The following is a 54355-nucleotide window of genomic DNA, read 5'->3' on the forward strand; positions in this document are numbered from 1 at the left end:
CGCGGATTCACCGACGACGACGTCGTGCACGTCGAGGGCGGCGTGAACCCGAAGAACGACCTCGAGACCATCAACGCCGAGCTCATGCTCGCCGACCTGCAGACGCTCGAGAAGGCGATCCCGCGCTACGAGAAGGAGGTCAAGGGCAAGAAGGCCGACCCCTCCGTCGTCGAGGCCGCCGTCGCAGCCAAGGACGCGCTCGAGCGCGGTGTGCTGCTCGCGTCGTCGGGCATCGACCTCGCGCCGATCCGCGAGCTGGGCCTGCTCACCGCCAAGCCCTACATCTACGTCTTCAACGTCGACGAGACGGTGCTGACGGATGCTGCGGCAAAGGCCGCGCTCGAGGAGCTCGTCGCTCCCGCCCACGCCGTCTTCCTCGACGCGAAGATCGAGTCGGAGCTCATCGACCTCGATCCCGAGGACGCGGCGGAGCTGCTGGCCTCGACGGGTCAGGACGAGTCGGGCCTCGATCAGCTGGCCCGCATCGGCTTCGAGACGCTGGGTCTGCAGACGTACCTGACGGCCGGTCCGAAGGAGGCGCGCGCGTGGACGATCCCGCGCGGCGCGAAGGCTCCGCAGGCGGCCGGCGTCATCCACACCGACTTCGAGAAGGGCTTTATCAAGGCGGAGGTCATCTCGTTCGACGACCTCGTCGATGCCGGCTCGATCGTCGAAGCCCGCTCGCGCGGCAAGGCCCGTCTCGAGGGCAAGGACTACGTGATGCGCGACGGCGACGTCGTGGAGTTCCGCTTCAACAACTGATCGCCGCGGGTGCGCTTTTCGCTCACCCCGTCAGGCGCCGCCCGATTCCCCGCGACGCGAGAGGACCCCGCATGACCGACATCCAGATCTACGAGCCGGACGGACGCGCGATCCCGTTCGCCGTGGAAGGCGAGGGCCCCGTCTCGCTGGCGCTCCTGCCCGAGGGCGACGTGGGCGCGGACGGTCTCGGCGTCATCTCGCACTACCTCGTCGAGGAGGCCGGCTTCCACGTCGTGCGCATCGGCTCACGGGCGGGTGCCGCGGATGTGGACGAGCAGGTCGAGGACGTCGTCGCCGTGCTCGATCACATCGGCCTCTCGCACACCTGGATCGGCGGACACGGCGCCGGCGGCCGTGTCGCCCGTGCGTTCGCCGCCGCGCACGCCGAGCGGTCGAACGGCCTGCTGCTGCTGGGGGTCGAGGACGAGGAGTCCGCGTTGCCGCCGCTGCTGCCGGTGCTGATCATCCAGGGCTCGGATGACGACGTGACGCCCCCCGAGAACGGGATCCGCCTGCAGGCGACCGCTCCGGAGCGCGCGAGCGTGAAGAACATCGACGGGGCGGGACACCTCTTCCCGCTGGATAATCCCATCGAGACGGCGTTCGTCATCGAGGAATACCTCGACTGGGACTGATCCCGCCGGTCAGCGGTTCGAGAGAAGCGCGCGGGCGACGCGATCGCCCGAGACCAGCGCTCCCTGAATCGAGGCGGTGTCGCGGTGGTCGCCCGCGACGTACACGTGATCGGCGACCTGCGGCGCGCTGGTGGTGCGCAGCGGTGCGGGCTGCGCGGGCAGCGCGTCGGGCAGGTCGTCGCGACGGATGAGCTGCCACGCCGACACGTCGGCGTCGTTCCAGATGAGACCGAGCTGCGTCCGGACGTCGCTCTCCGTCGCGCGGCTGCCCGGGTCTCGGGGCAGCAGGCACGTCGCCTGCACGAGCGCCCGGCCGGGCGGCGCGTAGTCGGGCACCGTGTGCGACATGACAGCCGTGTTGACGACGGGTCCACGCCGTCGCCCGTCGACGCTGAGCAGAGCGGATGCCGGTGGCGTGGCATCCGTCGAGAACCACCAGGTCTGCAGTCCCTTCGTCGCCGGACGCGGCACGTCGACGAGGTCCGCGACCACGTCGGGACCGACGGCGACGACGACGTCCCGGGCGGTCAAGGGGTCGGCGCCGTCCGTGGTCACCCCGACCCCGTGGGGGCCTCGTAGGAGGCCGGTCGCACGGTGCGAGACGCGGATGTCGGCCCCGGCGGTGCGGGCTCGATCGGCGAGCTGACGGGGGAGCGCCTCGATGCCGCCGGCGGGAAGACCGGGCGTCCCCAGGGCGAACATGCGGATGAGGAGGCGCACGAAGGCGTCGGAGGTCATGCCCGCATCGTCCGCGATGACGCCCGCGAGGAACGGCTCGAGCACTTCGGTGCGCAGCGGGCCGTGGACGCCCGCGCGATTCCATCCCTCGCGGAGCGTGCGGTCCTCGCCGTCGATGACCTTCTTGGGCGCGAGCAGCGCGGGCCCCGCCCATCGCGCGAGGGCGGCGAGGTCCCGAGGACGCACCATCCGGCTGCGCAACGTCTGCGGGATGCTCCCGGGCGATCGGAGCGGATGCCGCAGCTCGGCCGTCGTGCGTTCGCGCCGGACGCGCACCCCCACGGGGAAGGCGCGCAGGTCGAGGTCTTCGACGTCGGCCCACCGGCGGACGGCGGGGTAGGTGGGGTTCAGGACGTGGAAGCCCAGGTCGAGGAGGAAGCCGTCGACGACGTCAGTGCGCTCTCGTCCGCCGACCCGGTCCGCGGCCTCGAGCACGACGACGTCGCGCCCGGCGCGGGCGAGCCGCGTCGCGGCTCGGAGTCCGGCGAGGCCCGCTCCGATGACGACGACGTCGTGGGTGGTCACGGGTCGAGCCTAGGGCGGGGATGTGTCGGAAGGGGGGTTGCGGGCGGCGGTCTCGGTGGCAGTTCCTCCACAACCAGCTTGGGGGCGGTGCAGTTAACGCGTCGAACAAAGATTCGAAACTCTAGCGATCGGCGGGCGTAGCGTGATGGCATGACGAACCCCATCACCGCCGTGTCCTCGGCGGCCCGCGCCGGTGCGGGCTCGTGGGGCGATCGGCGGCTGGGAGATCTTCCCGACGACGACTTGATGCGGGTGCAACGGGACCTTGCTCTCATCCGGCGCCTTCTCGACGCCGCGCAGACGGTGGTCGCTTCCGAGATCGCCGGTCGTTCGCGTGCGGATTCGGGCGGCAGCGGCCTGGCCAGGACGCAGGGGTATCGGACACCTGTCGCGATGATCGCCGCAGTGACAGGTCTGGCGCCGGGCGAAGCGTCGCGATTCGTCCGCCTAGGGGATGCGGTTCGGCAACACTCCGCATTCGACGCTGAGCCGCTTCCTCCGCGTCATGCGCACGTCGCCGCCGCGCTGGCGGCCGGCTCCATCGGTGCTCCGGCCGCCGCGGCGATCGTGGCGCTGCTCGATCGCGTCGCGCTCGAGGTCGACGAGGCCGCGCGGAACGAAGCCGAGTACGCGCTCGTCGAGGCCGCGCCCGGCGTCAGCCTCGATGCCCTCGGCACCCTGATCCTGCGGACGGAGGCGCGGCTCGACCCGGACGGCGTGGCCGCTCGAGAGGACGCTCTGCGCGCCGACCGCGCCGTGCATCTCCGGCAGGCACCGAACGGGTCGTTGCACCTCACCGGCGTCTTCGATCCCGAGGGCGGCGCGCCGATCAAACTGTTCCTGGAGACTTTCGTCGCAGCGAAGCTGCGTGCCCGGCTGGATCACGCCGACCGCGACAGCGCGCCCGTCGAGCGGCAGGGTGTGCCGCAGATGCAGGCCGATGCCCTCAGCACTCTCGCCGAGCATGCTCTCGGGTGCTCCTCCGCCGGCATGCCCGCGGAGGGCGCGACGGTCGTCGTGCGCATTGATCTTGCCGACCTCCAGTCCGGTGCGGGTGGCGCCGCGGAGATCGACGGCATCGCCGCACCGATCAGCGCCGCGACGGCGCGCCGGATGGCGGCGGGGGCTGGCGTCATCCCCTGCGTCATGGGCGGCGACGGCGAGATCCTCGACTGGGGGCGCCGCAAGCGGCTGTTCACCACGGCTCAGCGACTGGCGCTGGTCGAGCGCGATGGCGGCTGCGCCAGATGCGGCTCTCCTCCCTCCCACACCAAGGTGCACCACCTGCGATGGTGGGCGAGGGACGGGGGTCCGACCGACCTGGACAACGGCGTGCTGCTCTGCACGTCCTGTCACCACCGCATCCACGATGACGGGTGGGAGATCCGCGTCGAAGGAAGCGGAACGCAGGGGAGGGTGTGGTTCGTGCCGCCCGCGCCGGTCGACGCTTCACGAACGCCCGTTCTCGGAGGGCGGGCGAGGTTCTTGGATGCTTCCGGTGCTTCACGCGAGCCGAGGGTCGCGGCGTGAGCGATGGGGAAGGCGACCGGAATGGGAGAATCGACGGATGACCGCCACGCTCGTCGCCCACGACCTCGCCGGCGGATACGGACACCGCACGCTGTTCGACGGGCTCGACCTGACGGTGGCTCCGGGCGATGTGATCGGAGTCGTCGGAGCGAACGGGGCGGGCAAGTCGACCCTGCTACGACTGCTCGGAGGGATCGATGCGCCGCAGGCGGGCACTGTGCGACTGAGCCCTGCCGACGCGTTCGTCGGGTGGCTTCCGCAGGAGCATGAACGCGTCCCCGGCGAGACGATCGGCGCTTACATCGCGCGTCGGACCGGCTGTGCGCAGGCGACGACTGAGATGGATGCCGCGGCCGCCGCGCTCGCCGACCCGGATGCCGACGCGGCCGACGTCTACTCGGCGGCGCTGGAACGCTGGCTCGCCAGCGGTGCCGCCGACCTCGACGAACGACTGCCGGTGGTGCTGGCGGACCTCGGACTGGCGCTGGACGCCGACCTGCCCATGACGGCCCTCTCGGGCGGGCAGGCGGCTCGCGTCGGGCTGGCGGCGCTCCTGCTCAGCCGGTTCGACATCGTCCTGCTCGACGAGCCCACGAACGATCTCGACCTTGACGGACTCGAACGGCTGGAGGCCTTCGTGCGCGGCATCCGCGGTGGCGTCGTGCTGGTCAGCCACGACCGGGAGTTCCTCGCGCGCTCCGTCACGCGGGTGCTGGAGCTCGACCTCGCGCAGAACATGAACCGTCTCTACGGCGGCGGGTACGACGCCTACCTCGAGGAGCGCGCGACCGTGCGCCGGCATGCGCGTGAGAAGTACGACGAGTTCGCCGAGAAGAAGGCCGACCTCGTCGCCCGAGCGCGCACGCAGCGGGAGTGGTCGAGCCAGGGCGTACGCAACGCGATGAAGAAGGCACCCGACAACGACAAGATCCGCCGCAAGGCGTCAAGCGAGTCGAGCGAGAAGCAGGCGCAGAAGGTCCGCCAGATGGAGAGCCGGATCGCCCGCCTCGACGAGGTCGACGAGCCGCGTAAGGAGTGGCAGCTCGAATTCACCATCGGTGCCGCGCCACGCGCGAGCTCGGTCGTCTCGACGCTGAGCGGCGCGGTGTTCCGACAGGGGGAGTTCACACTCGGACCGGTCTCGCTGCAGGTGAACGCCGGCGACCGCATCGGCATCACCGGTCCCAACGGGGCCGGGAAGACGACCCTCTTGCGCGCCCTCCTCGGGCGTCAGACGCCGCAGGAGGGGTCGGCCGGGGTCGGCGCGAGCATCGAGATCGGCGAGATCGACCAGGCTCGTGCCGTGCTCGCCGGACCGCGGCCGCTGGCCGACGCCTTCGGCGACGTCGTCCCCGACCTGTCGCCCGGCGACGCGCGCACCCTGCTCGCCAAGTTCGGGCTGAAGGCCGACCACGTCACCCGACCCGTCGACGAGCTGTCACCCGGAGAGCGCACGCGCGCGGGTCTCGCCGTGCTCCAGGCGCGAGGGGTCAACGTGCTGGTGCTCGACGAGCCGACCAACCATCTCGACCTTCCCGCCATCGAGCAGCTGGAACAGGCACTCGACTCCTACAGTGGCACTCTGCTGCTCGTGACCCATGATCGCCGGATGCTGGAGGCGGTCCGCACCGATCGGCAGTGGCGCGTGGACGGGGGTCAGGTGACGGAGCTCTGAATGGCCGAGCTCCGGACGACCGAGCCCCGGGTGGCGGGGAACAGCGGGCGGGTGTGACATCGCAGGGGTCGCTGGACCGCGTACGGTATCGAAGGGTGCCTGTGTCGTGACGCAGCCCGCCGGTCACGGCGGGTCTGCGGTAGCACGGCGGCACGGCCGCACCGCACCACAGCAGGGCACCACAGCAACGCAACACGGCAAAACAGCAGCACAGCAGGGGAGAGGAACCCATGGACACGCGCATCGCGGTCGTCTGGAACCCGTCGAAGACCGACCGGGAGACGCTGGAGGAGCCCCTGCTCGCCACCGCGGGCCCTGCCGACATCCAGTGGTGGGAGACGACCGAAGACGACCCCGGCGCCGGGGCGACCGCCCGCGCGCTGGAGGCCCACCCGTCGCTCGTCATCGTCGCCGGCGGTGACGGCACCGTGCGTGCGGTCGCCGAGCATCTGGCCGAGGTGAAGTCGGACGTCGCCCTGGGCATCGTGCCGCTCGGCACCGGGAATCTCCTCGCCCGCAACCTCGAGGTCCCGATCAACGACGTCCCGGCGGCGATCAAGCGCGCACTGACCGGGGAGGCGACGGCCGTCGACGTCGGCTGGGTCGAGGTCGACCTTCCTGAGGGCACCGAGCGTCACGCGTTCGTCGTGATGATCGGCTTCGGCATCGACGCGCACATGATTGCGGAGACGAACGACGACCTCAAGAGCAAGGCGGGATGGCTGGCCTACGTCGAGTCGCTCGGGCGTGCTCTGCAGGCCAGCGAGATCATCCCGTTCAACCTCAGTGTCGATGACCAGCCCGGTCGCGACGAGGACGGGCACACGCTGCTCATCGCCAACTGCGGCTCCCTGCAGGGAGGCGTGACCCTCCTTCCCGACGCCGACCCGTCCGACGGCGAGCTGGACTTCCTGCTGCTGAGCGCCGAGGGCTTCGGCGAGTGGATGGGCACCCTCAAGACGATGGCCTGGGACAACGGGCTGAAGCGGCTCCTCACGAAGTCCGACGAGACCGTCGACAGCGACTCCGTCACGCACGGACGCGCGCGCGCCCTCACCGTGACCCTCGAGGAGCCTCGGCCCTTCGAGATCGACGGCGAGGAGATCGGCGAGACGAAGGCGTTCCGCGTCAGCATCCAGCCCGGCGGCGTCCACGTCCGCTAGGAAGCGAGCGGCTGTCGCCTGCAGAGCGCTCAGACAGCGCGGGGAACGCGGCCGCAGGTGCCACCGCCTCTCGTTCGGGGAAGGCGAGCCCCGGGGAACGGATGCCGCGGCTCAGCGTCCCTGACGCTTCTTGAACGGCTTCGGCTGGCCCTTCACCACGGGTGCCCGACCCTTGCCCTTCGAGGCCTTGGCCTTTCCGCCCCCCGGAGTCTTGGGCGGTGCCACGGGCGGGGGAGCGGCGGCGAGCCGCTCGCGCGCCTCGACGAGCAGCAGCTCACCCGCAGGCGTCAGGCGCGTGGGCCCGCCGTCACGGGTGAGGAGCGGATGCCCCACCTCGGCTTCGAGCTTGTCGAGGGTCGTGTACAGCGACGCCAGGGGGATGCCCAGCGCTTCCGCGGCACGCGGGAAATGCAGTTCCTCCGCCGCGGCGACGAAGCGTGCGAGCTGGGTCGTGTTCATCGTCATGCACCGATTCTCCCCGACGCGATCGCGCTGCGCGCACAGAGAACGGGGCGGCGGGCACCTGCCCACCGCCCCGTCCGCGTACGGATCACGCCGAGGCGTGACGTGCGAGCGGCGTCAGGAGACGCGCGACTCCGACTCGTCGTCGTTGTCGTCGCCCGGGATGTGGACGTCGTTCACGTCGATGTTGACCTCGACGACCTCGAGGCCGGTCACGCGCGCGATCGCACCGGCGACGGCGGCGCGGACCTGGCCGGCGACCTCTTGGATGCGGGCGGGGTACTCGACGACGATCGTCAGGTCGGCGGCGGCCTGCGTGTCGCCCACCTCCACCTTGACGCCCTGGGTCAGGTCGGTGGCGTTCACCGCGTCGCGGATGGCACCGAAGGCGCGCGCTCCGCCGCCGCCGAGCGCGTGCACGCCGGCGACCTCACGGGCGGCGATGCCGGCGACCTTGGCCACCACACCATCGGCGATGTGCGTGCTGCCGGCTGCGGACTCCTCGCCGCGGAGGCTGCGCGTCTCGAGCGTGCGGTCCACGCGGCCGGCGGTGGCGGTCTTCTGGTCTTCGGTTGCCATGAGAGCTCCTATCTCGAAGTGACGTGTTTTACAACCCATGCGGTTGCATATTCCGGGGCGTTATGTTCGGCCCAGTGATAAGAGGTCCGCAGCGGCGGATCCGTCACAAAAAAGTTCGGACGGATTTCGAGGGGTCGTGGTGGGGCAGACGCAGTCAGAGGTGAACGAGGCACTCGCCGCCGTCTCGGATCACATCCTCGTCCAGCGGTCTGTCGACGGCGACCCGGTCGCCTTCGGTGAGCTCGTGCAGCGGCACTCCTCCCTCATGCGGGCGTACGTGTTCCGCATCGTCGGCTCGATCTCCGAGGCGGACGATGTGGTGCAGGAGGCGTTCGTCGTGGCGTGGAAGCAGCTGCCGACGCTGCGCGACCCCTCGGCGGTGAAGGCCTGGCTGATGCGGATCGCCAGCCGCGAGGCTTTCGGGCACATCCGCCGGCGACCCGCGGAGCAGCCCTTCGAGGACTACTCCCGCACGACGCCCGTCGATGCACAGCCCGAGAACGTCGCGGTCCGCAACGCCCAGCTGCGGGCCCTCTCCGCAGCGCTGGACAGATTGTCCGACGACCAGAGACAGGCTTGGCTCCTGCGGGAGATCGCGGAACTGAGCTATACAGAGATTGCGGAAGAGATGGACATACCTCCCAGCACCGTGCGAGGCATCCTGTCACGAGCTCGAGCGAGCATCGCCGTCCAGATGGAGGAGTGGCGATGAGCGACGACAGAGTCCCCGACAGGCTCGACTGCGGCCGCTCGGTCGAGGAGCTGAGCGCGTACCTCGAGGCCGGCCGGCAGCCCTACGACCGTGACATCGAGACGTGTCCGGACTGCCTCAACGCCATCGAGTCCCTGCAGCGCGTCGGCCAGCTGTCCCGAGACCTCGTCGCCGAGGACGCTGCGCTGCTCCCCGCGCCACCGCAGAGCTGGTTCGAGGGCATCTTCTCGGCGATCCATTCCGAACTGCGGGCGGGTCGCAGCATCCCGATCACGCATCCCGATCCGCGCGTGTCGATCACCCTCGCGGAAGGCGCCGTGCGGGCGCTCCTGCGTTCGGTCGGCGACGCTCTCGACGGCGTCTTCATCGGACGCACGGAGATCGTCGGGGACGCCGAGACCCCCGGTGCACCCGTGCAGGTGGTCCTCACGGCGACCGTCGGGTGGGGTCAGTCCATCCCCGATGTCTCCGAGGCCCTGCGCGTCAAGGTCTTCGAGGCGCTCGAGCGCCACACGGAACTGAACGTCACCGCCGTCGACGTGATCGTCGAGGACATCCACGGATACACCCCGAAGGACGAGAGATGACCGACACGACCCCGATCACGCCCGACTTCGTGACCCGCATCCGCGCGGTCGACGGCGTCACCGATGTCTTCTCCTACCCGACGGGCCTCGCGAGGGTGCCCGGTGTGATTGCCGCGGCCACCGGCGCCGCGGAGGACAGGCGCACCGACCTCGCCGTCACCGTGCGCGACGGCGTGCCCACCCTCGCCACCCGCATCGCGGCGTCGGCCGTGGACCGTGCCCCCGATGCCGCGCGCCGGGTCGCCGACGCGCTCCTCGACCTGACCCCTCCGAACGTGCGCATCGCGATCCAGGTCGCCCGCATCCACTGAACACCGGCGTGGTGCGTCGTCCGTCTTTCAGGACATCGGCGTCGAGTCAACGCCCTCGGCGTCGGAGGTGCCTGCACGCACACTGAACCTTCATCTCGAGGAAGGCAGTGCGCATGAAGGCGTTGACATGGCAGGGCAAGCGGAACGTCTCGGTGGAGACGGTCCCCGACCCGGTGATACAGCACCCCACGGACGCGATCATCCGGGTGACCTCGACGGCGATCTGCGGCTCCGACCTGCACCTGTATGAGGTGTTCGGGCCGTTCCTCGACGCCGGCGACATCCTGGGGCACGAGCCGATGGGCGTGGTGGTCGAGGTGGGCTCGGCCGTGACCAGCCTGGCGGTGGGCGACCGGGTCGTCGTGCCGTTCAATATCTCGTGCGGACAGTGCTTCATGTGCCGGCGCGGGCTGCAGTCGCAGTGCGAGACGACGCAGGTGACCGAGTACGGCAGCGGCGCCTCGCTGTTCGGCTACACCAAGCTGTACGGCCAGGTGCCCGGTGGCCAGGCGGAGTACCTCCGCATCCCGCTGGCCGACTACAACCACGTGCGCGTCGGCGACGAGCTGCCCGACGATCGCTACCTCTTCCTGAGCGACATCCTCCCCACCGCCTGGCAGGGCGTGGAGTACGCCGAGGTGCCGCAGGGCGGGACGATGGTCGTGATGGGTCTCGGACCGGTCGGCCAGTTCGCCGCCCGCATCGGCGTGCAGCGCGGCTACCGCGTGCTGGCGGTCGAGCCCGAGGCGGACCGCCGTGCCATGGCCGAGCGTCACGGCGTGCTCGCCTACGACCTGACCGACGACGTCGTGGAGCAGCTCCGCGACCTGACCGAGGGCAGGGGAGCGGACGGCGTGGTGGACGCCGTGGGCCTCGAGGCGCACGGCAATCCGGGCGTGAAGTTCGCGCAGAACGCTATCGGCCTGCTGCCGGACGGCATCGCTCAGAAGCTGATGGACACCGCCGGCATGGACCGCCTCGCCAGCGTCTACGCCTCGATCGACGTCGTGCGCCGCGGCGGCACCGTGTCGCTGTCGGGCGTCTACGCCGGCGACGCCGACGTGCTGCCCATGAAGACGATGTTCGACAAGCAGCTCAGTCTGCGGATGGGTCAGTGCAACGTCAAGAACTGGGTCGAGGACATCCTGCCGCTCGTCGAGGATCCGGCGGATCCGCTCGGCGTCATGGACCTCGTGACGCACCACGCGCCGCTCGAGGATGCGCCGGCGCTCTACGAGACGTTCCAGAAGAAGGAGGACGGATGCATCAAGGTCGTCCTCCGTCCCGGAGCACCGGTCGTCGCGGGCGGGGGAGCATGAGGACCCCTCTCCGCGAGGACGGCCTCGGGCTGCTTCTGCACGGCTACGGTCTGGGCGCGCGCATCTGGGCGCGCGTGCCTCCGGGCGCGCGCGCCGCTCCCATGCGTTTGCTGGGACGACCGGCGCTGTTCGTCCGCGGCGCCGAGGGCGTCGCCACGTTCTACGACGACACCGCGGTGGCGCGTCACGGCGCGATGCCGGCGCTGGTGCAGGTCACGCTCTTCGGGCGTGGGTCGGTGCACAGCCTCGACGGCGATGAGCATCGACACCGGAAGCGCACGTTCGTCGATGTCGCCTACGACCCCGACGAGGTCGCCCGCTACCTGCCGCTCCTCGAGACGGAATGGCGGGCGGAGGTGGCCGACTGGGCGGCAGGCTCCGCGCGCTCCGCCTACGACGCCGCCGTCGGAGCGTTCGGACGGTCGGTGATGGCGTGGGCGGGGCTTCCGGGCACCGCCGCCGCCAGGACGCGCTGGGCCGCGCGCCTCGCCCAGATCGTGGACGGCTTCGGAGCGCCGTACTCGCCGGCCTACCTCGCCGCGGCGGCGAACCGCTGGTGGTCGGATCGCCACGCCCGCAACCTCATCGAGGCCGTCCGTGCGGGCGCCCTCCACCCGGCTGAGGGGACCGCGCTGCACGCCTGGGCATGGCACCGCGACCCCGCGGGGGCGCTTCTGCCGTCACGACTCGCGGGCGTCGAGCTCCAGAACAGCATGCGGCCGATGATCGCCGTCGCGCGCTTCGTCGCCTTCGCCGCGAAGGAGCTGCACGACCGGCCGGAGTGGCGGGCGCGCATCGCGGTCGAGACGGCGGAGCGCGGACGTGTCGTAGAGGGTCCGCTCGCGACCGCATTCGCGCAGGAGATCCGGCGCACGGCGCCGTTCGTGCCGATGCTGCCCGGGTGGGCGCTGAGGGACGTCTCGGTGGCGGGTGAGACCGTGCATGCGGGCGGGCGCGTCGTGCTCGACATCCTCGGCACGGATCTCGACGAGAGCTCCTGGGAGCGGCCGGAGGAGTTCGACCCCGAGCGATTCGTCGGCGTCGAGGACTACGAGGCGCTCCCGGCGTTCATCCCGCACGGCGGAGCGGACGTGGCGTCCGGTCATCGCTGTCCCGGCGAGAAGCTCGCCATCGCCGGTCTGTCGGCGGCCATCGCGGCGCTCAGCGATCCGCGCGTCGGCATCCTCGGCGACGGGCTCGAGGTCAACCGTCGCCGGATGCCGACGATGCCGGCCTCGGGCGGGGCGGTTCGCGCCACGGGAGGCGGGTGCCCGTTCCACCGTTCGAGCGGTGGCACGGCCACGGACGAGGGCCACCGGATCTGAGCCCGGGCGCCGACGTCCTCAGGCGCCGATGTGCGGGGGATGCCGCCGCTCGAGGGCGGATCCCTCCACGTCGACGTTGGGGATGATGCGGTCGAGCCATTTCGGCAGCCACCACGCGGCGCCGCCGAGCAGGTGCATCAGCGCCGGCACCAGCAGCATGCGCACGACGAATGCGTCGAAGAGCACGCCGAGCGCGAGCCCGACGCCCATCGATTTGATGATGACCGCCTCGGAGCTGATGAAGCCCGAGAACACCGCGATCATGATGAGCGCCGCCGCGGTCACCACCGTCCGACCCGCCCGGAAACCCTGGGCGACGGCGAGGCGAGGCGCCGCGCCGTGCGCCCACGCCTCCCGCATGCCGGTGGTGAGGAAGAGCTGGTAGTCCATCGCCAGGCCGAAGAGGATCCCCACGAGGATCACCGGCAGGAAGCTCAGGATCGGCCCTGGATTGCTCACGCCCAGGAGGGAGGCGAACCATCCCCACTGGAACACGGCCGTCACCGCGCCGTACGTGGCGAACAGCGACAGGACGAAGCCCGCGGTTGCCAGCAGCGGCACGAGGAGCGAGCGGAACACCATCACCATGATGAGGAACGACAGCCCGACCACGACCAGCAGGTACAGCGGCAGCACGTCGGCAAGGCCCTCGGAGATGTCGATGTTGATCGCGGCCTGACCCGCGACGCCCAGCGGGATGTCGCCGTCCACCGGCGGCAGGGTGCGCAGCGTCCGCACGAGCTCGGTCGTGGAGTCGCTGTTGGGTCCCTCGGCCGGCAGCACCTGGAACGCGGCCAGTCGGTTGTCGTCGGAGATGGCGACCGGCGCCACGGTGACCACGTCGCCCTGGGCCGCGAGTTCGCGGGCGACGGCCAAGCGGGCATCCAGTGCGCCGTCGTCGTCGAGCCCCTCGGGCAGCGCCGCGGTCACCAGGAGCGGACCGTTCACGCCGGCGCCGAAGGCCTGCTCCGTGAGCGTGAAGGCGCGGTAGGCGGTGGAATCCGCTGCCTCCGATCCGCCGTCGGGCAGACCCAGGCGCATCGAGAGGGCGGGAATCGCCACCACGAGCAGGGCGACGGTGGCCACCAGCACCGTCAGCGCCGCCCGCCAGGTCGGCATCGGCGTCACGGCCGGGCCGCGCTGCGCGCGACGTGACGAGGCCGCCGGCGTCCAGGGGGTGTCGACGGCGACGGCCGCCACCGCTCCCGTCGCGGCTTCGCGCAGCGCCCTGCGCGTGAGGGGAGGACCATCGGATGCTGCGGCCTGGCCGCCGCGCGAGGCCGCGGTCGCAGCCGGTGCCGACCCAGGGGCAGCCGATGCTGACGGAGTCGGAGCAACGGCAGCTGGAGCAGAGACGGCGGCACCGGGTGCAGCCGGTGCCGCCGCGGGGTGCGCCGCAGCGGCCGCGGCGCGCTCCCGCGCCCGGCGGCTGAGGATGCGGGTGCCGGCCAGACCGAGCAGGGCAGGGATCAGCGAGATGGCGATGAGGACGGCGATCAGCACGCTCACCGCGCCGACGGTGCCCATCAGGCCGAGGAACGGGATGCCGGTGATGTTGAGCGCGAGGAGCGCGACGATGACCGTGGTGCCGGCGAACACGACGGCGTTGCCGGCGGTGCCGTTCGCGAGGCCGATCGACTCCCGCACGTCGGCGCCCTGCAGCAGCTGCTTCCGGTGGCGGTAGAGGATGAACAGCGCATAGTCGATGCCCACGGCGAGACCCAGCATGACACCGAGGATCGGGGTCACCGAGGCCATCTGGACGACGCCGGAGAACGCGAGGGTCGACAGGGCGCCGATCGCCACGCCCACGAGCGCCGTGACGATCGGGAAGGCGGCGGCCAGGAGCGATCCGAGCACGACGATGAGGACCACCGCGGCCAGTGCGACGCCGAGTGCTTCGCCGACGCCGAGGATCTCGGGGATGCCCTGCGCGATGTCGGTGGAGATGGCGACCTCGACGCCGCCGATCGGCGTCTCGATGAAGTGCGCGATGACCGCGTCCTTCGCCTCCTGCGGCAGCTCGAGACGGGGGACGGTGAACTGCACGTTGGCGATCGCGGTCGCGCCGTCATCCGACACGACGCGGATGCCGTCGGTGTAGCCGAGGAGCTCGGCGCCCTTCTCCAGCTTCGCCGACTCCTGGTCGAGGGTGGTGAGGCCGGCGGTCAGCTGCGCCTGCTGCTGCTCGAGCTGCGCGCGCTGGGCGTCGAGCTGCTGCTGCTGCGCATCGAGGGCGGCGGTATCGGCTCCGGCGGCCACGGCCTGCGCACGTGCGCCGTCGAGCTGCGCCTGTCCGGCGGCGAGCTGGGCGCTGCCGGCATCCAGCTGCTGCTGCCCGCTCTCGGCCTGCGCGCGGGCGGCCTCGATCTGCGCACGGCCGTCGTCGATCTGCCTCTGCTGGTCGGCCAGCTGCGCGGCGGTGTCGAAGGGGTCGATGACGTCGGAGACGTCGGGGAGGCTGCGCGCCGAGGTGATGATGTCCGTGATGGCGGTGCGCTGGTCGTCGGTGAGTGCGCTTCCGTCCGTGGCGTGGAAGACGATCGTGCCGGACCCGCCGCTGAAGGCGGGGAGCTCCTTCTCGAGGTCCTCGATCACCTTGCCGGAGGCCGTGTTCGGCACGTCGAAGCTCGAGCTCAAGCCGGAGAAGCCGACGAGGAACCCGCCGACCGCCAGGGCGAGGATGACGATCCAGGCGGAGATGACCGTCCATGCGCGGCGCGCGGCGAACGTTCCCAGGCGGTGCAGCAGCTCGGCCACTTTTCTCCTCTGATGCGGGGCGTCGTACGACGAGGCGGTTGCCTCGACGCGGACGGGCGGAGCTAAGATAACACGGTCCGTCTCGTCTCTCGGAGGGAGTCCCGTGGCCCTGCCCCGCAGCGGTCCCGTCCGCAGTGAGCATGCACGGCGGGCGATCCTCCACGCGACGGCGACCCTCCTGGCAGAGCGAGGCTATGACCACCTCACGATCGAGGGGATCGCCGCGGCCGCCGGCGTCGGCAAGCAGACGATCTACCGGTGGTGGCCGTCGAAAGGCGACATCATCGCGGAGTGCCTGCTCGAGGGCATGGTCGTGCCGGGCCGCGGCGAGCTGCCGGACACCGGCGACATCCGGGCCGACCTCACCCGGTGGCTGCGGGAGGTGGCCGACATCCTCGCCCACGACGAGGGCGAGCTGCTGCTGCGATCGCTCATCGCCGCCGCCGCCGAGCACGTCGAGGTCGGCCGGCGTCTTCGCGACGTGCTGGCCGGCCCCGAGTCCCTCTCCGGACGATTGGAGCGAGCCACAGGCACCGTGCCGAACCTGCCGCCCGGGGCGCCCGTGGAGGAGATCGCCGAGGCGCTCATCGGCGCGCTCCTCCTGCGCGCCCTCAGCCGCTCGCCGCTGCAGCACGCCGACATCGACCGGCTGCTGCGCGCGGTGCTCGGCTAGCCTCGCAGCCCAGAACCGACCGCCACAGCGCATAGCCGCGGCGCAGAGCCGACGACAAGCAGCCGCGGATCACGGATGCTTCTGCGCGGTCCCGTTCGCGGCATCCGGCGACTCCAGCTGATCGCTCACGGCGTCGCTCTTCACCTCGTCCGACATGGCGTCGGTCGGCGGCGCATCGTCGTGCTGCGCGTCGTCGCTGTGGCGGGTGTGGGGTTCGCGATCGCTCATGATGCATCCTCTCTGCGGTCGGCGTGTGCCGGCCTGGCTCGAGCCTGCGCCCGGGAGGCGCGCGTCGGCACGGGCTTCCTCCCCGAGCGCCCACGTGATAGTCCCCGGCGATAGCGTCGACCCATGCCGACGGACGAGCACGACGAGGAGCGCTGGCTGGTGATCGACGGGCGCCGCTGGCGCCGGACCGATCCGGTGATCCCGGACGACCTGGCCGCCGCCCTGCGTTCCCACCTCGGCCGCGGGCGTTCGGCGGTGCGCTCCGCGAAGCGCGCCGATGACGAGGCCGCCGTCGCCGCGGCCCGGCGGCGCGTGGGGCTGGCCAAGCACGGTCTGGGGGAGCGGGGACCGTACTGGTGGGAAAGGCCGGAGCATGAGCGGGTGGCCGACGCGCGCGCCGCGCTGCGCGATCTCGACGCTCTGCCCGACGCCTGAGCACGGCCGCGAGCGCCTGACCTGTCAACCCCGGCGGACGGCGGACGGAGAGCGCCTACGCTCGTCGGAAGCCCGTCCGCGGGGAGCGCGACCCGCAGCATCCGTCTGGAGATCCATGCCGTCCGAGCGACCGTCATCCTTCCACCGCGTCCTGGTGATCGGAGGCGGCAACGGCGGCCTCTCGGTCGCCGGACGACTGCGCCGGCAGGGCGTCACGGACATCGTGGTGATCGAACCCCGCACCGAGCACCTCTACAAGCCGCTCTTCAGCTACATCGCCGGCGGTACGGCGCGGGCGAAGGAGGTGATCCGCGACCAGGGGGCGGTGACGCCGAAGGGCGTGTCGTGGATCCGCGACGCCGTCACCGCCATCGATCCCGAGACGAGCTCCGTGACGCTCGCGACCGGGGCCACCGTGCGGTACGAGCATCTCATCGTGTGCCCGGGCATCCAGCAGGACTGGGATGCCGTCCCCGGCCTCGCGGAGGCGGTGTCCACCCCGGAGGTCGCGTCGAACTACACGCTCGACCTGGCCGTGAAGACGTCGCACCTGCTGCAGGACGTCACCCGAGGCACGGTGGTGTTCGCGCAGCCGCCCGGACCCGCGTCGTGCGCGGGCGCCATCCAGAAGCCGATGTACCAGGCCTGCGCCTACTGGCGTGCGCGCGGGGTGCTGCAGGACATCCGCGTCGTGCTCGTCGTGCCTGACGCCACCGTCTACGGCGTCCCCGAGGTCGACCGGGAGCTCGACCGCAAGATCGCCGAGTACGGCATTGAGCTGAACACCGCCAGCACCGTCGCCGAGGTGGATGCCGCGGCTCGCACCGTGCTCGTCGCCCGCAGCGACGGGCGCCGGACGCGCCGGCTGGAGTACGACGCCCTCGTGATCGAGCCGCCGCAGAGCGCACCCGACTGGCTGGCCGCCACGGCGCTCGCCGATCCGAGCGACGAACGGGGATTCGTGGAGGTGGACCCGCGGACGCTCCGCCACCGCCGGTACCCGAACGTGTGGGCGCTGGGGGATGCCGCGGCCACGACCAACTCGAAGTCGGGCGGCGCGCTGCGCAAGCAGACGATGGTGCTCGCGAAGAACCTGACTGCGGTGCTCCGCGGACGCCGCCCGTCCGCACGGTACGACGGCTACGGCGTGTGCCCGTTCACCGTGTCGCGCTCGACCGTCGTCTTCGCGGAGTTCGACGACGAGCTGCGGCTGCAGCCCTCGGTGCCGTTCTGGCACGGGCTGGTGCGCGAGCGGCGGCTGACCTGGTTCCTCGACCGGCACGTGCTGCCGTGGGTCTACTGGAATCTCATCCTGCAGGGCCGAGCCTGAGACCGGCGCGGCGGCCGTGCGTCAGTCGGCCTCGTCCAGCACCGGGCCGCCCGGACGCACCGCGGCGTCGTCGCGCACGTCGATCCGCGTGACCCCGTCGCGGTGCGACACGTCGATGCGCGGCGCGGCGTCCGCCTCGACGGCGCCGGGCGCGGCCAGCAGCTGATCGCGGCGCTTGGCCTCGTCGTCCATCGGGTCGGGGGCGGCATCGATCGGGTCGGTCACACCTGAACGCTAGAGGCGACGCCGCACGCGGTCGCGGGGGTTGACACCCTCGCCGGAAGTCGCGTGTCCGCCGGCCGACGACGCCCGCATGCCGGTGTGAGCCGCGTGCTGCGCGTGTACTCGCGGCCCCCCCCGACCTGCAACCCCCGTGCACGCACGGCGGGCGGGCGGATTGAGTGGCCGCACGTCGCTTCCCACTCCGGGAACGCGTAAGGAAGGAGACCACGGATGTTTTTCCATCGACAGGAACTGCAGCACAAGGCCACGCCCGACAAGCCCGACGCCGTCTACGCCCGCAAGCTGCAGGAGGTGCTCGGCGGGCAGTACGGCGAGATCACCGTCGCCCTGCAGTACCAGTTCCAGGCGTGGAACATGCACATCCCCGGGAAGTACCGCGACCTCGTGTTCGGCATCGGCGCCGAGGAGATGGGCCACGTCGAGATGCTCGCCGTGATGATCGCCCAGCTGCTGGAGAAGTCGCCCCTCGGCATCACCGGAGACGCGGTGCAGAGCGACCCGACGGTGGCCGCGGTGATCGGCGGCACCGACATCCAGCACGGCATCGTCGCCGGTGCCGGCGCGCGCGCCGTCGACAGCATGGGCAACCCCTGGTCGGGGTCGTACATCACCTCCAGCGGCAACCTGCTGGCCGACTTCCAGGCCAACGCGAATGCCGAGATGCAGGGCCGCGTGCAGGTCGCGCGGCTCTACCACATGACCGATGATCACGGTGTCCGCGACCTCTTGAGCTTCCTGCTGGCGCGCGACACCATGCACCAGAACCAGTGGCTGGCCGCCGCCGCGGAGCTCATGGAGGAGGGTGTCGAAGCACTCCCGGTGCCGAGCAACTTCCCGCTGTCGAAGGAGGACCGCAACGTGGCGTACCAGTACATCAACTTCTCCGACGGTGCCGCGGCATCCGAGGGTCGCTGGGCCAGCGGGCCGACGCCCGACGGCCACGGGGAATTCAGCTACGTGGCGGAGCCGCAGCCGGGCGTCCCCATGCCCCCGCCCACGCACCCCGACTCCCGCTTCTACGGCACCACCGAGATCCCGAATGTGGTCGAGAAGGTCGCCGGGGCCGTGCTGGACACCTTCAGCAGGGAATGAGCCCGCTCTGAGCAACGACGGATGCCGCGTCCTGGGGAACGCGGCATCCGTCGTGTCGTGTGAAGCGCAGGCGGGGCCTACTCCCTTTCGGCGTCCGGTGGCGGGCGGCGCCGCTCTCAGCGCCGGACCGCGCGTCGCACCAGCGCCGTGCCGGCGGCGATCGCCAGGAGCCAGGGCCCGGCGACGAGGAGCGGATCCATCCACGTGTGCTTCTGATCGATGCGCCCGGGCTGCCGCCGTGACGCGATCGGGCTCCGGCCGCGCTCGCCGAGCACCCCGGAGAGGGTCAGCGGATCGTCGGGCCGCCGGGAGGCGAGCGATCGCAGGTGGGCACCCGCGGCATCCACCCGATCCCCGAGGATCAGCAGCAGCCAGTGCGCCGTCTGCCCCTCGCTGTAGCGGCGGTAGGCGCGACGGCGGATGGCGCCGGAGACGCCGTGCAGCGGCTGCGCGGTGCCGAAGACCGGCGTGAGCCGCTCGTGCTCGACGGAGCGCTCGCGCTCGCCGACCTCGGGCTGCTGCTCGGGAAGGTCCCAGTGGGCGCCGGTGACGATGCCGGGCTGCTCGCGCGGGAACGCCGGCCGGTCGGCGTGGTCGAGATCTGCACCCCATCCGGGGATGCGGGCACGCAGCGCCTCGGGATCGTGTGCGGGACCGGGCTTTTCGGCGGTGTAGGGCATGACGGCCTCCTCGATTCAGGCGGTGGGGACGATGACGGGCTTGATGATGTCGTCGAGCTTCGACGAGAACACGTGGTAGCCCTCGGCGATGTGCTCGAGGGGGAAGCGGTGGGAGATGAGGTCGCGCGGTCGAACGGCCCCGGAGCGGATGTGCTCGAAGAGGCGGTCCCACTGGCGCACGACGGGCGCCTGATTCGTCCGCAGCGTGATCCCCTTGTTGACGGCGTCGCCGAACTTGACCGCGCTGAAGATGGGACCGTAGGCGCCCATCACCGAGACGGTGCCGCCCTTGCGCACGGCGTCGATCGCCCAGTTGAGAGCGACGGGGGAGCCACCCTGCAGCTTCAGCTTCGCCGAGGTGACGTGCTGCAGCACATGGCCGTCGGCCTCCGCGCCCACCGCGTCGATGACGGCGTCCGCGCCCAGTCCGCCGGTCGTCTTCTTGAGGACGCGCACGATGTCGTCGACCTCGCCGAAGTTGATCGTCTCCGCGTAGGCGAACTCCCGCGCCTTGCGGAGGCGGTACTCCAGGTGGTCGACGACGATCACGCGCCCGGCGCCCATGAGCCAGCACGAGCGCGCGGCAGCCAGCCCGACGGGGCCCGCTCCCATCACGACGACGGTGTCGCCCTCGACGATGTCGGCGAGCTGCGCGCCGAAGTAGCCGGTGGAGAAGGCGTCCGTCAGCATCAGGGCGTCCTCGTCGGCGATGTCGTCGGGGATGACCCGCGGACCGACGTCGGCGAAGGGCACACGCACGCGCTCGGCCTGACCGCCGTCGTACCCGCCCGCGGTGTGCGAGTAGCCGTAAATCCCGCCGACGGCCGTGGCGTTCGCGTTGACGTTGTGGCAGTTCGAGAACAGTCCGCGCGCGCAGAAGAAGCACGAGCCGCAGTAGATGTTGAAGGGGACCATGACCCGGTCGCCCACGCTCAGGCGCTCCACGCCGGACCCGACCTCCTCCACGGTGCCGATGAACTCGTGCCCGAAGGTGTGGCCGATCCGGGTGTCGGGCAGCATGCCGTGGTAGAGGTGCAGGTCGGAGCCGCAGATGGCCGCCAGTTCCACGCGCACGACGGCGTCGCCGGGGTGTGCGATCACGGGGTCGGGCTTCTCCTGCACGCGGATCTTGTACGGGCCGCGGTAGGCCATGGCTCTCATCGGGTTCTCCTTCGGTGCGGGTGGATCTCGGATCGGTCGGGTCGAGCGGCCGCGGAAGCGGGTCAGCCGATGCCGGCCCGCCATGCCTGCTCGACGGCGCGTCGGATTCCGCCGCGGAAAGGTGAGCCGTGCCCCGGCAGGACGAGCGAGGCATCCGTCTGCGCCAGCCTCGTCAGACTGCGCACGTTCTCGGCCACGTCGGCCGTGGCCGCCCGCGCCACCATCCGGGGGCCGGTGCGCCCGGTGTAGGGATCCAGCGTCACGAGCGCGTCCCCCGACAGGAGTATGCCGCGCTCGGGCATGAGGTAGGCGCAGTGCCCGTCGGTGTGACCGGGCGAGAAGACCGGCACGAGACCGCCGGGCACATCCAGCACCTCGCCGGGTCGGATGTCGCCCGCGGCCTCCGCACCCTTCACCGTGAGCGCTCCCGCGGCCGTCAGCCGCGCCAGCAGCGGGATCGCGCGCGGGAAGCGCACGGGGTAGGCCCACCGCGGACGCTCGTGGTCGTACCGATACGGATGCCGCACCAGCCGCCGATCGGCGGGATGCACGTGCGACTCGACGCCGTGGTCGAGCCCCAGACGGCGGCAGAGTCCGACATGGTCGAAATGACCGTGTGTCAGCAGCACCGCGGAGATGTCCTCCGGCGCCGCGCCCACCGAGGTCAGCGCCGCGCCGAGCGTGCGCCACATGCCCGGAAGCCCGGCGTCGACGAGGGTGATCCCGGCGGAGGTGACGATCAGGTAGCAGTTGACGGTCGCCCGGTGGATGCGCATCACGCCGGGGGCGACCTGGGTGACGCCCGCGGGCTCAGTCGCCATCGTGGTGCTCCTGCGCGCGCCGGGCGTCGTCCTCGAGGCGCATCCGCTCGCGCACGCCGCCGTCGACGGTGGTGCCGATCGGGAGCCGCTCGTGGAGCGATCCGGAGGTGGCGGGCACCGGCGTGCCGCGCTCGGCCTCGCGCCGCATGATCTCGGCCGACGCCCGCGCCGTGGTGCCCGGCAGGAGTCGCGCCGACGCGTCGGCGCCGTGCGCCTTGACGCCGACGGTCTGCTTCTCCTCGGGCTTCAGGCAGGCCCGCACGATGGCGTCGACGACGAGTTCGGGGTCGTCGAGGGCGGCCATGCGCGCGGCGTGACCGGTGTAGTTGCCGGCGTGCGACCAGAACGGGGTGTCGATCGCCCAGGGCATCACCGTGCCCACCGAGATGTGGTCGTCGAGGCCCGCGAGGCGGAGTTCCTCGTTGAGCGAGCGCGTGACACTGAGCACCGCCGCCTTCGTCGCCGCGTAGGTGGTCTGCAGGGCCAGCGGAACGTCGCTCTCGACGGAACCGATGTTGATGAGCGTTCCGGACCCGCGGGCGACGAAGTGCGTCAACGCGACGTGGGCCCCGTTGAGGACGCCCGTCACGTTCACCTCGACGGTGCGCGCGTGATCCGCCGGTGGGATCTCCCAGAAGTACCCGACCGCGCCGACGCCCGCGTTGCTGATCCAGATGTCGATCCCGCCGAACGCGGCGATCGCCTCCGCCACGACGCGTTGCATGTCGGCAGCCGTGCTGACATCGGCTGCGACGGCGATCGCGGTGCCGCCTTCGGCGGCGATCTGCGCGGCCAGCGCGTCGAGCACGTCCCCGCGGCGGGCGACGAGCGCCACACGGGCCCCGAGCGCCGCCAGCCGGATGGCCGCGCCGCGGCCGATGCCGCTGGACGCACCCGTGACGACGACCGTGCGTCCGCTCAGGCGTTCCTCGTGACGGACCACGTCAGCTCAGGCGTTCCACGCGACGAGGCCGACGAGCAGCAGCAGCACCAGGGTGACGGCGACCTGCGCGGCGAACACGATCGGCACGCCGCGCGCCCGGCGGCTGCGTCCTCGTGACCGGACGAGCGCGGCGGCCGCCCAGGCGAGGCAGCCGACCTGCACAGCGATGCCCAGCCACGCGGGAGCGGCGCTGACGGGTACGAGGAACGCCAGCACGGCGATCGCCACCACCGAGAACACGATCACGACGACCGTCCACACGGGCGCGCGATGTCCGTCGGCGGGGTTCTCGTCGGACGAGGCCGACCGCGTCGGAGTCTGGGCCACGGCCGCGCTGCCGGCGAGGTGCTCGGCGTCGACACCGGGTTCGAGGCTCTGCACCCACTCCCGGGCGTCCGCGCCCTTCTCTGGATCGGATCCGGCGGTGCTCATGCGCGACGCCAGTCGTCGGACGTCAGATGGGATCCCGCCTGCGGGCCCATCTGCAGCATCCCGCCGTCGACGACCCAGCTCGCACCAGTGACGTACGACGCCGCGGGCGTCGCGAGGAACGCGACGACCGCTGCGATCTCCTCGGGGCGCCCGGGGCGGCCCAGCGGGATGCCGCCGCGGTGGGTGGATTCGGCATCCTCCGCGTCCATGTCGTTGAGCGGGGTGGCGATCTCCCCGGGGCCGACGGCGTTCACCGTGATGCCGTGCTCGCCGAGCTCGAGGGCCATCACCTTCAGCAGCCCGCCCAGTCCGTGCTTGGCGGCGACGTAGTTCGACGATCCCACGCGCGGCTGGTGCTCGTGGACGCTGGTGATCGCCATGATGCGCCCGCCTCGGTCGGCGGCGACCATGCGCCGCGCGGCCGCCTGCAGGCACACGAAGGCGCCGTCGAGGTTGAGGGCCAGCGTCGAGCGCCACTCGTCGAGGGGGAGGTCGAGGAAGGGCGTGCCGCCGCCGCCGCCGGCGTTGCTGACGAAGACGTCGAGTCCGCCGAGCTCGTCGGCGAGGTCGTCGATGACGGCGCCCGCCTCATCAAGCTTCGTGACGTCGAGCTGCCGCACGACCGCGGTGCGTCCGCGTTCGCGGACGAGCTGGGCGGTCTTCTGCGCACCGTCCTCGTCGCTGTGCCAGGTGACGCCCACGTCGAGGCCGGCTTCGGCGAGTGCGACGGCGGTGGCGGCGCCGATGCCCGAGTCGGAGGCGGTGACGATGGCGGTGGCGGGGGAGAAGGACTGAGTCATGTCCGCACGCTAACCGCGGGGGCGCCCTGCGGAGGCGGGGGTTTACAGCATGGGACGCGGACGCTAGACCCCGGCGCGATCGCAGCCGGCGCCGGGAAAAGAAGAACCTCCTGTGATCCCGATCCGACTCGGAGGAGTCGGCCGCGATCGCAGGAGGCTGGTCGTGCCGTGTCGTGCGTCAGTGCGCGCAGGCCGTCAGAACGGCATCACGGGCCAGGTCGAGGCTCGACCATTCACCGACGTAGGTCCGGGTGGAGTTCCGCGCGAAGAACCGGTGCTCGCTGTGCTGTTCGATCGTCCCGAGGAACATCCCGTCGGCGCTGGCGACCCAGAATCCCGGTTCGACCTCGCGCCACACGGGATCAGCTGGCTGATCCGGTTTCGGCGGGGCACTTTCGATGAGTGTCATCTGTGCTCCTTTGCATCAAGGCGCTCTTCGCGCCGCATCTTGATTAGATCGCCCCATGCGCAGGACATCAGGGGGATTGACAAAAGCGGGGACTCGCGCTCTCGCGAATCCCCGCTTTCCGGCCCCCCGGAAACTGCTCAGGCGGACGGCGCCTCGGGGTCGAGGGCTCTCAGCTGGTCCTCCTCCACGGCGTTGTCGGCCTGAAGCTGGTCTTGCGTGGTCTCGTCCCCGCCGAGGGGGAGATCGTCGTCATCGGGGCGGTCGGAGGGCGTCGAGGTCTGGTCCATGCAGCACACGCTACGCCCACCGCCGAGGTCGGGGGCCGGTGTCAACCCTCAAACGGATGCCGGCGGACCGTCCCTAGCGTGGGGTCATGACGATCACGGAGCTATGGCTGGTGCGGCACGGCGAGAGCATCGGCAACGTCCGCGCGTCGCACGCCGAGCGGGAGGGGCTCGAGACGATCGACCTCGAGGACCGCGATGCGGACGTGCCGCTGTCGGAGGTCGGCGAGGAGCAGGCTCGGGCCCTGGGTGCGTGGCTGGGCGAGCATCAGCCCTCGCGGGTGTGGGTCTCCCCGTACCTCCGCGCCCGCCAGACCCTTCAGTTCGCCGCCGCCGATGCGGGGCTCGTGGTCTCGCCGCGTCAGGACGAACGGCTGCGCGACCACGAGCTCGGCATCCTCGACCTCCTGACCCGAGACGGCGTGGAGCGCCGGCATCCGGAGGAGGCTGCGCGTCGCCGGCGACAGGGGAAGTTCCTGCACCGCCCACCGGGCGGCGAGTCGTGGGCGGATGTCGCGCTGCGCCTGCGGTCCTTCGTGCGGGACGCGCTGGATCCCGCTCCCGCAGACGAACACTCCGGCGCGCAGGGCGCGCCGAGCGCCGGAACGGGCCTGATCGTCGCGCATGACGCCGTCGTCATGCTCCTGCTGTACGTGCTCATCGGCTGCACGGAGGAGGAGCTCATGGAGTACGCCGCAGCCCACACGGTGCTCAACGCCTCTGTCACGACACTGGTGCGCGACGGAGACGAGTGGATGCTGCGCTCCTTCTCCGACGTGTCGCACCTGCAGCGCGAGGGCGCCGACGTGACGGCGCACCCCGGGAGCCCCGATGTCCAGCCCGCGTAGTCGTCGCGGACGCCGGATCACCCCGGCGGTCCTTCGCGCCTGGGGGCTCCCCGACCCCGGTGAGGACAAGAAGGCGCGCGGTCGCATCATCGTGGTGGGCGGCTCGCGCCGGTCGCCCGGAGCCGTGCTGCTGGCCGGTGAGGCGGCCCTCCGCAGCGGCGCGGGGCGACTCGGGCTCGCCGTGCCGGGTTCGGTCGAGGCGCAGATGGGGGTCGTGATCCCCGAGGCCGCGGTGCTGACGCTGCCCGAGAACGCCACGTCGTCTCTGAGCGGCACGCTGCGCGACGAGGTGGAGGGGGCCGACGCTGTCCTGGTGGGTCCCGGGTTCGACGACCCCGACGAGACCCGCGGGACGCTGACGGCTGTCGCCGAGCTGTCGCCGCCGGTGCTCGTGCTGGACGCCTTCGCGCTCGGCGTGCTCCCCGGCATCGATCGCGAGCTCCTCCCGGACGCGCTCATCCTCAATCCGAACCGGGAGGAGGTCGCGATCCTCCTCGACGGCGGCGGATCGGGTGACCCCCTCGCCGACCTGCGCGCGGTCGCGGCGAAGTACCGTGCGGTCGTGAACTCCTACGGGATGGTGGCGGCGCCGGACGGCCGTGCCTGGCGCGTGCAGATCGGCGGGCCGGGTCTGGCGACCTCCGGCAGTGGTGATGTCCTCGCCGGGGCGATCGCCGGCTTCGCCGCACAGGGCATGGAAGCGGAGCGCGCGGCGGTCTGGGGCAGCTGGGCGCAGGCGCGCGCCGGTCAGCGGCTCACCGCAGCATCCGGCCTCGGCTTCCTCGCCCGCGACCTCGCCCGCGAGGTTTCGGCGGCTGTCCACGACGTGGGCGCCTAGCACGTGCATCCTCCCGCGGATCGCCGTGGGAGGATGGGGCCTGGTGAATGGAGGTCTCGTGGGCAGACTCGTGTACGGCGCTCCCAATTGGTTCGTGGAGTTCGAGGATCGGGCACTGGCGCACCTGCGGATCGTGATGCTCGCCAAGCTCCGGCGTGCCGAGAGCTTCAGCTTCTCCTGGAAGCAGGACTCCATCCGCGGCAGCGGGCGCAGCTCCTTCTGGGTGCACCCCTCCATCCCGCTGCAGTTCGAGTTCTTCGGCGGCCGTGAGCCGTCGCTCAACCGCGAGTGGATCGAAGCGCTCATGGTGACCGCCAACAGCCCGAACGGTCTCGAGCTGGTCCCGGAGCCCACCCGCTCCGCGCCTCCCGGACCCGGGGGCGCGTAGAGAAGATGACGATGTCAAAGGAGATCACATGCCCAGCGTGAACAGACTGACCGTCGACGGTCGGGACTACTTCCTGCCCGACCCGGTGACCGAGCTCCGCGAGAAGATCCTCGAGGCGGTGCGCCAGGGCGGCGGGTACGTGAACATCCCGCCGCTGCGCTCGGGCCCCGGCATCGACATCCTCTTCTCGCCGGGCATGCCGGTGGTCTGGACGCGCATCGACGTCGGCGGCGACACCGACGACGCCGATGACGCGGCGTCGGACACCTTCACCGACATCTGACCCCGCGTCAGCACCTGAGCCCGCCCGCGCCCCGCGCCGGCGGGCTCACGTGCGTCTGGTAAGCCGTCAGGCGGCGAGCAACTGGTCGATGGCGTCGCGCGTCATCGGCCGGCCGAGCAGGTAGCCCTGCGCGCGGTCGCAGCCGATCGTCTCGGCGCGGCGCAGGTGGCGCGGTGTCTCGACGCCTTCGGCGACGACGCGGATGCCGCGAGCGTGCGCATTGGCGACGACATCGGCCAGATCCTCCGCCGGATACTCCTGGTCGTGCTGGATGAGGATGCGGTCGAGCTTCAGCTCGGTGACGGGAAGGTCGGCGAGCTGATCGGCGGAGGCATGCCCGGTGCCGAAATCGTCGAGTGCTACCCCGAGGCCGAGCTGTCGTAGCTCTTGCAGCCGCGGCACCATCACACCCATGTCCGACACCGGCAGAGATTCCGTGATCTCCACCGTCATCGTGCGGGCCGGAAGGGAGGTCGAGCGCAGACGGCGGACCAGCGCGTCGGCGAAGACCTCGGAGGCGAGCTGGACGGGGGAGGTGTTCACCGACACGGAGATCCGCAGGCCGTCCGCGTGCCAGGCCTCGGCCGCGGCGAAGCAGACGTCGAGCATGAAATCACCGATGTCGTGAATGGTGCCTGAGCGCTCGGCGAGGTCGATAAACTCCTGCGCCGGCACCAGCCCGAGGCGCGGGTGTCGCCAGCGGCACAGACCCTCGACAGCGACGATGTCGCCCGTGCGAAGGTCGATCTGCGGCTGGAAGACGGGGAACAGCTGATTGCCGGGAACAGCGACCCGGAGGTCGGCGGCGAGTTCGGCGGGTGCTGTCACGACCTCCATGATCCTCTTCTGACTGTTTGGGACAACACGTAGACGAATAGGGGAAGCTGCGCTAAAGTACGAGGTTCCGCGTCGGCGGAGATGAATCGACCGACCGGACGACGTGCGGGTCATCGATCGGAACGCCGCCATCCAGATCCGCAGCCAGAGCGCGCAGGAACGCGGCATAGCCGCCGGGGGTGCGCCCCGTGAACCGAGCCGAGGTGAGCACCTCACCGTCGTCGGAGACGACGACGGCCGCACCTGCCGCGCGCGCCCGCGCGACGAGCTCGACGTCCTCGTGCTCGGCCACGGCGGGGAAGCCGCCCGCGGCGAGATACGCATCCGCGCGGAGGCCGAGGTTCGCGCCGTGCACGTTGGCCGCCGGCCGACCGCGAGGATGGGTCGCCGTCCAGTGCGCCGCATGGCGGGCGCTCAGCCCGCGGAAGTCCGGGCGCACCGTGCCCAGCACCAGGTCCGCTCCGGCGTCGCGCAGGGCGAGCTGGTGGGCGAGCCAGTGCGGCGGCACGATGGAGTCCGCGTCGGTGTGCGCGAGCCACAGGTCCCGCGGCTCGCCGTCGAGCAGCTCGAGGGCGCGCGTCGTGCCGGCGCGGCGCGCGGCACCGACCAGCCTGGCTGCCAGCTCCACCGTGCGCACGCCGGCTGAGGCCGCCACGCCGGCGGAACCGTCGCTGCATGCGTCGAGGGCGACGACGATCTCGACGGGCACCCGTACCGCTTTTGTGGCGACGATGATCGAGGACAGGCAGTCGCCGAGCAGCTCCTCCTCGTCGTGCACGGGCACGATCACCGCGGTGCGCGTCGGCGTCACGGGAGCAGGCCCGTCTCCTCCGCCACGGACAGCGCGGGCGCGGTGCCGAAGACGTCGAGCAAGAAGTCCGCCTCCTCGTGGTGGACGATCGTGTGCAGATCCGGCTGCGTGCGCAGCGCCACGTGAACGCCGTCGCCGGTCACGGGATGGGAGGCGACGGGGTGCCGCCAGTGGCAGGCGACGATGTGCCCGCCCGGTCGCAGACTCTGCAGCATCCGATCGATCGCGCGCTCCAGATCGGCCGCATCCCAGTAGTAGCCCAGCTCCGACAGCACGATGAGGTCGAATCCGCCGTCCGGCCACTCCGCGGGAAGAGCCGCCTGTCGCAGCTCCACGGTGTCGCGATCGCCGACGCGCTCGCGTGCCGCGTCGAGGGCCGCCTGCGCGAAGTCGACGGCGGTCACCCGCTCGCAGCGGTCGGCGAGGGCAGCGGTGAGCGCACCTGTGGAGCAGCCCAGCTCGAGCACGTGCTCGTACCCGCGACGCGGCAGCGCACCGAGGAGCACCGCCCGCTTGCGCTGCTCGTACCAGCGCGTGTCGAAGCCCCAGGGGTCGTCGTTGCGGTCGTAGAAGTCGTCGAACCACTGGCGCGGCAAGGAGCCCGGCGAGGGCTCATCCGGCGGGGGCGCGACAATCGTCGCGGCGCTGTCGACCAGGGGAGACGAGGGCGCGGCGGCCTTGTCGACGACGAGGGTCTCGAAGGAGCGCGCGAAATGCGCACGCATCCCGCTGTGGATGACCGCCTCGTCGCCGACGGCCGGTGAGAGCGGCGAGGTCTGGCTGCCATGCTCGGCCATGGCACGCGCCTTGAGCTCCTGCGCCTGCGCGTCCAGGGGCACGCGCTCCATCTGCTCCCAGGGGGCGTCGGCCGGGGTGCCCCAGTGCCACAGCCAGATCGGATAGCCGCGGTAGGCCGCACCGCGTCGTCGGCACACCTCCGCCGTCGCCTCCGCCGCCGCTCGGTGGTCTCCGTGCCCGTCGCCCGACCACGGCGCGATGACCAGGGCGGGCTGCGGGAGGGTGTCGAGCATTTCGGAGACGGCGCCGGCGAGCACCCGCGCATGCGCGGCCACCGCGCCGTCGGGGATTCCGAGGAACTCCGGTGCGGAGCCGGGGCACAGCAGCTCGAGTGCCGCGGTCACCTCGTCCCGGCGCGTCCGGGCGAGCTCGGCGGGCGAGCGGGTCGGCGAATCGGGATGGGAACCCTCGCCGTCGGTGGCGACGATGACCCGCACGGGCGTGCCGCGGCGGGCCAGGAGATTGATGAGCCCGCCGGCGCCGAGTGTCTCGTCGTCGGGATGGGCGGCGACGACGACGAGCGCGGCGACGTCGAGGTCGGCGCGGGCGACCGCGGCGGTGCGGAACGCCTCCGCCCACTCCTCCTCAGGGGTGCCCGGATCGAGGTGGCTGAACGCGCCGGCCATGTCAGCGCCCCTCGGCCGCGGCGACGACCCGGCGGCCGATGCCGGCGACGTCCCGGGCGCCGTGCTGCTGGCGCAGGTAGATCCGCAGGTCGGCCGTCCGGCGGGCGTGGGCGGCGTCGGCGACGAGGGGGAGCGGGCCGAGCGCCTCGTCCGTCTCGTCGAGAGCGCGCTGCGCCGCTTCGGACACGACGGAGCGCACCCTCGCCGCGAGGAGGCGCTCGTCGATGTCGCGGCCTGCGTCGACGAGGTCCGCCGCCTCCGCCAGTGCGGCACGTGCGGCCCAGAGGGCGGCGTCCGCCCGTCCGAGGTGGACGAGGGCGAGCTGGTCCGCGCGGTCGGCCGCCGCCGCGGAGCGCAGCGGGCCGAGCAGGGCGGACGCCCCACCCCACCAGCAGGCCGCGACGCCCATGCCCCCGCGCGCGAACCCCGGCCGAGCGAGGTACCACCCGGCGTCGCCGACGGCGGCGGCCGGGACGTCGGTGAAGTCCACCGGCGCGCTGACAATGTCGGGAAACCCGTGGGAGTGCCACGGGCCCTCGTGCGCGTGCACCCCGCCGTCGCCGAGCGACACCGCGAACAGGCCGCGCCTGTCGTCGTCGACCCAGGCCGTCACCAGCGCATGCGTGAGGCGACCCGCCAGCGAGCACCAGGGCTTCGTGCCGTTCAGCCGCCACCGGTCGCCGTCGCGCCGGGCGGTGAGGCGCACGTCCGATCCCTCGGCGGCGAAGACACCCCAGGTCGCGGCATCCGGCACGTCGACGATCTCCGCGACACCGTCGCGTGCCGCCTCGTCGAGGATGCGCAGGGCGTCGACGTGAGGCTCGATGATGCGGGCGGCGGCCACATTGCGGGAGGCGATCACGGCGAGCGTCTCCCACACGGCGGCGACGGACTCTTCCGCCGCGATGCGCCCGCCGACGGCGACCGCCCACCGCAGCGTCGCCTCGACGTCGCGGCCGAGGTCGGCTTCGGCGGACGCCGACCGCCACACGTCCATCGCCAGCGGCGACATGTCGCCGGAGGCACGGAGCCCCGGAGGCGGGGCGATCGGCGAGGGAGTCACGGCCCGATTCTCGTCCGGGCGGACGGACGGAAGCGGGGCCTTGCCGCCCTCGGGGGAGGCTGATAGGCGGTCGCGTCATGTCGCGCCGCTCGACGCCGCCGTGTCAAGGCCCGCGGCGGATCCGGGCGCCCGCTCGTAGCGTTGCCGGTGATGAGCGTGCGGATCGGGACGTCGGGGTGGAGCTATGGCTCCTGGCGCGGCGTGCTCTATGAGCGCGGGCTGCCGCCCGGACGCTGGCTCGAGCGGTACGCGGACGAGTTCTGCACCGTCGAGTTGAACGGGAGCTTCTACCGCTGGCCGGGGGAGGCTCGATTCGCCGCGTGGATGCAGCGGCTGCCGGAGGACTTCGCGTTCACGGTGAAGGCGCCGCGGGGCTTGACCCACGCGCGCAAGCTCGCGGATCCGTCGGAGTGGATCGCCCGCATCGCGCGGGTCTGGGATGTGCTGGGAGCGCGTCGCGGCGTGCTGCTCGTGCAGCTCCCACCGGATTTCGCCCGCGACGACGAGCGACTGGCCGCTTTCCTCGCGGCGGTGCCCGCCGGCATCCGCGTCGCGGTCGAGTTCCGCCACGATTCCTGGATCGACGAGGCCGTCTTCGCCATCCTCGAGCGGGCGGGCGCTGCCTACGTCGTGATGAGCGGCGCCCACCTGCCGTGCATCCTGCGCGCGACCGCGCCGTTCGTCTACGTGCGTCTGCACGGGCCCGATCCCGAGCACCTCTACGCCGGGTCGTACGACGGCTCCGCGATCGCCTGGTGGGCGGACCGCATCAGGGAATGGGATGCCGCGGGGCACGACGTCTACGCCTACTTCAACAACGACGGCTACGGCCATGCGGTGCGCGATGCGCGCGCCCTGAAAGGAGCGATGGGATGAGCGTCGACGCGGAAGACCCGACCGTGGAGGTGCGCCCGATCGGTCCCGAGGACGCCGGAGAGGTGCTCACCGTCCAGCGCGCCGCCTTCGTCTCGGAGGCGCTCATCTACGGCGACCCGGACCAGCCGGCACTCACCCAGACGCTCGCGCAGCTCGAGGCGGAGCTGGTCGATGCGGGCGGACACGTGGCGATCGTCGACGGTCGCATCGTCGGCGCCATCCGCACCCGCGAGCGCGGCGACGTGCTCGAGATCGGGCGCATAGCGATCGCGCCCGACCAGCAGGGCGGGGGACTGGGCCGCACGCTGCTCGCCACCGCGGAGCGCACCACGCGCTGTCGCACGGCGGAGCTGTTCACCGGCAGCCTCAGCAAGGCCAACATCCGGCTGTACGAGGACTGTGGCTACGAGGAATTCGAGCGGATCGAGCAGGGCGACGGCACGGCGCAGGTGTTCCTGCGCAAGCGACTGCGCTGAACCCGGGTGTCGGGGCGGCTCAGGCGACCTGCAGGCCGCACATGCCGCACTCACCGGTCGCCGAGACCTCCACGAAGCAGTTCGGGCACATCGCGCGCGGAGCGGCGTCGGTCACCGCCGGGCGGCGGGGCGCGCGCTCGGCGGCGGGGGCGCGGCGGGCGCGGACGGGCGCGGCGGCTAACGGAGCCGGCGCCGGAACCCGAGGGGTGTGTTCGGCGCAGTAGAAGCGCACGAAGCCGGAGTGGTTCTTCGGGTGCCGGTGCTTGACCGCCCACAGCTCCGTGCGGGGCAGCGGCTCCGCGTCGGCGCCGCAGGCCGCGCAGCGCGCCGCATCGCCGGGAGCGAGGTCGGCGACCAGCACGGGACTGTCGAAGGGCAGGGACCCGCGCCAGTCCGCGGAATCGGCGATCTTCATGCGGGAGTTCCTTCCGACGCGGACGAGAACGCCGCGGAGCCGTCGGACCGCCCGTCGGGGTGGGGCGTCCTCACCGAGTCTACGTCGGCCCGGGGTTTCAGAGCCCGCGCGAGCCCTCGCCGAGCAGCCGGAGCAGGCGCACGAGCTCGTCGCGATCGTGGCGGCGCAGGGGCTGAAGCTCCTGCTCCTCGCGCCGCACGAGCTCGGTCATCGCCGCATCCACCCGCTCCGCACCTGCGGGCGTCAGGCGCACCAGGACGCTCCTGCCGTCCTGCGGGTTCGGGGCGCGCTCGATGAGCCCGCGCTCGGCGAGGTGACCGAGGCGGTTGGTCATGGCGCCGCTCGAGATCATCGTGCGCTCGATCAGCTGGGCCGGGTTGAGCTCGTGCACCGGCTCCGCGCGGCCCAGTGCTGCCAGAACGTCGAACTCCCATGCGGCAAGGCCGGCGGCACGGAAGGCGTCCGAGCGCAGGCGAGCGAGACGCAGGGATACCCTGCGGAGCCGTGACATCACGTCCAGGGGGCTGAGGTCGGCCTCGGGGAGTCGTCGCGACCAGGCATCGATGAGGAGGTCGACCTCGTCGTCCCTGTCCGCGTGCGCTGCCACGACGTCACTCTAACGGCCCGCCGCGCAGGGCAGGCGGGAGGAGAGCGGGCCGTGCACTACCGTGTCGGCAAGCGTGACGGCAGGGATCACGCGGCGCGCGAGGAGGCGGCATGGTCGACGACGATCCGACGGACACGGGCGGCGCGCGGCTCACGGGCACGGCCGGCCACCCTCCGACAGGCACGGCCGGCGACGACCCGACGGGCATGGCAGGCGTGCGGCTCATGCTCGGCTCCCGCCCTCGGCCCGTCGGCTGGGCCGCGCGCCGGCAGCGCATCGAAGAGGTCGGCACGACCTGGCCGGTGGCCGACGACATCCGCCTCGAGTCCGTCGACGCCGCGGGCGTGTCGGCCGAGTGGTCGACGGCACCCGGGGCCGCGGCATCCGATGTGCTGCTCTTCCTCCACGGGGGCGGCTACTGCTCCGGATCGATCGTGAGCCATCGGTCCCTCGCGACGGAGGCCGGTCGCGCCGCCGGCGTGCGGACGCTCGCCCTGCAGTACCGCCTCGCACCGGAGCATCCGTTCCCCGCTGCCCTCGACGACGCCCTCGCCGCCTGGGACTGGCTGCTCGCGAGCGGCTGCGCACCCGACCGGATCGTCGTTGGCGGCGACAGCGCGGGCGGCGGGCTGGCTCTCGCCCTCTGGCAGGTGCTCCGCGGCCGCGGCGTCGCCACGCCGGCGGGCCTGTGGCTGGTCTCGCCCTGGACCGATCTCACGCTGTCGGGCGCGTCGATGACCGAGAAGGACGCTGCGGATCCGCTGCTGCACCGCCCGTACCTCGACGAACTCGCCGCCGCGTATCTCGCGGGCGGCGTCGGGCGCCGCGAGCCGCTGGTCTCGCCGCTGTTCGCCGACCTCACCGGTCTGCCGCCCACGCTCGTGAGGTCGGCACCGACGAGGTGCTGCTCGACGACGCGGTGCGCCTGGTGCGCGCGGCGGGAGCAGCCGGGGCGGCGGCGACGCTGCAGACGTGGCCCGGCATGATCCACGCCTTCCCGCTGTGGAACGGCGGACTGCCCGCCGGACGGGCGGCGCTCGCCGAGATGGGGCGCTTCGTCCGGCTGCACCTGGGCTGACGGCGGTCGGTCGCCGTCGTTCGTCTTCGGGCACCCTGCGCGTCGGAGCCCCGTGGCATCATGAGCGGATGCCCGAGTCTCCCGAGGTGCAGGCGCTCGCCGATTTCCTCTCCGCCCGCGCGGTCGGGCGGCGCATCGTCGCGCTCGACGTCCTCCTCCCCAAGATCGTGAAGGCGGGGTCGCCCGCGGCGGCTGCGGGCGGGCTCATCGACGCGGTCGGGCGCCGGGGGAAGATGCTCGATGTCGCGCTGTCGTCGGGCGCCGGACCCGCGCACCTGGTCGTGCACTGGGGTCATGACGGCTGGCTGCTGTGGCACGACGTCGTTCCCGAGGGCACCCGCCGCTCGGGGGAGGCGACCCTCCTCGCCCGCGTACGACTCGATGACGGCTCGGGCTTCGATCTCACCGATGACGGTCCCTGGAAGGCGCTCACGCTCTTTGCCGTGGCCGATCCGTCCGACGTGCCGGCGGTGGCTGCGCTCGGTCCGGATCCGACGGCGTCCGGGTTCGCCCGCAGCGACGTCGCGACGGCCGTCGCCGGTCGGCGCAAGCAGCTGAAGGCGCTGCTGCAGGATCAGAAGGTGTTCGCCGGGATCGGCAACGCGTACTCCGACGAGATCCTGCATGCGGCCCGGCTGTCGCCCGTCATGCACGCGTCCACGCTCGACGACGCGCAGATCGACCGGCTGTTCGACGCGTCGCGCTCGGTCCTCATCGATGCCGCGGCGGCTCGTCGGGGCAGCCGACCCGAGGCGCTCAAGGACGACAAGCGGGCGGACATGCGCGTGCACCGCAGACCGGGCGAAGCCTGCCTGATCTGCGGCGACACGATCCGCGAGATCACCTTCTCGGGTGCCGCGGCCCATTACTGCCCGACCTGTCAGACGGGCGGGCAGCCGCTTCCCTAGGCGGCGTCCGCGCCGGCGACCTGCTCGATGAGCGCGGCGTTAAAGGCGGGCAGGTCATCGGGCGTGCGGCTGGAGACCAGTCCGTCGTCGACGACGACCTCTTCGTCGACCCAGGTCGCGCCGGCGTTGCGCAGATCGGTCGTGAGGCTGGGATAGCTCGTGAGCGTGCGTCCGGACACGACCCCGCCCTCGATGAGCGTCCACGCGGCGTGGCAGATCGCTCCGACCGGCTTGTGCTGGGTGAAGAAGGCGGTGGCGAAAGCCACCGCGTCGCCGTCCATGCGCAGGTCGTCGGCGTTGACCACGCCGCCGGGCAGCACCAGGGCGTCGTAGTCCGCGGCGTCCGCGTCGGCGGCGGCCACGTCGACCGCCTGCGTGTGCCCGTTCTTGCCGGTGATGGAGTCCGCGGTCGGGGAGACGAGCACGGTCGTCGCCCCGGCATCCTTCAGCGCCTCCCAGGGGGAGGTGAGTTCCGCGTCCTCGAATCCGTCGGTGGACAGGAACGCGATGGTCTTTCCGTGAAGATTCGTCATGCCGGCACGGTAAGCAGGCGGCGCGCGGCGCGGGGCGGGGTTGACAGCGCCGCGGATGCCGTCGGGCTCAGCGGCCGGCGGTGAGGGCGGCGCGCAGACGGGGTGAGAGGCCCGGCACGTCGTCGACGGGAACGGCGAGGGCCTGCAGAGCGCGGCTGAAGTAGTTGCGGGCGGCGGCGGCCAGCGCGATGTCGACGATCTGCCGGTCGGTGAAGCCCACGCGACGCAGTGCGAGACCGTCCTCATCCGTCATCGACGCGGCATCCGTCGAGAGCTTCACCGCGAAGTCCATCATCGCCACGTCGCGCTCGCTGAATCCGGCGTCGTGGTGGTCGTCGAGCAGGCGGATCACCTGGTCCTCGTCGAGGATGCCCGAAGCCACCGCCTTCCGGCCGTGCGCGAGGAGGCAGTGCGTCGAGCGCAGTGCGCCGGCGGCGGCGAGGGTGACGAGCTCGTAGTCGCGCACTCCGATCGACGCCACGACCGCGTGCACCAGGGACTCGAAGGCCTCGTGCGCCTCGGGGTCGAGGGCCATCACCTGCGTATGGGCGAAGACCATGCCGTCGGCGGCGAGGTCGCCGCGGTACATGTCGGCCACGTGTCCGGTGGCCCCGTCGACGGGTGGGGGAGAGATGATCACGGCAACTCCTTCCGACGGTGCGCGAGCCGGGCGGCGTCGCGATGGGGGAGAGTCTCCTCCTCCCGGCGCTGATACGTCAGGGGGCCGGATCGGCCTGCGTCGGTCGTTCGGAGCACCCTGCGCGCGGCGGGTCTAGGGTGGAGGGATGTCCGACCAGCAGACCGTCACCGTTCCGTCGTCCGAGCAGGCTCGCCCCGTGCTGCAGCCCATCTCCGACGAGAAGAACCTTCTCAACACGGATGCCGAGGGCTCCTGCTGCGGCGGCGGTTCCTGCTCCGTCTGACCCGGCGCCTCAGACCCGCGATCACCGGGTCGATCTCTCCGGCCCGCGGCCCCCGTACGACACCGGGCCGCCGGGCCGCGACTCGTCAGTGCGCCATCGGCGCGTCGCCCGGCTGATCCGCGGGCTTGCGAACGAAGAACGAGCCGACCACGGCCAGCAGCGACACGATCGCGCCCACCTGGAAGGCCGCGCGCACGCCGGCCGCCTGCGCGGCGACGTCTTCGGCTCCAGGGGCGGCGCCTGAGGCGGCGACGCCCGACAGCACGGTGATGAAGACCGCGATCCCGGCGGCACCGGCCACCTGCTGCACGGTGCCCACCACGGCGCTACCGTAGGAGTAGAACCGGCGCTCGAGCGAGCCGAGCGATGCCGTGAACAGCGGCGTGAAGGACATGGCGAGGCCCAGCGACAGCAGGATCTGCGCGGCGACGATGAGCCCCACCGGCGTGTTCTGGTCGACGGTGGAGTAGAACCACAGGATCGCGCTCGTGAGGAACGCGCCGGGAATGACGAGCACCTCGGTGCCGTACCGGTCGTAGATCCGCCCGATGAGCGGACCGGTCAGGCCCATGATGAGCGCGCCCGGCAGCACGATGAGGCCCGTCTCCAGCGCGGTGTACCCCTGCACGTTCTGCAGGTAGAGCGGCAGCACCGTCAGGGAGCCGAAGAACGCCAGCGAGAGCACGAGCATCTGCGCCATGGAGAGCGTGAAGTTGCGGGAGCGGAACACGCGCAGGTCGAGCAGCGCGTCATCCGTCCGCTGCAGCCGGAGCTGACGCCAGACGAACGCGATGAGCGCGACGACGCCGACGGCGAGCGCGATGACCAGCGAGACGCCGGCCGTGGCGGCCGCGGCATCCGCATCGGCACTGCCGCCGTGCCCCGCGGCTCCGCCGATCTGGCTGAGCCCGTAGACGATCCCGCCGAAGCCGAGCGCGGAGAGCACGATCGACACCGGGTCGATGGGCGCGCGGCGCGTGTCGCCGACGTTCGTGACCCACTTGGCGCCGACGAGCAGCATCACGAGGGCAATCGGGAAGACGACGCCGAACATCCACCGCCACCCGAGCGTCTGAAGGATGACGCCCGAGAGGGTGGGGCCGATGGCCGGGGCGACGGAGATCACGACCGAGACGCGGCCCATCATGCGTCCGCGCGCGTTCGGCGGCACGAGGTTCATGATGGTCGTCATCAGGAGGGGCATCATGATGGCGGTGCCGGATGCCTGCACCACGCGCGCCCCGAGGAGCACCTCGAACCCGGGGGCGAGGCCGGCGATGAGCGTGCCGGCGGAGAACAGCGACATGCCGCCGATGAACGCCTGACGGGTCGTGAACCGCTGCAGCAGGAAGCCGGTGATGGGGATCACGACGGCCATCGTCAGCATGAAGGCGGTCGTGAGCCACTGCGCCGCGAGGGCGGTGATCTGCAGGTCGTCCATGAGGTGCGGGATCGCGACGTTCATGATCGTCTCGTTGAGGATGACCACGAAAGCGGCCCCGAGGAGCAGCCAGATCACCCGCGACTCGCGTGCGGTGATGCCGCCGGCGGTGCCGGTCGCTCGGATGGTGCCGGTGTCGGCGGTCATAGATCGTCTCCTCGACGGCGCGCGTGAAGTCCCCCGCAGACCGCACTGTTCGACCCTAACGGCGTACGCCGACATCCCATTCCCGCCTCGGGCACGGCCATGGTGTCGGCGAGCCGGATTACGCTGACCGGATGAGCATGGGCATGCGCGGCCGACCGGCGGGGTCCCGGCTGGTCGACCCGAAGGTGCAGAAGGCCGAGAACGCGGCCGCGCCGAAAATCGCCGATCTCGGCACACGCATCGTCTCGCTCTTCAAGCCCTACCGGGGCAAGCTCGCGCTCACAGGCGTCATGGTCATCGTCAGCGCCGCCCTGGGCGTGGTGCCCGCCCTGATCATCGAGCGCATCTTCGACGATGCGCTGTTCCCGTCGGCGGGCGGCCCGCAGCTGCCGCTGCTGGTCGAGCTCGTCATCCTCATGATCGTGCTCTTCGTGGCCTCGTCGGGCATCAACATCGTCCAGACATACCTCACCGCGTCGGTCGGCAACCGCGTCACCGGCGATCTGCGGCTGCGCCTCTTCGCCCACCTGCAGCGCATGGATCTCGCGTTCTTCACCCGCACGAAGACCGGCGTCATCCAGTCGCGCCTCCAGAACGACGTGGGCGGCGTCGCGGGCGTCCTCACATCGACCATGACGAGCATCCTCGGCAACCTCGTCACCGTGGTCGCCTCGCTGGTGGCCATGATCCTCATCGACTGGCGGCTGACGATCATCGCCGTCATCATGCTGCCCATCCTCGCGCTCGTGCAGCGCCGCGTCGGCATCGTCCGGGCGCGCATCGCGGGGGAGACGCAGGAGTCGCTGTCGGAGCTCACGGCCATCACGCAGGAGACCCTGAGCGTGTCGGGCATCTTGCTGTCGAAGTCGTTCAACCGGCAGCGCACCGAGGAGGCCAGGTACGAGACCGAGACCGCCAATCAGGTGCGCCTGCAGGTGCGCCAGACGATGAGCGGACAGTGGTTCTTCGGCGTCGTCGGCGTGCTCATGTCCTCCGTGCCGGCGATCATCTACCTCGTCGCCGGGTTCCTCATCACCGGCGGCAGCGCAGACATCACGGCGGGTGTCATCGTGGCCTTCACGACGGTGCAGGCGCGGCTGCTGTTCCCCCTGATGGCGCTCATGCGCGTCGCGCTCGACCTGCAGACCTCCCGCGCGCTGTTCGCCCGCATCTTCGAGTACCTCGACCTCGTGCCCGCCATCCAGGACGCGCCCGGCGCGATCACCGCGGCGGAGGCGCCCGGACCGCTTGGCAGCGTCGAGTTCCGCGACGTCACCTTCCGCTATCCCGATGCCGCCGCCGACTCCCGCCCGACCCTCGGAGGGGTGTCCTTCCACGTGCAGCCGGGGCAGCACGTGGCCTTCGTCGGCCCGTCCGGTGCGGGCAAGACGACGATCCTGTACCTCACACCGCGCATGTACGAGGCCTCCAGCGGCTCGGTGATGTTCGCGGGGCAGGACGTCCGCACGCTCCAGCACGCGTCGATCATCGACCACGTCGGCATCGTGTCGCAGGAGACCTACCTGTTCCACGCCTCGATCGGCGACAACCTGCGCTACGCCAAGCCCGAGGCGACGCAGGAGGAAATCGAGGCGGCCTGCCGCGCCGCCAATATCTATCACGTGATCGTCGGCTTCGAGCAGGGCTACGACACGATCGTCGGTGAGCGCGGCTACCGGCTGTCCGGCGGCGAGAAGCAGCGGATCGCCATCGCCCGCGTGCTGCTCAAGGACCCCGCGGTGCTGCTTCTGGACGAGGCGACGTCCGCGCTCGACACGGTCTCGGAGCGCGTCGTGCAGGAGGCTCTGGATGCCGCGGCCCGCGGCCGCACGACGCTCTCCATCGCCCATCGCCTGTCGACGGTCATCAACGCCGACGTCATCCACGTCGTCGACGGCGGACGCATCGTGGAGTCGGGCACGCACGTCTCGCTCATGGAGGAGAACGGGCTGTACGCGGAGCTCGCCGCCCAGCAGCTCGCGGCGTCGCGCATCCTCGACATCGAGGAGGACGAGGTGCCGGCCGACCACGAGGGTCGCCGCGCCGACCGTCCTCCCGCGGATCCGGCCCCGGCCCCCGCCGATACGACCACCGCGTTGACCGGCCCCGTCCCGGTGGACGAGCGCTCGTGGCCGCACCTGGGCACGCTCTCCGGTCCGCGCTGATCCCGCGGTCCGCCGGCCGCGGCTGTCGCGGCGGCCGTGTCTGTCGCCGAAGGCAGGGAGGGCGCTGCGGCTACCAGAGCAGGGCGGCGGAGATCTCCGGAGACGGCGAGGTCGCAGCATCCCGATCCCGGAGGTCACGGACGAAGGCGCCCAGCGCGCGCCGGTAGGCGTCGTCGGGGTGGCCGGCGGCGATGCGCACGAGAGGCGGCACGTCCATCGCGAGGATGAGACGCACGCGCGCGTCGACCGCGGCGTCATGTCCGGCACCCTCGAGCACGTCGATGCCGGCGGACATCGCCTCGAGGTAGTCGCGCAGCACAGGCAGCGCCGCCTGCCGCTGCGTGATGGAGCTGCCGTCGGCACGCTCCCGCCACTCCACGATCGCGTCGGGCAGGACGTCGAAGGCCCGGGCGCGCACGTACATCTGCTGCGCGACGATCTGGTCCTCGTAGAGCTTGCCCTCGGGGAAGCGCAGGCCGCTGCGGATCCAGAAGTCGGAGCGGCTCACCTTCGACCACGCGACGATGTTGCCGGATGCCGCGGGGTGCTCCCGAAGCGTGGTGCCGGTGCGCGCGGGGTCCGTCGAGGCGGCCACCCACGGCTGCACCGCCCCGGGCGTGTATCTGCCGCCCGCGCCCGGGCGCAGGCGGACGTAGGCGCCGAGGGCGAAGTCGCTGCCGCTCGCGGCGAGGGTCGCGACCATGTGCTCCAGCGCCGTCGGAGCCATGCGGTCATCGGCGTCGAGAAAGGCGACGTACGGGGTGTCCACCAGGTCGAGTCCGGCGTTGCGGGCCGCACCGAGCCCGCGGCGCTCCGCCAGCCGGACAACGCGGAAGCGGGGATCCTCCACCGCCGCGGCGGCGAAGACGGCCGCCGTCGCGTCGGTCGAGGCGTCGTCGACGAGGACGGCCGTCCACTCCCGCAGCGTCTGCGAACGGAGCGAATCCAGGGCCTCCGGGGCGTACCCCGCCACGTCGAAGCCGGGCACGACGACGGTGACCAGCGGCGGGGGGCTCACCCGCCCGATCCTACGGCGGCCACCGACGCGGCCACCGCGTCGGCGACGGGTGCGAGGGTGTCGCGGCGGCCGTGCGGGAACGTGAAGCGCACGGCGGTCAGGGCGACGTCCGGGGACACGCCCAGGGCGACCAGGACGTGCGACGGCTCGTCGCTGCCGGCTGCGCACGCGGAGCCGCTGGAGGACACGACCCCGCGCCGCTCCAACTCGAGGAGCACGGCCTCGCCGCTGGTGCCCGCGAAGGTGAAGCTCGCCGTCGCGGGCAGGCGGTTCACGGGATCGCCGGTCAGCCGGGCCGAGGGCACTGACGCGAGCACCCGCGCCACGAACTCGTCCCGCAGGGCGCTGAGTGCCGCGGCCTCGCCGTCGCGCTCCCGCTCGGCGAGCTCCAGCGCCGTCGCGAGCCCGACGGCCCCGGCGACGTCCTCCGTCCCGCTCCGCCGGCCGCGCTCCTGTCCGCCGCCGTGCAGCAGCGGCTCCAGCGGGATCCGCCCGCGCACGGCGAGCAGGCCCGTGCCCTTCGGCGCGCCGAGCTTGTGCCCCGCGAGCGAGAGGGCGTCGGCGCCGCGGGAGCCGCGATCCAGCGGCAGCCAGCCGGCGGCCTGCACGGCATCGAGATGCAGCGGGATGCCGCGGCCCCGCGTCACGGCGACGAGGGCCGCCGCATCCTGGACCGTGCCCACCTCGTTGTTCGCGTAGCCGATCGAGACGAGGGCGGTGTCGTCGCGGAGCGCGCCGGCGAGGTCGTCGGGAGACAGGCGTCCGCGCGCGTCGACGGGGACGAGCGTCCGCTCGAACCCGTGCACGCGCACGAGGTGGTCGACCGACTCGAGGATCGACTCGTGTTCGATCGGGCTCGTCACGATGTGCCGCGCCCCGCGCTGCAGCAGGGCGGCGACCGCGATGCCCTTCACCGCGAGGTTGTTGGCCTCGGTGCCGCCGGAGGTGAAGACGATGTCGGAGGAGCGCATCCCGAGCACGCGCGCGACGCGCGCACGGGCGTCGGAGAGCGCGGCCGCGGCGTCTTCGCCGACCGTGTGATGACTGGACGGATTGCCGAAGCGGTGGGTGAGGAACGGCAGCATCGCCCCGAGCACCTCGGGGCGCACCGCGGTGGTCGCGGCGTTGTCCAGGTAGAGCACGTCTCAGACCCCGGGGTCCTCGATGCGGATGTCGAGACCCAGGTCGAGGGCGCGTGCGGAGTGGGTGAGCGCCCCGACCGAGATGACGTCCACGCCGGTCTCCGCGATCGCCCGGGCGGTCTCGAGGCTGACGCCGCCGGAGGCCTCCACCGTCGCGCGTCCGGCGACCTGGGCGACCCCGGTGCGCAGGTCGTCGAGCGAGAAGTTGTCGAGCATGATCGTGCCGATGCGGGCGGCCAGCACCGCCTCGATCTGGTCGAGCCGGTCGACCTCCACCTCGACGTGCGTGGTGTGCGGCAGGCGAGCGATCGCCTCGCGCAGCGCGTCCGTGACCGAGAGTCCGCCCTGCGTGAGCACGGCGAGGTGGTTGTCCTTGGCCATCACGGCGTCTGACAGCGAGTGGCGGTGGTTGCGCCCGCCGCCGTCGAGCACGGCCTGCCGCTCGAACGCGCGGAGCCCCGGCGTGGTCTTCCGGGTGTCGGCGATGCGCGTGCCGGTGCCCGCCACCTCCGCGACGTAGCGCGCAGTCAGGGTCGCGATGCCCGACATGCGCTGCGCGAAGTTCAGCCCGATGCGCTCGGCGGTCAGCACGGCGCGGGCGGGACCCGACACGGTGGCGAGCAAGGTCCCCGCCTCGAAGGCGGTGCCGTCGGCGACGGCGAGCTCGACCCGCACGCCGGGATCGGTCAGCCGGAACGCGGTGGCGAACACCTCGCCGCCGCTGAAGACGCCGGGCTCGCGCGCGACCAGATCGGCGGCGGCGACGGCGGTGGCCGGGATGAGCGTCTCGCTGGTCAGGTCGCCCCAGGGGGCGTCCTCCTCCAGCGCCGCGGCCACGGTGCGCTCGAGCACGGCGCGCGTCAGCATGCGATCGCCTCCGTGGCGAGCGGCTCCGACGACCGCTCGATGACCGGCGTGATCGACGGCGAGCCGGAGGCCGCGGCATCCGTCGTCAGGGAAGGCGCCTCGAGCGCGTCACTGCGGTAGTGCGCGCCCACCGACTCCGTGCGGCGCAGCGCGGCGTCGACGAGGTGCGCGGCGACGAGCAGGAGGTTCTCGTCCTCGAAGTCGCGTTCGGACACGGGATGCCGCGGCTCCGCCCGCCACCGGGCGAGCTGCCGCGCGGCGCGCTGCAGGCCCTGCGCGTCGCGCACGAGTCCCGCGTCGGCCCACAGAAGCTCCTGCAGCGCGGCGCGTGAGAAGGGCGCCCGCTCACCCGTCGCGTCCGTTTGGTTCGCGGAGGCGGTGGCGCGCGGCTGCGACAGGGAAGCAGGAAGGGGGGTGTCGAGGGGGAGGGCGGGAGCGGAGTGCACGGTCGGCACGGGCCACGAGCCGGATGCCGCGTCCTGGGCGATCGCGTCGCCGGCGCGGGCGCCGAACACGGCGCCTTCCAGCAGCGAGTTCGAGGCGAGCCGGTTGGCGCCGTGAACGCCCGTGCGCGCGGCCTCGCCGACGGCGTAGAGCCCCGGGAGGGAGGCACGGCCCCACAGGTCGGTGGTGATGCCGCCCATCAGGTAGTGCGCCGCCGGTGTCACCGGCAGCGGCGTCACCGCCCAGTCGTAGCCGCGCTCGTGCGCGGCGGCGTCGATCGTCGGGAACCGGCGGGCGAGGAACGCGCGGCGCTCGGCGAGGTCGGGCCGGAGTCCGGTGGTGTCGAGCACGACGGGCCGGCCGCCCTGCTCGGACATGCGCCGGGCGATCGCGCGCGCCACGACGTCGCGCGGGGCGAGCTCGGCGTCGGGGTGCACGTCGAGCATGAATCGCCGCCCGGTCTCGTCGCGCAGCAGCGCACCCTCCCCGCGGACGGCCTCCGACACGAGGAACGCGTCCTCCGGGGCGTCGTCGCCGGCGGTACCGGCGCGGGTCTCGAGCACGGTCGGGTGGAACTGGAAGAACTCGAGGTCGCGCACGTCGGCGCCGGCGCGCAGGGCCGCCGCGATGCCGTCACCGGTCGCGACGGGCGGGTTCGTGGTGTGGGCGTAGAGACGTCCGGCGCCCCCCGTGGCGATGACGACCGCGTCGGCGTCGAGGCGCTCGGTGCGCCCGTGGACGGCCCCGGGCCCGTCGGGCCCGGCGGCGACGTCGCCGACGAGCAGCTCCGCCCCGCGCACCCGGCCCTCCTCCACGATCAGGTCGAGGAGGAAGGCGTGCTCGATCACGCGCACGTCGGACGCGCGCAGCCGCGCGACGAGCGCCAGCTCGATGGCGGTGCCCGTGGCATCCCCTCCGGCGTGCAGGATGCGCGGGTAGGAGTGGGCCGCCTCGAGGCCCTTCACCCAGGTGCCGTCGGCGGCCCGGTCGAAGGCGACGCCGAGCTCGACGAGTTCGCGGATGCGCGTCGGGCCCTCGTCGACGAGCACGCGGACCGCGTCGAGGTCGGACAGTCCGGCGCCGGCGACGAGGGTGTCGTGGATGTGGGCGGCCGCGGAGTCGTCGTCGAACATGACGCCCGCGATGCCGCCCTGCGCGTAGCGCGTGTTGGCGTGCTCGAGCACGTCCTTCGTGACGAGGGTGACGCGGCACCCCGCCTCGACGGCGTGGAGGGCGGTGGTGAGGCCGGCGATGCCGCTGCCGACGACGAGCACGTCGGCGGGGGTGCCGGGCCTTCGGGCTCTCTGCGCCCGCTCGCCGACCGATGCGGTCACGAGGCGTTCTCCCACGCGGCGGCGGGCGCTGCCGGAGGCTTGGCCGCCAGCATCCGCTCGAGGGCGACGCGGGCGGGGTCGGCCACGTCGGCGGGGACCGTGATGCGGTTGTGCACCTGGCCGTCGACGAGACCCTCGAGCACCCAGGCCAGGTAGCCGGGGTGGATGCGGTACATCGTCGAGCAGGGGCAGACCACCGGGTCGAGGCAGAAGATCGTGTGCTGCGGGTGCTCGGCGGCGAGGCGCTGCACGAGGTTGACCTCCGTGCCGACGGCGAAGACGGTGGGCTCGGTCGCGGCGGCGATGGCCTTGCGGATGTAGTCCGTCGACCCCGCCTCGTCGGCGGCGTCGACGACGGCCATCGGGCACTCGGGGTGCACGATGACCCGCACCCCGGGGTGCGCGTCACGTGCGGCCGCGATCTGGTCGACCGTGAAGCGGCGGTGCACCGAGCAGAAGCCGTGCCAGAGGATCACGCGGGCGTCCTCGAGCTGCTCCGCGGTCGATCCGCCGAGCGGACGGCGCGGGTTCCACATCGGCATCTCCTCGACGGGCACGCCCATCGCCTTCGCCGTGTTGCGCCCGAGGTGCTGGTCGGGGAAGAACAGCACGCGGCGTCCGCGGGCGAAGGCCCACTCCAGCACCGTGCGCGCGTTGGACGACGTGCAGACGATGCCGCCGTGTCGTCCGACGAAGCCCTTGATCGCCGCCGAGGAGTTCATGTAGGTGACCGGGATCACGGGCACGAGGCCGTCCGCGTCGACCGCCTCGAGGTCGCCGTAGACGTCTTCGAGCTGCTCCCAGCACTCCTCGACCTGATCGATGTCGGCCATGTCGGCCATCGAGCAGCCGGCGGCGAGGTTGGGCAGGATGACGGCCTGGTCGGCGCCGGAGAGCAGGTCGGCGGTCTCGGCCATGAAGTGCACGCCGCAGAAGACGATCGCCTCGGCCTCCGGGCGCGACGCGGCGGCGTTCGCGAGCTGGAACGAGTCGCCGACGTAGTCCGCGTGGCGCACGACCTCCTCGCGCTGGTAGAAGTGCCCGAGCACCACGACACGATCGCCGAGGGTGGCCTTCGCCGCGCGGATGCGGGCGTCGAGCTCCTCCTCCGACGCGTCGCGGTAGGCCTGCGGCAGCTCGCCCTGGCGCGGCGCGCCGACCGGGATGACATCGCCCATCGACGAGCCCGGACCGTACCCGGGTCGATCGTCGAAGGCCCACGGGCCGGCGGCCAGGTCGGTGTTGCACGTCTCGGCGGTCGAGGAGCCCGCGACGATCGAGCGGATCTCGTGGTCGACCGATGGGTCGAGGGGCGCGGCGGCGGCGGGGGCGATGGTGGTCATGAGTGCTTCTCTCGGTGGTGCGCTCAGTGCGGGTCGTTCGGGCGAGGGTCAGTGCGAGGTGGTGAGGGGCCCGCGCTCGGCGAGCTCGAGGTCGCGGTCGTAGCGGTAGAGCCGCGCGGGCCGGTGGCTGCCGGTGCGGAAGCGGTCGGTCGGGATGAGGGTGCCGGAGGCCTCCGCCTGCCGCCGGAAGTTGGCCGGGTCCAGGCGGCGACGGAGGATCGACTCGTACACCTCGCGCAGCTCGGCGAGGGTGAACTCGTCGGCGAGGAGGCCGTGGGCGATGCGGCTGTAGCCGGCCTTGTTGCGCAGTCGCCAGAGGGCGTACTGCACGATCTGCGTGTGGTCGAAGGCGAGCTCCGTGCACGACTCCGCCTCGAACCATGCGGTGTTCTCGGGCGCGGCCACGACGTCCACCTCATCGGGGCGGATGAGCGCCCAGTAGACGATCGACACCACCCGGGTGGGGGAGCGGTCGACCTCTCCGAAGGCGTACAGCTGCTCGAGGTAGCTCGGCGCGAGTCCCGTGGTCTCCTGCAGGGTGCGGGATGCCGCGGCATCCAGGCTCTCGGAGACGTCCAGCCATCCGCCGGGCAGCGCCCACATGCCGGCGAACGGATCACGCGTCCGCGTGACCAGGGGCAGCACGACGGACGGACGGTCGGCTCCGGGCTCGCGACGGAGGCTGAAGATCACGGTGGAGACCGCGACGCGCGTGGCGTCGTCCGCGGACGGCGCACGCTGAGCTGGAGCCGTGTCGATCGCGGTTCGGGTCATCATGACTTTTACCTCCGCGCAGGAGCTTAGTGTCAGTTCGACCTGAAGGGCAAGACCGTGCCGACGACACGCTTCGCCCGCCGCGCGCGACGCGCCGGAGTGACACAGGAACACTCCGTACGCTGGCTCGCGGAGGTCCTCGTGCTCATCATCGACGTCGTGCTGCTCGTCGTGCTCGTGCTGTCGTTCGCCGTCGGCATCCAGCGCGGTCTCGTGGCGAGCCTGGGCGCGCTGGTGGGCCTCATCGCGGGGGCCGTCGCCGCCTTCTGGCTGATGCCGGTCGTCAACGACGCCTGGCCGTGGCAGGAGTGGCGTCCGCTGGTCGTCGTGGTGGTCGGCGTGCTGCTGCTCGTGCTCGGCGCGTCCATCGGCGGCGTGGTGGGGGCGCTCCTGCGCCGCGGCGTCGACAGGATCAAGCTCAAGTGGATCGACCGGGCGCTCGGCGGGGTGATCAGCGCCGTCGTGGCGGCGCTCGTGCTGTCGCTCATCGGGTCGAGCGTGGCCGTCACCGGCACCCCCGTGCTGTCGGCGTCGGTGGCGTCGTCCCGCGTGCTGATGGCGATCGAGCAGGCGACGCCCCCGCCCGTCACGGCGGCGCTCGCGCAGCTGCGGGCCGCGGTGCTCGACGAGACCATCCCGAGGCTCGGGTCGATCCTCAGTGACGAGACGGCGCCCACGGCGCCTCCCGTCGCGCTCGACCAGTCCGACCTCAGCCAGGCCGCGGCATCCGTCGCCCGCGTCTCGGGCACGGCGTTCGCCTGCGGACGCAGCCTCACCGGCAGCGGCTTCGTCATCGCCCCGGGGCGGGTGCTCACCAACGCGCACGTGCTGGCCGGCGTGACGACCCCCGTCGTCGAGCTGCCCGGACTTCCCGCCCGCGACGGCACGATCGTCTACTTCGACCCGGTGGACGACCTGGCCGTCGTCGCCGTCGACGGGCTCGAGGCGCAGCCGCTGAGCGTGGTCGACACGCTCGCCCCCGGCTCCCAGGCGGTCGTGCAGGGCTACCCGTTTGGCGGGCCGTTCACGAGCGTGAACGCCTCCGTGCTCTCGGTCGGAGTCGTGCCCGTGCCCGACGTCTACGACACCGTGTCGGCGCCGCGCGAGATCTACGCGCTCGCCGCCGTCGTGCAGCCGGGCAACTCGGGCGGACCGCTGCTGACGCCCACCGGCGCGGTCGCCGGCGTGGTCTTCGCGCGCTCGCAGGACGACGCCGACCGCGGCTACGCCATGACGCCGGCCGAGTTCACGGCCGTGGTCGCGGAGGCACCGGCGCTGCAGGCGCCGGTGCCGACGGGGGAGTGCACGTCCTGAGGCGCCCGGCGCGAGCGCACTGCTAGAGTGACCGCACAATCGCATATCGGCCCCATGATCGATGCGGGAGAGCCTCGGCGCGTGACGCCGGGCACCGAAGGAGCAAGCCTCCCCGCCAATCTCTCAGGTACTCGTACCGCCTCGATCGGGCCACTCTGAAAAGCGATGGCGTCCACCCGTCATCCGCCGACGGTGAAACTCGTCTCCTCGAGGAGCGAGGAATCTCTCAGGCCCATGACAGAGGGGGAGTTCTCAGGCACCGTCCGGTGCCGCCCCGCCCCGTACCGGGAGAACTCATGACAGACCCCCGCCCCACCCCGCGCACGACGTCGCTGCGCGATCGACACGAGGCGCTCGGTGCGTCCTTCACCGACTTCGGCGGCTGGGAGATGCCCGTCCGCTACACGTCCGACCTTGCCGAGCACCACGCTGTGCGCCGCGCGGCGGGACTCTTCGACATCTCTCACATGGCGGAGTTCGAGGTCGACGGCCCCGACGCGGGCGCGTTCCTCGACTACGCCCTCGCCGGCCGTCTATCCGACATCGCCGACGACCGTGCCAAGTACTCGCTCGTCCTCGATGAGCGCGGCGGCATCATCGATGACGTCATCGTCTACCGTCGCGGCCCGCACAGCTTCCTGGTCGTGGCGAACGCGGGCAATCGCGACGCCGTCGGCGCGGCGCTCCGCCGGCGCGCGGGGGGACGCGACGTCGACGTCGTCGACCACACCGACGCCGTGGCGCTCATCGCCGTGCAGGGCCCTATCGCCGCAGAGGTGCTGGCCGCGGCATCCGAGATCTCCGATCACACGACCCCACTGGCCGAGCTCCGCTACTACCGCATGAGCCACGCCCGTTTCACGCCCGAGGGCGGCGCGTCCGTCGACATCGACCTGGGCCGCACCGGCTACACGGGCGAGGACGGATTCGAGGTCTTCGTGCCGTGGGACCATGCGCCCGCGCTCTGGGACGCGCTGCTGCGCGGCGGCGAGCCCCTCGGTCTGGTCCCCGCCGGCCTCGCCGCCCGCGACACCCTCCGGCTCGAGGCGGGTATGCCGCTCTACGGACACGAGCTGGGCCTGGATGTGCTGCCTGCGCAGGCGGGACTCGCCCGCGCGGTCGCCGCCGACAAGGACGCGTTCGTCGGCAAGGACGCCGCCACCGTGCCCCTCGCGGACGATGCTCCCGTGCTCGTCGGGCTCGTGTCGGAGGGGCGGCGCGCCGGCCGCGCCGGGTACGAGGTCTTCGACGGCGACGAACGCGTCGGCGTCATCACCAGCGGCGCGCTCAGCCCCACCCTCGGTCATCCGATCGCGATGGCCTCCGTCTCCCCGGGCGTCGCCGCGCCCGGCACCGCTCTGACCATCGATGTGCGCGGCACGCGGATCCCCGCGACCGTGACCGCTCTGCCCTTCTACAAGAGGAACGCGAAATGACCGATCTCACCGCCCTGTCCTACACGTCCGACCACGAGTGGATCTCGTTCGACGGCGACATCGCCACGGTCGGCATCACCGACTACGCCGCGGAGAAGCTCGGTGACGTCGTCTTCGTCGACCTGCCCGACGCCGGCTCGAGCGTCGGCGGCGCGACCGTCGTCGGCGAGATCGAGTCGACCAAGTCGGTGGGCGAGCTCTACGCGCCGCTCAGCGGCGAGGTCGTCGAGGCGAACCAGGACGTCGTGGACGACCCCTCGCTCATCAACTCCGACCCGTTCGGCGCCGGCTGGCTGATCAAGCTGCGCGTCGACGCCGCCTCGGCCGAGGGCCTCCTCGATCGCGACGCCTACCTCGCTCTCACGGGCGGCGAGGCGTGAGCGGCGCCGCACCCGTGCCTCCGACCGTCGCCGGCTTCACCGCGCGTCACATCGGGACGGATGCCGCAGCCCAGGCCGCCATGCTCGCCGCGGTCGGCTACGCCAGCGTCGACGAGCTCGTGAAGGCCGCCGTGCCGGCATCCATCCACGTCGCCCCCCGCGCCACGAGCGACATCCCCGCGGCGGCCACGGAGGCCGAGGCGCTGGCCGAGCTGCGCGAGCTCGCCTCGCAGAACCGCACGGCCCGCCCGATGATCGGGCTGGGCTACTACGACACCTTCACCCCGTCGGTCATCGCCCGCAATGTGCTCGAGAACCCGTCCTGGTACACGGCCTACACGCCGTACCAGCCCGAGATCTCGCAGGGCCGGCTCGAGGCGCTCATCAACTTCCAGACGATGGTCACCGACCTCACCGGACTCGCCACCGCGAACGCGTCGATGCTCGACGAGTCGACCGCGGTCGTCGAGGGGATGCTGGTGGCCCGCCGCGCCTCGAAGTCGCGGTCGGACGTCTTCCTCGTGGACGCCGACGCCCTCCCGCAGACCCGCGCCCTGCTCGAGCACCGCGCCGCGGCGCTGGGCATCGAGCTCCGGACCATCGATTTCGCGGCCTCCCCGGTCGCCGAGCGGGCGGAGGGGGAAGAGACGGCCGCCTCCCTGCCCGACGCCTTCGGCGCCTTCGTCCAGTACCCGGGCGCCTCCGGTCGCGTCTGGGACCCGTCCGACGTCGTCGCCGCGGTGCACGCCGCGGGCGGTCTCGTCGTCGCGGCCGCCGACCTCCTCGCCCTCACGCTGCTGCGCTCGCCCGGCTCCTTCGGCGCCGACGTCGCGGTGGGCACGACGCAGCGCTTCGGCGTGCCCCTCGGCTTCGGCGGACCGCACGCCGGCTACATGGCCGTGCGCGCCGGACTCGAGCGGCAGCTCCCGGGCCGCCTCGTCGGCGTCTCGCAGGACGCCGTCGGCCACCCCGCCTACCGCCTGTCGCTTCAGACGCGCGAGCAGCACATCCGGCGGGAGAAGGCGACGTCCAACATCTGCACCGCGCAGGTGCTGCTGGCCGTGATGGCCGCGATGTACGCCGTCTACCACGGGCCCGACGGCCTGCGCGCGATCGCCGAGGACGTCGCGACCAAGACCGAGGCCCTCGCCGTGCAGCTCCGCGGCTACGGCCTCACGCTGGTCTCCGATGCGTTCTTCGACACGCTGCGGGTGCACGTCCCCGGCACCGCGGACCGCGTGATCGAGCGCGCGCGCTCCCTCGGCTACCAGCTGCTCCGCGTGGACGACGCCACGGTCGGCGTCTCCGTCGACGAGACCAGCACCGCCGCCGACCTGGCCGCCGTCGCGACGGCCTTCGGTCTGCCCGACGACGGTGCACCGGTGGATCTCGCGCGAGCGGTGCCCCTGGCATCCGTCCCCTCCGGTCTCCACCGTCAGGACGAGTACCTGCAGCACCCCGTCTTCCACCTGCACCGCAGCGAGACGGCGATGATGCGCTATCTGAAGGCGCTGGCCGACCGCGACTACGCGCTCGACCGGGGCATGATACCTCTCGGCTCGTGCACGATGAAGCTCAACGCCGCCACCGAGATGGCGGCCGTGTCGTGGCCGGAGTTCTCGCGCGTGCACCCGTTCGCCCCGGCGGACGACGTGGTCGGGTACCTCGCCATGATCGAGCAGCTCGAGACGTGGCTCGCGGAGGTCACGGGCTACGCCACCGTCTCGCTTCAGCCGAACGCGGGCTCGCAGGGGGAGCTCGCCGGGCTGCTGGCGATCCGCGGGTACCACCGCGCGAACGGCGACCTCGAGCGCACCGTCTGCCTCATCCCGTCGTCGGCGCACGGGACGAACGCGGCCTCGGCCGTGCTCGCGGGCATGAAGGTCGTCGTGGTGGCGTGCGACGAGGCCGGCAACGTCGACCTCGACGACCTGCGAGCGAAGATCGCCGCGCACGCCGACACTCTTGCAGCGCTCATGATCACCTACCCGTCCACGCACGGCGTGTACGAGCACGACGTGCTCGAGATCACCCAGGCCGTGCACGACGCGGGCGGGCAGGTCTACGTCGACGGCGCGAACCTGAACGCGCTGCTGGGCTACGCGCGCTTCGGCGACCTCGGCGGCGACGTGTCGCACCTCAACCTGCACAAGACGTTCGCCATCCCGCATGGAGGCGGCGGACCCGGCGTCGGTCCGGTGGCGGCCAAGGCGCACCTCGCGCCGCACCTGCCGTCGCACCCGTTCGCGCAGCGCGACGACCACGCCGGCGGCTACACGTTCGAGGGCGGCGCGATCTCGGCGGCGCCGTACGGCTCGGCCGGCATCCTGCCCATCTCGTGGGCGTACGTGCGCATGATGGGCGGAGACGGGCTGAGGGATGCCACGGCCGCCGCCGTGCTGTCGGCGAACTACGTCGCGGCGCGCCTCCGCCGCCACTTCCCCGTGCTGTACACCGGAGAGTCGGGGCTCGTGGCGCACGAGTGCATCCTCGATCTGCGTCCGCTGCGCGATGAGACGGGTGTGACCGTCGACGACGTGGCCAAGCGCCTCATCGACTACGGCTTCCACGCGCCGACGATGTCGTTCCCCGTCGCGGGCACGCTCATGGTGGAGCCCACCGAGTCGGAGGACCTCGCCGAGCTCGACCGCTTCGTCGAGGCCATGATCGCGATCAAGGCCGAGGCCATCGCGGTGGGCGCGGGCGAGTGGCCCGCCGACGACAATCCGCTCGTGAACGCGCCGCACACCGCCGAGGCGGTCGTGGTCGAGGAGTGGGACCACCCCTACTCCCGCGAGACCGCGGTCTACCCGGTGCGCGCGCTCATCCGCACGAAGTACTGGCCGCCGGTGCGGCGCATCGATCAGGCCTACGGCGACCGCAACCTGGTGTGCGCCTGCCCGCCGATCGAGGCCTTCGCCTGAGCTCGGGCCCGGCGCGTCGCTCGACCCACCCGGACAATACGGCGGGTCCGGCACGCGGCGCGCCGGTCTGCCCGGCCCCCGCCGCGGCGTGTCGAGGCGCACACCCGCGAGAATGTCCGGAGACGAGGGGATGCTGCGACCCGGCCAGGTCGGCCGACCCAGCCGACTCTGCCCGACCGACCTATCAGCTCGGGGTGGGCGTGGGCCTTCCGGTGGGAACGGGCACGGGGCCGAACAGCCCCGGCCACAGCCCGACCGCCAGGGGATAGCCGACGAAGGCGATGATGTCGATGAGCGTGTGGGCGACGACGAGCGGCATGACGCGCCCCCAGCGGCGGTAGCACCAGCCGAAGACCACGCCCATGACGAAGTTGCCGATGATCGGACCGACGCCCTGATAGGCGTGGTACGCCGCTCGGAGTGCGGCGGTGGACACGATGATCGTCCACCATCCCCACCCCTGCCGCCGCAGCCGGTCGAAGAGGTAGCCGATGAAGATGACCTCTTCGGTCAGCCCCGCGCGCAGGGCGGAGAGCACCAGGAGCGGCACCGTCCACCAGGCGGATTCGAGTGCCGAGGCCTGCACCTGCACCGTAATGCCGAGCGCGCGGCCGACGGCGTACAGACCCAGACCGGGGACGCCGATGACGGCGAGGAGCAGGATGCCGCGCCCCGCGTCTCCGCCGAACCTCCGGAAGTCCAGT

The 54355-nt window shown here is 72.0% G+C and carries 58 protein-coding genes and 2 riboswitches (2 of these 60 only partly in view); of the genes, 28 read left to right on the plus strand and 30 right to left on the minus strand.

Features of this window, described 5'->3' with window-relative positions; translation table 11 throughout:
* Positions 1 to 762, plus strand: the 3' portion of a protein-coding gene (ychF, locus tag ABC304_RS11190) for a redox-regulated ATPase YchF (protein ID WP_412930690.1). Its footprint begins 312 nt before the window's first position; 762 of the gene's 1074 nt are visible here — the last part of the coding sequence; the start codon falls outside the window, past its left edge; it ends in the stop codon at positions 760 to 762.
* 71 nt (positions 763 to 833) lie between these two features.
* A complete protein-coding gene (locus ABC304_RS11195) occupies positions 834 to 1397 on the plus strand; it encodes an alpha/beta fold hydrolase (protein WP_412930692.1) in 564 nt (187 codons plus the stop codon).
* Between the two features lie 9 nt (positions 1398 to 1406).
* Here ABC304_RS11195 and ABC304_RS11200 read toward each other — a convergent pair whose 3' ends face one another.
* Entirely contained in the window at positions 1407 to 2660 is a 1254-nt protein-coding gene (locus ABC304_RS11200) for an NAD(P)/FAD-dependent oxidoreductase (RefSeq protein ID WP_412930694.1), read from the minus strand.
* A 150-nt stretch (positions 2661 to 2810) separates the two neighbouring features.
* Here ABC304_RS11200 and ABC304_RS11205 point away from each other — a divergent pair, with 150 nt between their 5' ends.
* The 3 genes from ABC304_RS11205 (at position 2811) to ABC304_RS11215 (ending at position 7028) form a co-directional block, all read left to right on the plus strand.
* A complete protein-coding gene (locus ABC304_RS11205) occupies positions 2811 to 4190 on the plus strand; it encodes an HNH endonuclease (RefSeq protein WP_412930695.1) in 1380 nt (459 codons plus the stop codon).
* Between the two features lie 37 nt (positions 4191 to 4227).
* Positions 4228 to 5865, plus strand: a complete 1638-nt coding sequence (locus tag ABC304_RS11210; RefSeq protein ID WP_412930697.1) for an ABC-F family ATP-binding cassette domain-containing protein — start codon at positions 4228 to 4230, stop codon at positions 5863 to 5865.
* Between the two features lie 230 nt (positions 5866 to 6095).
* Positions 6096 to 7028 carry a diacylglycerol/lipid kinase family protein gene (locus ABC304_RS11215; RefSeq protein WP_412930698.1) on the plus strand — a complete coding sequence of 311 codons (933 nt, stop codon included), beginning with the start codon at positions 6096 to 6098 and terminating at the stop codon, positions 7026 to 7028.
* Between the two features lie 111 nt (positions 7029 to 7139).
* Here the strand turns inward: ABC304_RS11215 and ABC304_RS11220 are convergent, their stop codons facing one another.
* Positions 7140 to 7493, minus strand: coding sequence for a LysR family transcriptional regulator (locus tag ABC304_RS11220; protein ID WP_412930700.1), 354 nt, complete (start codon positions 7491 to 7493; stop codon positions 7140 to 7142).
* A 114-nt stretch (positions 7494 to 7607) separates the two neighbouring features.
* Entirely contained in the window at positions 7608 to 8069 is a 462-nt protein-coding gene (locus ABC304_RS11225) for an Asp23/Gls24 family envelope stress response protein (protein WP_412930702.1), read from the minus strand.
* Positions 8070 to 8229: 160 nt separating this feature from the next.
* Here ABC304_RS11225 and ABC304_RS11230 point away from each other — a divergent pair, with 160 nt between their 5' ends.
* The 5 genes from ABC304_RS11230 to ABC304_RS11250 all read left to right on the plus strand — a co-directional run bounded on the left by ABC304_RS11230 (position 8230) and on the right by ABC304_RS11250 (position 12323).
* Complete coding sequence (locus ABC304_RS11230; protein ID WP_412930704.1) at positions 8230 to 8781, plus strand: RNA polymerase sigma factor; 552 nt, start codon at positions 8230 to 8232, stop codon at positions 8779 to 8781.
* Positions 8778 to 9368 carry an Asp23/Gls24 family envelope stress response protein gene (locus tag ABC304_RS11235; protein ID WP_412930706.1) on the plus strand — a complete coding sequence of 197 codons (591 nt, stop codon included), beginning with the start codon at positions 8778 to 8780 and terminating at the stop codon, positions 9366 to 9368. Before ABC304_RS11230 ends, ABC304_RS11235 begins: the two co-directional genes overlap by 4 nt.
* Entirely contained in the window at positions 9365 to 9679 is a 315-nt protein-coding gene (locus ABC304_RS11240) for a hypothetical protein (protein WP_412930708.1), read from the plus strand. Before ABC304_RS11235 ends, ABC304_RS11240 begins: the two co-directional genes overlap by 4 nt.
* Positions 9680 to 9792: 113 nt before the next feature.
* Complete coding sequence (locus ABC304_RS11245; protein ID WP_412930709.1) at positions 9793 to 10998, plus strand: zinc-dependent alcohol dehydrogenase; 1206 nt, start codon at positions 9793 to 9795, stop codon at positions 10996 to 10998.
* Entirely contained in the window at positions 10995 to 12323 is a 1329-nt protein-coding gene (locus ABC304_RS11250; protein WP_412930710.1) for a cytochrome P450, read from the plus strand. The genes ABC304_RS11245 and ABC304_RS11250 overlap by 4 nt, the downstream gene beginning before the upstream one ends.
* Positions 12324 to 12341: 18 nt before the next feature.
* On the opposite strand, the gene ABC304_RS11255 is transcribed toward ABC304_RS11250, so the two are convergent.
* Positions 12342 to 15083 carry an MMPL family transporter gene (locus ABC304_RS11255; RefSeq protein WP_412930711.1) on the minus strand — a complete coding sequence of 914 codons (2742 nt, stop codon included), beginning with the start codon at positions 15081 to 15083 and terminating at the stop codon, positions 12342 to 12344.
* Positions 15084 to 15186: 103 nt separating this feature from the next.
* On the opposite strand from ABC304_RS11255, the gene ABC304_RS11260 reads away from it, so the two are divergent.
* Positions 15187 to 15756, plus strand: a complete 570-nt coding sequence (locus ABC304_RS11260) for a TetR/AcrR family transcriptional regulator (RefSeq protein ID WP_412930712.1) — start codon at positions 15187 to 15189, stop codon at positions 15754 to 15756.
* A 69-nt stretch (positions 15757 to 15825) separates the two neighbouring features.
* On the opposite strand, the gene ABC304_RS11265 is transcribed toward ABC304_RS11260, so the two are convergent.
* Positions 15826 to 15984, minus strand: coding sequence for a hypothetical protein (locus tag ABC304_RS11265; RefSeq protein WP_412930714.1), 159 nt, complete (start codon positions 15982 to 15984; stop codon positions 15826 to 15828).
* Positions 15985 to 16107: 123 nt separating this feature from the next.
* Here ABC304_RS11265 and ABC304_RS11270 point away from each other — a divergent pair, with 123 nt between their 5' ends.
* Together ABC304_RS11270 and ABC304_RS11275 are read left to right on the plus strand one after the other, a co-directional pair.
* On the plus strand, positions 16108 to 16419 hold the full coding sequence (locus ABC304_RS11270) for a biopolymer transporter Tol (RefSeq protein WP_412930715.1): 312 nt from the start codon (positions 16108 to 16110) through the stop codon (positions 16417 to 16419).
* Between the two features lie 115 nt (positions 16420 to 16534).
* Positions 16535 to 17749 (plus strand): NAD(P)/FAD-dependent oxidoreductase, encoded by a 1215-nt coding sequence (locus ABC304_RS11275; RefSeq protein WP_412930716.1) that lies wholly within the window; start codon positions 16535 to 16537, stop codon positions 17747 to 17749.
* 21 nt (positions 17750 to 17770) lie between these two features.
* Here the strand turns inward: ABC304_RS11275 and ABC304_RS11280 are convergent, their stop codons facing one another.
* Positions 17771 to 17974, minus strand: a complete 204-nt coding sequence (locus tag ABC304_RS11280) for a hypothetical protein (protein WP_412930717.1) — start codon at positions 17972 to 17974, stop codon at positions 17771 to 17773.
* A 228-nt stretch (positions 17975 to 18202) separates the two neighbouring features.
* On the opposite strand from ABC304_RS11280, the gene ABC304_RS11285 reads away from it, so the two are divergent.
* Entirely contained in the window at positions 18203 to 19084 is an 882-nt protein-coding gene (locus ABC304_RS11285) for a manganese catalase (RefSeq protein ID WP_412930718.1), read from the plus strand.
* A 116-nt stretch (positions 19085 to 19200) separates the two neighbouring features.
* Here the strand turns inward: ABC304_RS11285 and ABC304_RS11290 are convergent, their stop codons facing one another.
* From ABC304_RS11290 to ABC304_RS11325, 8 genes are all read right to left on the minus strand, one after another.
* Entirely contained in the window at positions 19201 to 19764 is a 564-nt protein-coding gene (locus ABC304_RS11290; RefSeq protein ID WP_412930720.1) for a hypothetical protein, read from the minus strand.
* 15 nt (positions 19765 to 19779) lie between these two features.
* The gene (locus ABC304_RS11295) at positions 19780 to 20925 is read right to left on the minus strand and encodes a zinc-dependent alcohol dehydrogenase (protein ID WP_412930722.1); all 1146 of its coding nucleotides are present in this window, start codon (positions 20923 to 20925) and stop codon (positions 19780 to 19782) included.
* 62 nt (positions 20926 to 20987) lie between these two features.
* Positions 20988 to 21746: an MBL fold metallo-hydrolase gene (locus tag ABC304_RS11300; RefSeq protein WP_412930723.1), complete on the minus strand. Its 759-nt coding sequence runs from the start codon at positions 21744 to 21746 to the stop codon at positions 20988 to 20990.
* Positions 21736 to 22689, minus strand: a complete 954-nt coding sequence (locus ABC304_RS11305) for an SDR family NAD(P)-dependent oxidoreductase (RefSeq protein ID WP_412930724.1) — start codon at positions 22687 to 22689, stop codon at positions 21736 to 21738. The genes ABC304_RS11300 and ABC304_RS11305 overlap by 11 nt, the downstream gene beginning before the upstream one ends.
* 6 nt (positions 22690 to 22695) lie before the next feature.
* Positions 22696 to 23121 (minus strand): hypothetical protein, encoded by a 426-nt coding sequence (locus ABC304_RS11310; protein WP_412930726.1) that lies wholly within the window; start codon positions 23119 to 23121, stop codon positions 22696 to 22698.
* The gene (locus ABC304_RS11315) at positions 23118 to 23921 is read right to left on the minus strand and encodes an SDR family oxidoreductase (protein ID WP_412930728.1); all 804 of its coding nucleotides are present in this window, start codon (positions 23919 to 23921) and stop codon (positions 23118 to 23120) included. The genes ABC304_RS11310 and ABC304_RS11315 overlap by 4 nt, the downstream gene beginning before the upstream one ends.
* A 178-nt stretch (positions 23922 to 24099) precedes the next feature.
* A complete protein-coding gene (locus ABC304_RS11320) occupies positions 24100 to 24330 on the minus strand; it encodes a hypothetical protein (RefSeq protein ID WP_412930730.1) in 231 nt (76 codons plus the stop codon).
* 137 nt (positions 24331 to 24467) lie between these two features.
* Positions 24468 to 24617 carry a hypothetical protein gene (locus ABC304_RS11325; protein ID WP_412930731.1) on the minus strand — a complete coding sequence of 50 codons (150 nt, stop codon included), beginning with the start codon at positions 24615 to 24617 and terminating at the stop codon, positions 24468 to 24470.
* An 86-nt stretch (positions 24618 to 24703) separates the two neighbouring features.
* Here ABC304_RS11325 and ABC304_RS11330 point away from each other — a divergent pair, with 86 nt between their 5' ends.
* From ABC304_RS11330 to ABC304_RS11345, 4 genes are read left to right on the plus strand one after another with little or no spacing between them, the layout of a single operon-like run.
* Positions 24704 to 25462: a histidine phosphatase family protein gene (locus ABC304_RS11330; protein WP_412930733.1), complete on the plus strand. Its 759-nt coding sequence runs from the start codon at positions 24704 to 24706 to the stop codon at positions 25460 to 25462.
* Positions 25446 to 26300 carry an ADP-dependent NAD(P)H-hydrate dehydratase gene (locus ABC304_RS11335; protein WP_412930735.1) on the plus strand — a complete coding sequence of 285 codons (855 nt, stop codon included), beginning with the start codon at positions 25446 to 25448 and terminating at the stop codon, positions 26298 to 26300. Before ABC304_RS11330 ends, ABC304_RS11335 begins: the two co-directional genes overlap by 17 nt.
* Positions 26301 to 26358: 58 nt before the next feature.
* Positions 26359 to 26688 (plus strand): DUF7882 family protein, encoded by a 330-nt coding sequence (locus ABC304_RS11340; RefSeq protein ID WP_412930737.1) that lies wholly within the window; start codon positions 26359 to 26361, stop codon positions 26686 to 26688.
* A 28-nt stretch (positions 26689 to 26716) separates the two neighbouring features.
* Positions 26717 to 26971, plus strand: a complete 255-nt coding sequence (locus ABC304_RS11345; protein ID WP_412930738.1) for a hypothetical protein — start codon at positions 26717 to 26719, stop codon at positions 26969 to 26971.
* Between the two features lie 66 nt (positions 26972 to 27037).
* On the opposite strand, the gene ABC304_RS11350 is transcribed toward ABC304_RS11345, so the two are convergent.
* From ABC304_RS11350 to ABC304_RS11365, 4 genes are read right to left on the minus strand one after another with little or no spacing between them, the layout of a single operon-like run.
* On the minus strand, positions 27038 to 27922 hold the full coding sequence (locus ABC304_RS11350; RefSeq protein WP_412930740.1) for an EAL domain-containing protein: 885 nt from the start codon (positions 27920 to 27922) through the stop codon (positions 27038 to 27040).
* The gene (locus ABC304_RS11355) at positions 27861 to 28619 is read right to left on the minus strand and encodes a glycosyltransferase family 2 protein (protein WP_412930742.1); all 759 of its coding nucleotides are present in this window, start codon (positions 28617 to 28619) and stop codon (positions 27861 to 27863) included. Before ABC304_RS11355 ends, ABC304_RS11350 begins: the two co-directional genes overlap by 62 nt.
* Complete coding sequence (locus ABC304_RS11360; RefSeq protein ID WP_412930743.1) at positions 28616 to 30043, minus strand: PIG-L family deacetylase; 1428 nt, start codon at positions 30041 to 30043, stop codon at positions 28616 to 28618. The genes ABC304_RS11355 and ABC304_RS11360 overlap by 4 nt, the downstream gene beginning before the upstream one ends.
* A gap of 1 nt (position 30044) precedes the next feature.
* A complete protein-coding gene (locus tag ABC304_RS11365; RefSeq protein ID WP_412930745.1) occupies positions 30045 to 31106 on the minus strand; it encodes an acyl-CoA dehydrogenase in 1062 nt (353 codons plus the stop codon).
* A gap of 150 nt (positions 31107 to 31256) precedes the next feature.
* Here ABC304_RS11365 and ABC304_RS11370 point away from each other — a divergent pair, with 150 nt between their 5' ends.
* Together ABC304_RS11370 and ABC304_RS11375 are read left to right on the plus strand one after the other, a co-directional pair.
* Positions 31257 to 31982: a DUF72 domain-containing protein gene (locus ABC304_RS11370; RefSeq protein ID WP_412930747.1), complete on the plus strand. Its 726-nt coding sequence runs from the start codon at positions 31257 to 31259 to the stop codon at positions 31980 to 31982.
* On the plus strand, positions 31979 to 32458 hold the full coding sequence (locus ABC304_RS11375; protein WP_412930748.1) for a GNAT family N-acetyltransferase: 480 nt from the start codon (positions 31979 to 31981) through the stop codon (positions 32456 to 32458). The genes ABC304_RS11370 and ABC304_RS11375 overlap by 4 nt, the downstream gene beginning before the upstream one ends.
* Positions 32459 to 32477: 19 nt before the next feature.
* On the opposite strand, the gene ABC304_RS11380 is transcribed toward ABC304_RS11375, so the two are convergent.
* On the minus strand, positions 32478 to 32873 hold the full coding sequence (locus tag ABC304_RS11380) for a glucose-6-phosphate dehydrogenase (RefSeq protein ID WP_412930750.1): 396 nt from the start codon (positions 32871 to 32873) through the stop codon (positions 32478 to 32480).
* A 97-nt stretch (positions 32874 to 32970) separates the two neighbouring features.
* Complete coding sequence (locus tag ABC304_RS11385; RefSeq protein ID WP_412930752.1) at positions 32971 to 33480, minus strand: MarR family winged helix-turn-helix transcriptional regulator; 510 nt, start codon at positions 33478 to 33480, stop codon at positions 32971 to 32973.
* Positions 33481 to 33590: 110 nt separating this feature from the next.
* Here ABC304_RS11385 and ABC304_RS11390 point away from each other — a divergent pair, with 110 nt between their 5' ends.
* The gene (locus ABC304_RS11390; RefSeq protein ID WP_412930754.1) at positions 33591 to 34466 is read left to right on the plus strand and encodes an alpha/beta hydrolase fold domain-containing protein; all 876 of its coding nucleotides are present in this window, start codon (positions 33591 to 33593) and stop codon (positions 34464 to 34466) included.
* Positions 34467 to 34626: 160 nt separating this feature from the next.
* Positions 34627 to 35466, plus strand: coding sequence for an Fpg/Nei family DNA glycosylase (locus ABC304_RS11395; RefSeq protein ID WP_412930756.1), 840 nt, complete (start codon positions 34627 to 34629; stop codon positions 35464 to 35466).
* Here ABC304_RS11395 and ABC304_RS11400 read toward each other — a convergent pair.
* Together ABC304_RS11400 and ABC304_RS11405 are read right to left on the minus strand one after the other, a co-directional pair.
* A complete protein-coding gene (locus tag ABC304_RS11400; protein WP_412930757.1) occupies positions 35463 to 35999 on the minus strand; it encodes a type 1 glutamine amidotransferase domain-containing protein in 537 nt (178 codons plus the stop codon). The two genes, ABC304_RS11395 and ABC304_RS11400, sit on opposite strands and share 4 nt — an antisense overlap.
* Positions 36000 to 36066: 67 nt before the next feature.
* Positions 36067 to 36639, minus strand: coding sequence for a carboxymuconolactone decarboxylase family protein (locus tag ABC304_RS11405; RefSeq protein ID WP_412930759.1), 573 nt, complete (start codon positions 36637 to 36639; stop codon positions 36067 to 36069).
* 145 nt (positions 36640 to 36784) lie between these two features.
* On the opposite strand from ABC304_RS11405, the gene ABC304_RS11410 reads away from it, so the two are divergent.
* Entirely contained in the window at positions 36785 to 36922 is a 138-nt protein-coding gene (locus ABC304_RS11410; protein ID WP_412930760.1) for a hypothetical protein, read from the plus strand.
* An 85-nt stretch (positions 36923 to 37007) separates the two neighbouring features.
* Here the strand turns inward: ABC304_RS11410 and ABC304_RS11415 are convergent, their stop codons facing one another.
* Positions 37008 to 38510: an MDR family MFS transporter gene (locus ABC304_RS11415; RefSeq protein WP_412930761.1), complete on the minus strand. Its 1503-nt coding sequence runs from the start codon at positions 38508 to 38510 to the stop codon at positions 37008 to 37010.
* Between the two features lie 137 nt (positions 38511 to 38647).
* Here ABC304_RS11415 and ABC304_RS11420 point away from each other — a divergent pair, with 137 nt between their 5' ends.
* A complete protein-coding gene (locus ABC304_RS11420; protein ID WP_412932919.1) occupies positions 38648 to 40675 on the plus strand; it encodes an ABC transporter ATP-binding protein in 2028 nt (675 codons plus the stop codon).
* Between the two features lie 70 nt (positions 40676 to 40745).
* Here the strand turns inward: ABC304_RS11420 and ABC304_RS11425 are convergent, their stop codons facing one another.
* From ABC304_RS11425 to ABC304_RS11450, 6 genes are read right to left on the minus strand one after another with little or no spacing between them, the layout of a single operon-like run.
* Positions 40746 to 41693, minus strand: a complete 948-nt coding sequence (locus ABC304_RS11425; RefSeq protein ID WP_412930763.1) for a glycosyltransferase family 2 protein — start codon at positions 41691 to 41693, stop codon at positions 40746 to 40748.
* Positions 41690 to 42835 carry a cysteine desulfurase family protein gene (locus ABC304_RS11430; protein WP_412930765.1) on the minus strand — a complete coding sequence of 382 codons (1146 nt, stop codon included), beginning with the start codon at positions 42833 to 42835 and terminating at the stop codon, positions 41690 to 41692. The genes ABC304_RS11425 and ABC304_RS11430 overlap by 4 nt, the downstream gene beginning before the upstream one ends.
* Positions 42836 to 42838: 3 nt before the next feature.
* Positions 42839 to 43702 carry a carboxylating nicotinate-nucleotide diphosphorylase gene (gene nadC, locus ABC304_RS11435; RefSeq protein ID WP_412930766.1) on the minus strand — a complete coding sequence of 288 codons (864 nt, stop codon included), beginning with the start codon at positions 43700 to 43702 and terminating at the stop codon, positions 42839 to 42841.
* Complete coding sequence (gene nadB / locus ABC304_RS11440; RefSeq protein ID WP_412930768.1) at positions 43696 to 45480, minus strand: L-aspartate oxidase; 1785 nt, start codon at positions 45478 to 45480, stop codon at positions 43696 to 43698. The genes nadC and nadB overlap by 7 nt, the downstream gene beginning before the upstream one ends.
* Positions 45477 to 46823: a quinolinate synthase NadA gene (gene nadA, locus ABC304_RS11445; RefSeq protein ID WP_412930769.1), complete on the minus strand. Its 1347-nt coding sequence runs from the start codon at positions 46821 to 46823 to the stop codon at positions 45477 to 45479. Before nadA ends, nadB begins: the two co-directional genes overlap by 4 nt.
* A 48-nt stretch (positions 46824 to 46871) precedes the next feature.
* The gene (locus ABC304_RS11450; RefSeq protein WP_412932921.1) at positions 46872 to 47597 is read right to left on the minus strand and encodes an NUDIX hydrolase; all 726 of its coding nucleotides are present in this window, start codon (positions 47595 to 47597) and stop codon (positions 46872 to 46874) included.
* 57 nt (positions 47598 to 47654) lie between these two features.
* Between ABC304_RS11450 and ABC304_RS11455 the strand changes: the two genes are divergently transcribed.
* The 4 genes from ABC304_RS11455 (at position 47655) to gcvP (ending at position 53651) form a co-directional block, all read left to right on the plus strand.
* Entirely contained in the window at positions 47655 to 48911 is a 1257-nt protein-coding gene (locus ABC304_RS11455; RefSeq protein ID WP_412930771.1) for a MarP family serine protease, read from the plus strand.
* Between the two features lie 54 nt (positions 48912 to 48965).
* A riboswitch (glycine riboswitch) is annotated at positions 48966 to 49060 on the plus strand.
* Positions 49061 to 49162: riboswitch (glycine riboswitch) on the plus strand.
* Between the two features lie 45 nt (positions 49163 to 49207).
* On the plus strand, positions 49208 to 50347 hold the full coding sequence (gcvT, locus tag ABC304_RS11460) for a glycine cleavage system aminomethyltransferase GcvT (protein WP_412930773.1): 1140 nt from the start codon (positions 49208 to 49210) through the stop codon (positions 50345 to 50347).
* On the plus strand, positions 50344 to 50727 hold the full coding sequence (gene gcvH / locus ABC304_RS11465) for a glycine cleavage system protein GcvH (RefSeq protein WP_412930775.1): 384 nt from the start codon (positions 50344 to 50346) through the stop codon (positions 50725 to 50727). The genes gcvT and gcvH overlap by 4 nt, the downstream gene beginning before the upstream one ends.
* An 80-nt stretch (positions 50728 to 50807) precedes the next feature.
* The gene (gcvP, locus tag ABC304_RS11470) at positions 50808 to 53651 is read left to right on the plus strand and encodes an aminomethyl-transferring glycine dehydrogenase (protein ID WP_412932923.1); all 2844 of its coding nucleotides are present in this window, start codon (positions 50808 to 50810) and stop codon (positions 53649 to 53651) included.
* 184 nt (positions 53652 to 53835) lie between these two features.
* Here the strand turns inward: gcvP and ABC304_RS11475 are convergent, their stop codons facing one another.
* On the minus strand, positions 53836 to 54355 hold the 3' portion of the coding sequence (locus ABC304_RS11475; RefSeq protein WP_412930777.1) for a CPBP family intramembrane glutamic endopeptidase. 353 nt of this gene lie beyond the right edge of the window; 520 of the gene's 873 nt are visible here — the last part of the coding sequence; the start codon falls outside the window, past its right edge — the gene reads right to left on this strand; it ends in the stop codon at positions 53836 to 53838.

Source organism: Microbacterium jepli (assembly GCF_047237905.1).
Taxonomy (GTDB): Bacteria; Actinomycetota; Actinomycetes; order Actinomycetales; family Microbacteriaceae; genus Microbacterium.

Excerpts from the sequence above, each read along its gene's own strand:
- ABC304_RS11410 (WP_412930760.1), top strand. The coding sequence starts at position 36,785 with ATGTCCGACCAGCAGACCGTCACCGTTCCGTCGTCCGAGCAGGCTCGC.
- gcvH (WP_412930775.1), top strand. The coding sequence starts at position 50,344 with ATGACCGATCTCACCGCCCTGTCCTACACGTCCGACCACGAGTGGATC.
- ABC304_RS11285 (WP_412930718.1), top strand. The coding sequence starts at position 18,203 with ATGTTTTTCCATCGACAGGAACTGCAGCACAAGGCCACGCCCGACAAG.
- gcvT (WP_412930773.1), top strand. The coding sequence starts at position 49,208 with ATGACAGACCCCCGCCCCACCCCGCGCACGACGTCGCTGCGCGATCGA.
- ABC304_RS11250 (WP_412930710.1), top strand. The coding sequence starts at position 10,995 with ATGAGGACCCCTCTCCGCGAGGACGGCCTCGGGCTGCTTCTGCACGGC.
- ABC304_RS11300 (WP_412930723.1), bottom strand. The coding sequence starts at position 21,746 with ATGGCGACTGAGCCCGCGGGCGTCACCCAGGTCGCCCCCGGCGTGATG.
- ABC304_RS11390 (WP_412930754.1), top strand. The coding sequence starts at position 33,591 with ATGGTCGACGACGATCCGACGGACACGGGCGGCGCGCGGCTCACGGGC.
- ABC304_RS11320 (WP_412930730.1), bottom strand. The coding sequence starts at position 24,330 with ATGACACTCATCGAAAGTGCCCCGCCGAAACCGGATCAGCCAGCTGAT.
- ABC304_RS11345 (WP_412930738.1), top strand. The coding sequence starts at position 26,717 with ATGCCCAGCGTGAACAGACTGACCGTCGACGGTCGGGACTACTTCCTG.
- ABC304_RS11315 (WP_412930728.1), bottom strand. The coding sequence starts at position 23,921 with ATGACTCAGTCCTTCTCCCCCGCCACCGCCATCGTCACCGCCTCCGAC.
- ABC304_RS11225 (WP_412930702.1), bottom strand. The coding sequence starts at position 8,069 with ATGGCAACCGAAGACCAGAAGACCGCCACCGCCGGCCGCGTGGACCGC.
- ABC304_RS11290 (WP_412930720.1), bottom strand. The coding sequence starts at position 19,764 with ATGCCCTACACCGCCGAAAAGCCCGGTCCCGCACACGATCCCGAGGCG.
- ABC304_RS11235 (WP_412930706.1), top strand. The coding sequence starts at position 8,778 with ATGAGCGACGACAGAGTCCCCGACAGGCTCGACTGCGGCCGCTCGGTC.
- ABC304_RS11330 (WP_412930733.1), top strand. The coding sequence starts at position 24,704 with ATGACGATCACGGAGCTATGGCTGGTGCGGCACGGCGAGAGCATCGGC.
- nadC (WP_412930766.1), bottom strand. The coding sequence starts at position 43,702 with ATGCTGACGCGCGCCGTGCTCGAGCGCACCGTGGCCGCGGCGCTGGAG.
- ABC304_RS11210 (WP_412930697.1), top strand. The coding sequence starts at position 4,228 with ATGACCGCCACGCTCGTCGCCCACGACCTCGCCGGCGGATACGGACAC.
- ABC304_RS11270 (WP_412930715.1), top strand. The coding sequence starts at position 16,108 with ATGCCGACGGACGAGCACGACGAGGAGCGCTGGCTGGTGATCGACGGG.
- ABC304_RS11195 (WP_412930692.1), top strand. The coding sequence starts at position 834 with ATGACCGACATCCAGATCTACGAGCCGGACGGACGCGCGATCCCGTTC.
- ABC304_RS11205 (WP_412930695.1), top strand. The coding sequence starts at position 2,811 with ATGACGAACCCCATCACCGCCGTGTCCTCGGCGGCCCGCGCCGGTGCG.
- ABC304_RS11220 (WP_412930700.1), bottom strand. The coding sequence starts at position 7,493 with ATGACGATGAACACGACCCAGCTCGCACGCTTCGTCGCCGCGGCGGAG.
- ABC304_RS11420 (WP_412932919.1), top strand. The coding sequence starts at position 38,648 with ATGGGCATGCGCGGCCGACCGGCGGGGTCCCGGCTGGTCGACCCGAAG.
- ABC304_RS11245 (WP_412930709.1), top strand. The coding sequence starts at position 9,793 with ATGAAGGCGTTGACATGGCAGGGCAAGCGGAACGTCTCGGTGGAGACG.
- ABC304_RS11275 (WP_412930716.1), top strand. The coding sequence starts at position 16,535 with ATGCCGTCCGAGCGACCGTCATCCTTCCACCGCGTCCTGGTGATCGGA.
- ABC304_RS11395 (WP_412930756.1), top strand. The coding sequence starts at position 34,627 with ATGCCCGAGTCTCCCGAGGTGCAGGCGCTCGCCGATTTCCTCTCCGCC.
- ABC304_RS11215 (WP_412930698.1), top strand. The coding sequence starts at position 6,096 with ATGGACACGCGCATCGCGGTCGTCTGGAACCCGTCGAAGACCGACCGG.
- ABC304_RS11370 (WP_412930747.1), top strand. The coding sequence starts at position 31,257 with ATGAGCGTGCGGATCGGGACGTCGGGGTGGAGCTATGGCTCCTGGCGC.
- ABC304_RS11295 (WP_412930722.1), bottom strand. The coding sequence starts at position 20,925 with ATGAGAGCCATGGCCTACCGCGGCCCGTACAAGATCCGCGTGCAGGAG.
- ABC304_RS11240 (WP_412930708.1), top strand. The coding sequence starts at position 9,365 with ATGACCGACACGACCCCGATCACGCCCGACTTCGTGACCCGCATCCGC.
- gcvP (WP_412932923.1), top strand. The coding sequence starts at position 50,808 with ATGCTCGCCGCGGTCGGCTACGCCAGCGTCGACGAGCTCGTGAAGGCC.
- ABC304_RS11380 (WP_412930750.1), bottom strand. The coding sequence starts at position 32,873 with ATGAAGATCGCCGATTCCGCGGACTGGCGCGGGTCCCTGCCCTTCGAC.
- ABC304_RS11335 (WP_412930735.1), top strand. The coding sequence starts at position 25,446 with ATGTCCAGCCCGCGTAGTCGTCGCGGACGCCGGATCACCCCGGCGGTC.
- ABC304_RS11450 (WP_412932921.1), bottom strand. The coding sequence starts at position 47,597 with ATGACCCGAACCGCGATCGACACGGCTCCAGCTCAGCGTGCGCCGTCC.
- ABC304_RS11415 (WP_412930761.1), bottom strand. The coding sequence starts at position 38,510 with ATGACCGCCGACACCGGCACCATCCGAGCGACCGGCACCGCCGGCGGC.
- ABC304_RS11265 (WP_412930714.1), bottom strand. The coding sequence starts at position 15,984 with ATGAGCGATCGCGAACCCCACACCCGCCACAGCGACGACGCGCAGCAC.
- ABC304_RS11360 (WP_412930743.1), bottom strand. The coding sequence starts at position 30,043 with ATGGCCGGCGCGTTCAGCCACCTCGATCCGGGCACCCCTGAGGAGGAG.
- nadA (WP_412930769.1), bottom strand. The coding sequence starts at position 46,823 with ATGACCACCATCGCCCCCGCCGCCGCCGCGCCCCTCGACCCATCGGTC.
- ABC304_RS11400 (WP_412930757.1), bottom strand. The coding sequence starts at position 35,999 with ATGACGAATCTTCACGGAAAGACCATCGCGTTCCTGTCCACCGACGGA.
- ABC304_RS11310 (WP_412930726.1), bottom strand. The coding sequence starts at position 23,121 with ATGAGCACCGCCGGATCCGATCCAGAGAAGGGCGCGGACGCCCGGGAG.
- ABC304_RS11375 (WP_412930748.1), top strand. The coding sequence starts at position 31,979 with ATGAGCGTCGACGCGGAAGACCCGACCGTGGAGGTGCGCCCGATCGGT.
- ABC304_RS11325 (WP_412930731.1), bottom strand. The coding sequence starts at position 24,617 with ATGGACCAGACCTCGACGCCCTCCGACCGCCCCGATGACGACGATCTC.
- ABC304_RS11350 (WP_412930740.1), bottom strand. The coding sequence starts at position 27,922 with ATGACCCGCACGTCGTCCGGTCGGTCGATTCATCTCCGCCGACGCGGA.